Below are 57,671 nucleotides of genomic sequence, written 5' to 3' on the forward strand. Positions count from 1 at the left end.
AGTCACTCTCGCCGTTCTTCTCACCCTAACCACGCGCTGGAACAATCTGTTGCGCGCGTTACGCACTATTTTCGTCCCTAAGATTTTCATCGTTACCCTGGAAATGACCTACCGATATATTTTTGTACTCATCACCCTCCTTGAAGACATGTTCTTAGCACGGAAGGCACGTGACTCAGGGCATTCTTCCGGAGCTGAACAGCGACGATTTGTCGGTTCCTCCATTGCTCATCTTTTCGGAAAATCGCTTCAGATGAGTGAAGAGGTCTATACATCGATGACCGCACGGGGATATACCGGCGAAATTTATACCCTTCAACCTTTCCAACTGCGTTGGATAGACATCTTTAGCATAGGAGTCAGTCTTATGTTAAGTTTATCACTTTATGCTGCCGACAAAGTCTTAGGAGGATAATGATTTGTCAGAACAAACCGTCCCTATTTTCCAATTAACGGCTGTTTCATACGCCTATATTCCTGATCATCCCGTATTATCCGATATTCATCTTCAACTCTACCCAGCACAAAGCCTTGTTATTCTTGGCGCCAATGGAAGTGGGAAGTCAACACTACTGAAGATTCTTGCTGGACTTGTTCATCCTACGTCCGGTCAAATTCTGGCTTTTGGTCAGGAAATTACAGAAAAGAAGCTGCAGGATCCTTCGTTTTTATCCGAGTTTCGCCAACGTGTGGGTTTTATTTTTCAGAATTCTGATGCCCAACTATTCTCTGCTACCGTCCGGGATGAGTTATCCTTTGCGCCACTACAACTTGGTCTTTCAACCGAACAGGTGAAACAACGGATTGTTGAAACTGCTGACCTGCTAGGAATCACACCTCTTCTAGACCGCCCCCCTTATAAACTAAGTGGTGGGGAGAAGAAAAAAGTCGCCTTGGCATGCGTTCTTACCGCTAACCCTGAAGTTTTATTTCTTGATGAACCTACGAATGGACTCGACCCCCGCACTCAGTTTTGGCTTGTAGAATTTCTTTCAGCTCTCCAAAACGCTGGGAAGACGATCATAACCGCAACACATGACCTTTCCATTGTTGAAGAAATCGCCCAGCGGGTGATTGTCTTACGCGAAAACCATACAGTCGCTGCAGACAGCACAGCGCCCGAAATTCTAAGTGACAGGGAACTTCTCTTAGATGTAAATCTTATTCATGAGCGATCTCATTTTCATATCGGTGGAGCTAAGAACCACGGTTAAAAAATGAAAGGGGATTTTTATGGACATCACATTTCAATCCATTGGTACAATTCATACGCCCTATTTTGCCTTTAATACTCCTCATCAGCCGATTCCTGACGCACCCGGTGATTTTTGGATAACGCTTAATCCCGACTATGCCAGTGCTCTGAAAAACTTAAACACCTTTAACTACATTTATGTCCTCTATCATCTAGACCAGGTGACCTCTCCGGTTGAACTGCTGACAACCTCCCCCTGGGCTCCTGGAACTGAAATTGGTCTCTTTGCTAGCCGCTCTCCTAAAAGGCTCAACCCCATCGGCATAAGTATTGTCAAAGTAAAAGAAATACAAGGTAACGAACTCATCATTTCAGGGATTGATGCTTATAATGGAACCCCCTTAATAGACATCAAACCGTATATGCATTTCTTGGACAGCAAAGCGGATGCCAATAATGGCTGGTTTGATGCTCTTCCTGATAAAGAGCATACGATAGCTCATGCCCTCGGTCTCTCTCATGAGCATGGGCATCAACACAATCATAATCACCACAGTCATACCCATAGCCACCATGACGACCATACTTCGCATGAGGATGGTCAATGCAGTCATCATAACGTTCCTGAACACGACCACAACCACAACCACAACCACAACAATCATGACCACGGACACCACGAACATGGTCATAAACACCCTCATGAACATAACGATTAATAAAGAAAACTTGGCTGGCGCCCACGAAGACACTGTCTTCGCACGTATATTAACCCTTCTTGCAGACACTGTCTTCGCACGAATTAGCATTCTTGCAATATACAAACGAAGTTTATACTTTCTAACTAGTAGAACAAATAAGGCAATTCACGGACTGCCCTTAACACCATAATTCCTCAAGTTACCATACAGATTCCTGAAAACTTTATTCTTTCTGACTTAGTACCAAAAGGGCACGAGATATACTCTCGTGCCCTCTTTTTAGACTACGTCATTTTCTAAATTTGCTCCAGCAAACTGACTGTTGTAAAGATCTGCATAGAAACCGTTCTGAGCCAGAAGATCATTATGGTTACCCATTTCAATAATACTTCCTTTGTTCATTACCAAGATTAATTCTGCATCTCTGATCGTAGAAAGTCTATGGGCAATTACAAAGCTCGTTCGACCATTCATAAGTTCCGTCATCGCTTTTTGGATATAAACCTCCGTTCTCGAGTCAACACTACTTGTCGCTTCATCAAGAATTAGAATTGAAGGATCTGCCAGGATTGCCCGAGCAATTGTTAGAAGTTGTTTTTGACCCTGCGAAATATTTGAAGCTTCTTCATTTAAGATTGTATTATAACCATCAGGAAGTGTTTTAATGAAGTGATGGGCGTGGGCAGCTCTTGTTGCTTGGATAACCTCTTCTTCTGTAGCACCCTCTCGCCCATAGGCTATATTTTCCATAATAGTACCATTAAAAAGCCAAGTATCTTGAAGCACCATACCGAACATACTGCGTAAAGAGCCACGCTTGATATCTCGGATATCAACACCATCGATCGTGATTTTACCAGCACCTATTTCATAGAATCGCATTAGCAGATTAACAAGTGTCGTCTTCCCAGCACCCGTTGGCCCAACGATAGCAATGGTATGACCCTGCTTCACGTCGATATTCATATTCTTGATAAGTGGTTCCTCTTCTTTATAGCTAAAGTCTACATTTTCAAATCTTACTTCGCCCTTAGGGAAGGCAATGACTTTAGCATCCGCACTATCCGGTAATTCTTCACTTTCATCCAGCAATTCAAAGACACGCTCAGCCGATGCCACTGTTGATTGAATGATGTTAGCAATATTGGCCGTCTGAACGATTGGCATCGTAAATTGCCTTGAATATTGAATAAACGCTAGAATGTCGCCAATTGTGATGGCACCTCTCGTTGCAAAAATACCGCCAACGACACAGACAATAACATATCCTAGATTGCCAACGAATCTCATTAAGGGCATTATTATCCCTGAAATAAACTGTGCTTTATAGCCGGCAGTATAGAGTTGCTCATTAATAGCATTAAAGGTTGTAATCGATTCATCCTCACGGCCGTAAGCCTTAACAATTCTGTGACCAGTGTACATTTCTTCGACATGCCCATTAAGTTGTCCCAGTGATTTTTGCTGTGCAGCAAAGTTCTTTTGAGAGTGTTTGGCTATATTCATGGTCACTGCGACATAGAGTGGTAACGTTAAGATAACAATAAGGGTTAATAAGGGGCTTATGGAAAGCATCATAACCACAACGCCAAGAATCGTTACAATAGACGTAATCAATTGGGTCAGACTTTGCTGGAGCGTCGTTGAAATATTATCAAAGTCGTTGGTAACACGGCTGAGAATTTCGCCATGCGTACGGGCATCAAAGAACTTAAGCGGTAAGCGGGCAAGCTTCTCATCAACTTCCTTGCGCATATTATAAACAGTTTTTTGGGCAACTCCAGCCATAATATATTGTTGCAAATAACTAAATACCGCACTAATAAGATATAACCCTAAAAGAATTAACACAATCTGACCAATATACGTGAAATCCATGCTTGGAATAGGCTGATGCATCTTCAGGGCCATCATTTTGGCTCCGAAACCTTCAGCTATTTTGGTAATCGCCTTACTCATAATTTTGGGTCCAACAATACTAAAAATGGTTCCCAAGATTGCAAATATAAACACGGTAATAAATCTAGTTCTCTGAGGCTTTAAATAACTAAGCAACCTGAAAAGTGTTCCCTTAAAATCCTTCGCTTTTTCTACTGGTTTTCCAAGTGATCCCGCCGGGCCGCCTGATCTTCCGCCAAAAACTCCTTGTTGAGGTTTATCAACTTTACGTTCTTCACTCATGCCAATTCCTCCTCTGAAAGCTGTGAAGCTACAATCTCGCGATATACCTTACAGGTATTTAGCAATTCTTTATGCGTTCCCATGCCCGATATCTGACCGTCATCTAAGACTATAATTCTATCCGCATCTCTAACCGTTGAAACGCTTTGGGCAATAATAAAAACCGTAGCATCCAGAACTTCGGGCTTAAGAGCTGCCCGTAACTTAGCAGAGGTTTTAAAATCTAAGGCAGAGAAACTATCGTCAAAAATATAGATCTCCGGTTTCCTAATTAAAGCACGGGCAATAGAAAGACGTTGTTTCTGTCCCCCCGAAACATTGGTTCCGCCCTGGGCAATATGATGATCAAAACCTGCCTCTAACCCTGAGACGAACTCCGTAGCTTGAGCAACACGGGCTGCCTGTTCAAGCTCTTCCATAGTAGCATTTTCTTTGCCGTATTTTATATTTTCAGCAATAGTCCCTGAAAAAAGCACCGTTTTTTGAGGGACAAAACCGATTTTAGCACGCAGCGCTTTCTGACTCATTTCTCGAACATCGACTCCATCAACTAAAACACTGCCGTTTTCCACATCGTAGAAACGAGTAATCAAATTTACTAACGTGGATTTCCCTGAACCGGTCCCTCCAATAATTGCTGTTAGCTCACCTGGTTTTGCGCTGAAGGTTATCTTGTTCAGAGCTGGTTGATCTGCGCCAGGGTACCTAAAGGATACTTCTTTAAATTCAACAAAACCTCCTTCATTATTCGCAGTATTTGATTTTTCAGGATCAATGATATCGAGGTTTGCTTCCAGTACTTCATTGATTCTCACCGCCGAAACCTGAGCGCGGGGAACCATAATGAATAACATCACAAGCATCAGTAAGGAAAATAAGATTTGCGTAGCATATTGAATAAAGGCTAACAGTGATCCAATCTGCATAGATCCATCTTCTATTCTTAGCGCACCAAACCAAACAAGTGCCACCGTGGTTAAGTTCATGATCAACATCATCGCTGGCATCAATACCGCCATAATTATATTGACTTTAACTGCGTTGTCCATAAGATCTGCGTTAGCGTCATCAAAGCGCACTCTTTCTTTCTCAATGCGATTAAAAGCTCGCACAACTCTGATGCCTGTAAGCTTTTCTCGTAAAACAAGATTCAATTTATCTATCTTTTCTTGCATGACCTTAAATAGAGGCAAGCCTCTTTTCAAGGTCATCCCAATGACAAGGAATAGGATTGGTATTGTAACCACGAGCACCCAGGCCAGTGATCTATCCTGTTGCAAGGCCATAATAACTCCACCAATACATGTTAACGGCGCAGTAATCATCATACTTAGGATCAAAACCGATACTTGCTGAATTTGAGTTACATCGTTGGTCGTTCTTGTAATCAGCGTCGCAGTTCCAAATTTATCAAACTCATGCAGAGAAAAACTTTCAACTTTAGCAAAAATCTTTTCTCGCAAAATCTTGCCAAATCCTACAGCTGTTTTTGATGAGAGATAGGTGGCCATAATTGCGCATAATGTCCCCCCTGCTGCAATGAGTAACATGAAACCACCAATCTTAAGAATATAATTAATATCTTGGTTAGCTAAACCCTTGTCAACAATGTCGGCCATTAAGGTCGGTAAATAGAGATCTGAAAGTACTTGTGCAAAAAGGAAAACGATTATAACCGCTATATATAGAGAATATTGTTTAAGGAATCTATATAATTTAAGCATTAAAATTCCATCTCCAATCTTTTGTGATCTAGATGAGTTCAGAATTATTCTTCGTAACCACCTAAAAGCTTCCTCAAGGCATCTAAACCTTCAAATATTTTATCAAGTTCTTCGGGGGTGCCTTTGTTCATTGTGTTTTCGATACTTTCCTCTAGTCTTTTATGAAAATTCTTGTGCCTTTCCATGAAATCAGAAGATATGCTGACGTAAACGACTCTTTTATCTTGTTCGCTTCTTTTTCTTTCTACCATCCCCTGCTTCTCAAGCCTATCGATAATGCCTGATACTGTGCTATTGGATAAACAAAGCTTGCTACTTAATTCCGTTATTTTAAGCGTTTTTTCTTTACTTAGAATTCCAATGACCATGCTTTGAGGAGCAGTCATACCTATTCCCTCAAACATTTTGCTCATATTTTGTTTGAAAAGGTGCATTACTTCCTGAAAAAGTTTAGCAACTTTTACGCTATCATTTGAGTTCTCCATTTTGTTCACCGCCTCGCAATATATTTTGTATAAGAATACTTCGTACAAGAATATTTCGTACAAGAATATTTCGTACAAGAATACTTCGCCCACGAAGTATATTACTCCATTTGTATTTAATTGTCAAACAAATATTTATTGGCAATCAACCATTCGTCAGCATGCGTAGATCGGAGATTAATATTTGTACAATATTATGATCCTTACCACCTCTGTGAAATATAAAAAACGGACATTTCTGTCCGTTTCATACTAATAAGGTAAGGTCTTCAAACATCTCTATCTCTGTTTAATGTTGTCCTGGTGGTTGAGGTTGAGAATACTGTGGATTGTTTCGAGTATGGTCATTGTAGCCTGGCTTGACTTCCTTGGTTCCAGCCGATTGCGGATCTTTACCGTACTGAGCTGGCCCACCATATTTCTCGTTGGGGTTATCCTCATAGGAAAATTCGTTGCCTTGATTCCAGGGGCCTCGACTATCTCCTTGTCCAGTGGACATATTCATGTATTTCTTAGAGAAGTCAGAATCTCTGAAGTCTTTATTTACTCCGCTTCCTGCTAAGGAATTAATCGCTTGCATAAACGAGAAGTTATGAGATTCCTCGCGGCTTAAAAGAAATCGGATCATGTCTTTGACACCGGCATCATCTGTTTGTTGCAACAGGCGCTCATAAACGAGTTTAGCTCGCAACTCTGCTCCCGCATTGGCCGAAAGATCAGTATATAAATCCCCAGTTGAATTAACAAAGTTAGATGTCCAAGGTACACCAGCAGAATTGACCAGGAGTGGGCCTCCTCCTAACAGGGCCATATGATTGGCCGGGAAATCTTTAGGAATGCTATCAACGGGTCCAATCAACATTGCTAAGGCTTCACCGACCATTTCTAAATGGCTTAACTCCTCAGCTGCAATATCTTGCAGTAAATCCCTTATTTTCGGATCATTACACCCTACACTCTGAGAAAAATACTGCATAGCTGCTTTAAGTTCACCATTGCCACCCCCAAATTGCTCTAATAATAAGACGGCAAATCGAGGATCTGGTTGGTCGACATGTACGGTGTATTCCATATCCTTAACATGTTTAAACACTTAAAAGCCCTCCCTTTTAGCTAATTTATTTGAAGCGATAATTACTTGTCGAATTTCAAGGTTATTATTTGATTTAGTTTAAGCTTTTATCCGAGAATTTGTTTACAGTTAAGCGAAAGAATTCAAGATTAATTTTCGATGAAAAACATCTTTAGTTCTTGACGATTACTAACCCTGCTTGATATACTGACAACAAATCTGTTATTCTGAATTTAATAATCAGCAGTTCGGTTGGGGTAAACTTTGCGAAAGCGAAGGACGCTAAAGTCATGGGTCTAAGGCTTAAGAAAACCAAAGTACTTTTTCAAGTAACTTGGAACTTAAGCTAAGATCGCCAGATTACAAGATAGAACTTCTCTGGGGAGAGTAGTCACTGAAGACTACTCTCTTTTATTTTGGGAATATTAGGTGACAAAATGTTTTTTGGAGGTGTATTAATGCTCATTGGGATAGCCATAACGCTCTTCTTATTTAGCTATTTCTTCATTATCACAGAAAAGATCCCTCGCGCTGTAATCGCAGTTTTCGGTGCCTCACTACTGATTATCTTTGGGGTTCTTACTCAAGAAAAGGCGATTCATCACATTGATTGGAACACCTTAGGGCTATTGGTTGGGATGATGATCATTGTTGATCTGACTCGAAGATCAGGCGTCTTTACCTTTCTAGCCATCTGGGTTAGCAAAAAGGTCAAGGGGGATCCCCTATTACTGATGCTCTCCTTATCCTTGCTCACAGCTTTCCTGTCCGCATTATTGGATAACGTCACAACTGTCTTATTGATTGTTCCTGTAGCTCTTTCAATTGCTGATCAATTGGAAGTCGATCCTACTCCCTTTCTCTTCAGTCAAATTCTCATGAGTAACATTGGTGGCACAGCAACTCTTATCGGAGATCCACCCAATATAATAATTGCCGGACAAACACAACTTAGTTTTATGGATTTTATTATTAATCTGGCCCCCGTTATCATTATCATTATTATTGTTGCTCTTTACATTTTTTATCTTCTATATCGTCATAAGTTAGTTACCAAAGAAGAATTAAAAACGAAACTCATGGTTCAAAATGAATGGGACCATATTAAAGACTTTGCCTTGCTCAAAAAAAGTCTTTCCGTGTTAAGCTTAGTCATCTTGGGTTTTTCTTTGCATTCAATTCTGCACCTTGAAACAGCTACCATCGCCCTTAGCGGGGCAATGCTCTTAATGATCTGGACCCACGAAGAACCTGAAGACATTTTCTTAGCTATTGAATGGCCCACGCTCTTTTTCTTTGCCGGTTTGTTCGTTCTTGTTGGTGGCCTTATTGAAGTCGGAGTTCTTGACCGTCTAGCAGTGTGGAGCATGAGCCTGACCCAGGGAGACCCCCTTATCATGGCTATGTTGATTTTATTTATATCCGCTCTGCTCTCTTCCTTCCTCGATAATATTCCTTTCGTAGCAACCATGATTCCACTGATTCAAAAACTCGCTTCGCTCAGCCAGTTTACCCCAGCACAAACACAGCCCCTATGGTGGGCTTTAGCCTTAGGCGCTTGCCTTGGCGGAAACGGAACCTTGGTAGGAGCTTCCGCCAATCTCATCGTGGCAGGAATTGCTGAGAAAAATGGCATTAAAATACGTTATACTCAATTTCTTAAAGTAGGTTTTCCCATCATGATTCTCTCCACTGTAATTTCAGCTGTTTACCTCCTGATTCGTTATTATTAAGTCACGCCGCGTAAAACTCCGCAAGCGAGAGTAGTAGTCCAGACTACTCTCGCTTTTATCTACTGACCATACAGAGGTAATACCGCATTCATCCCAACTCCAAAAATACTCTCTCCACATTTCGAACAACACCCTCGCTCCAGACAATTCACTAGCACTGGTTCACGCCGAATCACAGCTTCTCCACACTGAGGACAAAACGTTGTATCCCCGCCGCTGACATTTCCCAAATATACATAAGGAAGCCACTCTTTGCCGATATTCCATAACCGCTCTAAGGTTTGCCGATCCGTCGGCGGTACCGCTAGACGATAAGCCGGGTGATAACGACTCAAATGCCAGGCCAGTGGAACATCGAGCCGATGTAGCCAGCGAGCCAACCCGGTGAGTTCTTTCAGGTCATCATTGGCCCCTGGAATAACGAGCGTTGTTATCTCTAAATGAACACGCCCTGCTAATCGCTCTACATTGTCTAAAACCCAGGCTAGTTTACCTCCACAATAGTGTTGATAAAACTCCTCCGAAAACGCTTTTATATCAATATTGACGGCATCCAGCCATGGAATCAACTCCTCGAGAAAACGCGGCGAAATTGTTCCGTTGCTAACTAAAACCACCTTTCCCCCTTGAGCTCGTACTAGAAGAGCAGTATCCCTGATCATCTCAAACCACACGCTCGGCTCTGAATAAGTAAAACACAGCCCCAACGATTTACGCTCCTGTCCGGCCAGCTCTGCAAGCTCGGTAGGCGTTACCTTTCTTCCCACTTGGTGTTTTTGGGATATCTCATGATTTTGACAAAACGAACAGCTTAGGTTACAGCCAAATCCTCCGACGGAAAAAATCCAAGAACCAGGATAAAAGTGATAAAGAGGCTTCTTTTCTATTGGGTCCAAATTCCAGGCTGCAACTTCACCATAGGTTCGAGATACGACCTTTCCCTCGCGATTTTCCCGTGCATGACACCGCCCTGACTGCCCAGGCTTTAATTGACAATGCTGGGGGCACAAGAGACAACTCGCACTATATGCTTCTTTGCTTACCTTTCCTTCTTTATTTATATTACTCATAATGCCGCTTTACCTCAAAACGCCACAGCTCCACTGATTCCTCTGGCAAAATTCCCGCTTTTTGTTTAGCAATACTGACTTGCTCGACGATGGTATCGATACCTTCTAAATGAGGGAGCAAAAGCCCAGTTTTCCTTCCGTGACGAACAACAACTCCATACCGCCAAGGATCTAAATCGTCTGTCCCCTCGATTTTCTCGAGTTCCCCGAGCACATCAACAGTAATACTCAAGGTATCCATTTCGTATGCTTGAACTGGCCGAAAGCGTGGGTCCCTAGTTCCTGCAGCAAGAGCATTATGTTGAATTTCTATAGCCAAGTTCTCCTGCCAGGGCTCGGTCGTTCCAATACAGCCGCGCAGTTGCCCATTCTGTTTTAGCGTTACAAAACATCCTCGCCGCACAGCAAACTCTGGAGAATCAGGAAAACGAGGTTGAGCAAGATCTTCATTATTCAAATACGCACTTAGGCAACGCCTCGCCCAAAGAGGTAAGGGGGATGAATGATACAGATCAGCCACCATATACCCTACACCAAAAGGACCCTCATAGGATAACACTTCTGGAGCACCTTCTTTAGCCGCTAAGGCCAAACGCAGGCTCCTGTACCCACATTCGCCAGCTTTTTCGACTAGGTCAACTGGTAAACTAGTGAGCTTTTTCGTGTCTCCCTGAAGAGCTCTAACTATGGCCTGATCAAATTCCGGCCCCGCAGAATCAAATCCGTACGGCCCGTCTTCCTTCAAACGATGGGAGAGATCCCCGCTGGCAACAAGCGCATAGCGTCCAGGCAGCTTATCCACGATTTGGCCTATACGTAAACCATATTCTTCCGGCCTCACCAAGGGCATCCCTAAAAGCACAACCTTCCCACTCCAGCCTGCTTTTTGTAAGAAATAGAGTGGCACCAGTGCACCATGATCCAAGGGTCCCTGTATAGGAACAATTCCCAACAACTCTTTCTGGAATTGTGCAATCACTGTAGTATCGCATGTAAATGAAATACCTAGCTGCCCAGCTCCAAATTTAGCGAAATTTCCTCGGACAACCTCCTCTGTCGAAAGTGTAATCCCATCCTTAATGAGCGGGGCATGAGGGGAGACCATAATCACTGTCTCAACCTCAGCTCGAACTAGACGACTCGAAATCTCTTGGTAAGCATCTAAACTCGCCTGGCACTTGCTTTCTTCCCCCTTTCCGATCTCTGGGACGAGGATGGGTGGATGCGGCACAAATACAGTATAAACCAAGCCCATAAGCTAGCACTCCTTTTGATAGACTTAACATTACTATAGTTACCATAATCGCCACGAACATTCGAAGAATCAGGCTATCATCTTTCGTTCTTGCCTAGGCCACAGATATCCTGCCTTAACATAAACATTTATACGTAAATTTTACCAATGTACGTTCTCAATAGTTTCTTAAATTTTTTGCAGTTTTATTATTTTTGACAATCTTCCGAATAAGGGTGCTTCGTGTAAAGAAAACTTAGCTGGCGCCCGAAGACACCGTCTTCGCACGTATTATCCTTCTTGCAGCCTTAGCGAAGGCGGTCCCTTCTCGCCATCACGGCGCCTTGCCATCCATGGCGGCGCTCTAATCTCGAACGTCCTGTTCGAGCCATGGCTACTGGGACACTCGGCCATCCATGGCCAGCGACTGCCATAGTTACCCTTATGCTTAGAAAGTATATAACGAAGTTTATACTTTCTAATAGTACAAAAAAAGAGGATTATTCACCTATGAAGTAGTGAATAATCCTTAAAATTTATCTGAGATTATTGAAACATAAGTTAATAGACAGGAATAAGTTTTAACCCTCAATAGGTTTAAGCTTGCAAAGAAAATGGCGAAGTACTTTGGGTTCATAAGTAAATTCCAAACCTTTAATTTGCTCACGACGTTCCCAAATCGCTTCTAGGGCATCGACAACTACATCCATATGGCGGTCTGTATAAACGCGGCGTGGAATTGTCAAGCGCATGAACTCTACACCAGCTTTTTTTTGAATCCCTGTCTCAGGGTCACGGCCCAGTAACAGGGAACCTACCTCTACCGGGCGAACACCAGCCTCGAGATATAGTTCGTTACTAAGAGCTTGGGCCGGGAATTGATCTGCAGGAATATGAGGCAGGAATTTACCAGCATCCACAAAAACGGCATGTCCACCGACAGGCCATTGGATGGGGATACCACGCTTACGCAGCTCATCACCTAAGTATTCCACTTGACCAATTCGACTTTCCAGATAATCAATGTCTAAACCTTCAAACAAACCAACTGCTAAGCATTCCATATCACGACCAGAGAGCCCCCCGTAGGTTATAAATCCTTCCATAGGTACACAGCTCGTGCTCGCCTTTTGGTACATTTCTTCTTCATTTTTAATGCTAATCAACCCGCCCATGTTAACAATAGCGTCTTTCTTCGCACTCATCGTGAAGTAATCACCCATATCATACATTTCCCTGACAATCTCTTGAATGCTCTTATTTTCATAACCAGGCTCGCGTTTCTTAATAAAATATGCATTCTCAGCAAAACGCGCGGAGTCAATATTGACTTTCAAGGCATATTTATCGGCGATTTTTCGTACCCCACGGAAATTTTCCATAGAAAGTGGCTGTCCGCCCGACGAGTTGCAAGTCACTGTGGCAATAATAAATGCAATGTTTTCCGGGCCTTTTTCGATGATGAAATTCTCTAGTTTTTCTAAATCGAAGTTGCCCTTAAACGGATGCTCCTTCTCAGTATCAAAAGCATCCTCAATGACGAGGTTCACGGGAACCATACCGTTCATTTCGATATGAGCCATGGTCGTATCAAAATGCATATTTCCAAGGACAAATTGGCCGTTGTGATTCTTTAAATGAGGAAAAAGGACTTGTTCAGCCCCACGTCCTTGGTGCGTCGGAATAACATACTCATAACCGAAGATGTCTTTCACTGCATCTTTCACTTTGAAGAAGGATTTACTTCCAGCATAGGACTCATCTCCCAGCATCAAAGCCGACCACTGTCTGTCACTCATAGCACCTGTGCCACTGTCGGTGAGAAGATCAATGTAAACGTCCTCTGCTTTTAACAGAAAGGGATTATACCCTGCTTCTTGAAGTTTTAGCAAACGCTCTTCACGTGAAATCATACGAATCGATTCAACCATTTTAATGCGATAAGGTTCTGCTTTTCTAGCCACTTATGACCATCCTCCCATGCTTGGATTATTTAGATTTTCGATTACTTAAAAACTTCTTCAATCAGATCAAGGGCTGCAGTCATCTGAGAAGGGCGCTTTTTCCCATAGATTAGGCTTGAAATCAGCACATAACTAAATAAATGCAATTTTTGTACCATGCTTTTGAGTCCAACCAGAAAAGGCAGGAGCACGTTAATAGTCTATTTATAAATAAAACTGATAAGAAAAAGTGACAAATATTCTTATCACTGATAAAAATAATTGTCACTTTTCTAAACTTAGTTATTCCCAATTCTATAACTCTTCATTTTGTTTAAAATCGTTGTATTGGAAACCCCCAATATTCTCCCTGCTTTTCTAGAAGACGAATGTTTTTCCAACACCCGCATAAGAACTTGTTTTTCAACCTCACTTACAATCTTCTTTAATGTAGGCCATTCTTGCTGGATTGGAATCTTAATTTGGAGATCATCTTCACACCCTCCAGTATGTTGGTTTGGGATCAGTTCTGTCCACTCGTAGAAGAGTCGTGGCTCAATCTCGAAAGAATCCATGACATTAATAATGCGTTCCAACGTATTTTCGAGCTGACGAACATTTCCCGGCCAAGGTTGGCTCATCAACAAGTCCATACTCTCCTTTGTTATATGGATCTCTGGTTTTCCCAATTTTTCTGAAATCTTGCGGGTGAGATGCTGGGCGATCAACGGAATATCTTCATAGCGTTCCCTTAGGGGAGGAATTCTCAACGGAATAACATTTAGTCGATAATAGAGGTCTTCCCGAAAGTCCCCCTTTTGGATCATTTCTTCCAGATTACGGTGTGTCGCCGCAATAATACGAACATCCACAGGAAACTCCTTTGTTCCTCCGACCCGGCGAATCATATTTTCCTGCAAAACCCGCAGTAGACGAACCTGAACGAGCGGCGGGATTTCTCCGATCTCATCCAAGAAGAGAGTTCCTTGATCCGCTTGCTCAAAAAGCCCCCTCTTCCCCCCTCTTGCCGCCCCCGTAAAAGATCCTTCTTCATATCCGAAGAGTTCACTTTCCAGCAAGCTGTCTGGTAAGGCCGCGCAATTGATCGGAATAAAGGGAGCCTGTGCCCGCGGACTCTCCATGTGAATGGCTCGCGCAAACAGCTCTTTCCCTGTCCCGCTTTCCCCGCGCAGTAAAATTATCGAGCTTCCTTTAGCAACCATTTTAGCGGTTTCCACAACCTGACGCATCTTCGCGCTCTGATATACAATCCTCTCGAAGGACATCAATTGTTTTTTGCGGTCAACTTTGGAAATAATCTCTTCGACTTGACGAAAATCTTTCATCGTGGCAACCGCTCCGATAACCTGCCCCTTCGCATTGAGTACCGGAACACCTGTTGTTAAAAAATGAATGATCTGATTGCCTTTTTTAAATTCCCGTTCCTCGAGCTGGTAGGGCAGGCCGGTCTTCAGCGTTTCTAGAATAGGAGCGTTTTCCTGAAATAACGTCTCCGCGCTTAATCCGATTGCCTCCTCAGGTGAACAGCGGAAGATTTTACAGGCTACTTCATTAATCTGAATGATTTCGCCCTCTTTATTAACAGCCACAATCCCTTCACCAACTGAGTTTAAAATTGTCCTTAACTCACGCTCTCGCTCTTCGTATGGCATCTGATCCCGCAAATATACCGAGAGAACTCCTCTAACCGCTCTCAAATCTTTTATTAGGCGTTGAACCTGTTCATCAGAAGTACAACGAAATTTGATTGACATACCCTGAGCCGGAATTACTTCCATCCCAATCTTATCAACCCTATTCTTTTCACAACCCTCAAAGATCTCCATTCCTAAACCTAAGCGGTCTTCAAAATCAATCTGGACCACACGTTCAAGAAATCCCATGGGTAACCTCCTCTAAGAAAATCTATTCAAGTTGAAAAATGTTGTAATCTATTTAATCCTGTCACTAAATTATATCATGATTATGTACCATGAACCCAGAATTCCAATTTTTTGCTTGGTTCATTCACGAGGAATCAGTTATACTTAAATTAGTTTGCGTCATGGCATAAAGATTGCATGACGAATTTCAAGAAGGTAGGTAGATAACCATGAATAAACAAACCGTCAGTACTCCCAATGCGCCCGCGGCCATTGGCCCTTATTCTCAAGGGGTTAAGTTTGGAAATTTAATTTTCACTTCCGGGCAGCTCCCTCTGAACCCCCAAAATGGAGAATTGGTCGCTGATATAGAGGGAGCAACCAAACAGTCCTTAGATAATATCAAGGCGATTTTAGAATCTGCAGGGACGTCCATGGATAAAATTGTTAAGACTGTGGTTTTTCTAAGAGACATGAATGACTTTGCTGCAATGAACGCCATATACGCTACGTATTTCCCTAGTAACCCACCAGCTCGTTCTGCTGTACAAGTCGCTCGATTACCTAAGGACGCCATTCTTGAAATTGAAGCGATTGCTCTCGCTGAATAATGAAATGAAAAAGGATCCATCATGGATCCTTTTTCATTTCATTATTCTAGAACTCAAACTGTTTGTTTATAAACTAAATAGTTTTTCGTATGACAAAAAAGTAGGCTTACTATCACTGGCCTTGCCTCAGTTATCTTCGGGTACCTATCTCAACAAGGTTTTCGGCTAAACTAACAATCTGCCCGAGGGCTAAGGACAACTCGGCAGCCGCATAGGCTTGAGACTCTGTAACTGTTCCCAGTTGACCTATCGCTTCGATCAGGTTAAGAACGGAAATTTGAACAGTTTCCAGATCATTTTCAATTTCCGTTGTCGAGACTCTTGTCGATTCGGAGAGTTTCCGAACTTCATCAGCGACAACTGAAAATCCCCGACCGAATTTGCCCGCCCTGGCCGCCTCGATAGACGCGTTCAGTCCAAGGACATTAGTCTGCATAGAAATCTTATGAATTTCATCCTTTACTTTACCTGTATGTTCAATCTCTCGAAGAGCACGGGTGGTCTCACTCTCCATATGTCTCACCGTGCCCGCAAGTTCTTCCGATGAAGCGGAAAGGTTTTCGGCAGAAGCGGATATTTCTTCAACTGCTGACAAAATATTCTGACCGGCGTCGGTCAATGTATCATACTTAGCGACTGAAATGTCAATCATAGCACACCCAACAACAATACCGTTTTCCTTGATTGGATAACCTATTCCCACATAGGGAATGCCTAAAACCTCTTTAGGTACACGCTTCACAATCCGTTTCCCAGTAAGAATGGCTTCTTCAGATATTCCGCCTCTTGGCAAGGGATCGCCCGCTTTGATTTTCATGTTCAGGTTAGTACTCGGATACCAGGCTAACACTTTTTCAGTATCTAGAATACATACCGCTACTTCCTCATCAAAGAGTTGTTGCAACTCACCAGCCACTTCTAAAAAGGCCTCGAGCTTCACTAACTTCACCTCTCAGTCTCTTCTCACTTCCCCGCCCCATTGCGTGAGCATCAGTAGTATAGCTATTATCGGAGAACAACATCAAAGCCTCAAGAACCCCACCACCAACAGCTCTTGCCTTATCTGAGATCGTGAAACAGTGTTCCTTCACTCCCCGAGGATCGATGTCTCCAACCTTGGTTCCTGTCTCTACAGTCAACCCATCGTGTAAAATCCCTCGTAATACGCCACTGATATTTGCTCGAATTTCCGAGCTGCCGACGAAAGCGACTAACTCATCTGCTTGTACAAAATCACTGATTTGCCGGCATCCTTTGTAAGAGCCTGAAGCAGGGGCATATAAAACCCGTTTGCTTGCATGACCATCAATGACACCGGGGATGGACGTATTCGAGGCAGCAGTACCACTCGTAATAACACGCCCCAAATGGTGACCTCGTTTAGTTTCAATAACTGCGTGAACATCCTGCCCGACTGTAAACCCTGGTCCTATCCCGATTACAATGGGCGCATCCGTCAACTGGGTTCCTAAATTTCTTTTCGCGATAATTGCATCAACGACTGCCAGCGGTTTAATCTTATTGATGATCTGCGCCTTAGTATCAATGATAATTGGTATAAAGCCCATTTTTAGAATCTGATACGCTTGTTGGTCATTTGATACCAGTTGAGCTCTAACGTTCTCAACCACAGTCACTTTAGAATAGACCGCTTCTGCAAAAGAGACAGTTCTTCTTATAGCCGTGGGCTGAGGAACTTCAGTGATCACAACTTTGAAACCGGCCCGCCAAATCCGATGAATAATCCCTGTCGCTAGGTCGCCACCACCCCGAACCACAACCAAGTTCTTCATCAAATCCATCCCGTCCTTAAATCCATCTTCAACCAATTACATATTTCGCTTCTAACTCACGAATTTCCATCAAACCAATTAGTTCATTAAATTCTGGAAATGGAATCATTTTTGACATTAAGTTTTTAGTGGTTCCTGTTTTCATGAGTTCTTCCATTAAATTCTTCATAGCTTGTGCCACCATGTACGTTGAAGACGTCGGGAAGATGACCAGATCATACCCTAGTTTTTCTAATTCTCGAGCCGATAACAGAGGAGTACGTCCACCTTCTACCATATTTGCTAACACCGGAACGTTAAAGCCGGATGTTATTCTCTTCATCTCTTCGACTGACTCTGGGGATTCAACAAAAATCACATCCGCCCCTGCTTCTTCATAAGCTTTAGCACGACGGATAGCCTCGTCAATTCCATGAATAGTTCGGGCATCCGTTCGCGCAATGATTACGAAATCAGAATTTCTTCTCGCTTCGACTGCCGCCCGGATTTTGCCCACCATTTCTGCCATGGGAATGACTTGACGTCCTGTCATGTGTCCACACTTTTTAGGTGCCACTTGGTCTTCTAATTGTATAGCGGCTACCCCAGCCATTTCATATTGACGCACTGTTCTCATAACATTAATAGCATTTCCGAATCCCGTGTCCCCATCAGCTATGACCGGAACATCTACGGCACTGGCAAAATTGTTGGCCCGAGCCAACATCTCACTCATTGTCAATAATCCAACGTCTGCTGTACCCAAATGGCTTGCTGCTTGGCCATAGCCTGTCATGTAAACGGCCTGAAAACCGGTTTTCTCTATGATCTTGGCGGTTAAGACATCATGTGCCCCAGGAACAACTAAAATTTCTTGATCTGCCAATAAATCCCTCAACACTTTACCTTTATTCATAATGATGATTAGCTCCTTATTCAAACTTTTTGTATACCTTTTAAGATGTTATTTTCTGCTAAAGTTAGCGCTTCGTTAGGATATTCTTCGGCCATAGCCCCAAGGGTATAGAGCTGATAATGATGATCCACCACAAACTCAGGTTTTTCTGGCAGTAAAGAAATTCCTCGCTTGGCAAAGGATTTTTGTAAAATTTCCAAGGCTTCTTCTTTTGTCGAATGGGCGAAAATGCCACCCACTGCGATAACTCTCTGAACTTTACGCAAATCTCGGCCAACAGGTGTTCCAGGCACAATACCGATAACCGGATCAAAACTCTGGGCAAAATACCCAGCATGCCGCTTAATGGCGACTTCTATGGCGCTAATAGCTAACGCTTTATCAAAGTCTATCTCTTTTTGATTGCTGCTGATGTGTTCTGGGTTCTTCTCAAGATACTGGGCATAGATTTGGATCTCCTTCATCAAGTCTTCGCCTTTTAATTCAATTTTAGCCAAAACTTCATTGGCTCCAACTGTTTCCACAATGCCTGTAGCACTCACTCTTAATCCTAGGTTACCTTCGACCGTTCTGTACGCTAACTGCTTCTCATTCGAAACAACTAAACCCGTTTCCTCTTTGGTTAGATTTTCTAAATCAGGTAAAACAGAGTGGACATCCGTCGTTGCCCCACCAATATCTATGACCAGGATATTGCCATAACCTTTTTTCTCATGGGTGCCCAGCGCTAAGAGCTCTGCCCCCATAAGCACTGCACCAGGTGTGGGAATAACCCGTCCATTCGAGACTATTTCCAGTAAGCGTCCTAAACCTCTGGCCCTAGTAATTTGCCGAATAAATTCCTGATGAATAGCTTCCCGAGCTGGTTTGACTTTCAACTCATGAATCGTTGGCATAACGTTAGGCACCCGAATCGCGCCAATACCGCCTAGTTGCAAAATTTCTTCTACTTTTGCCTGAGCTTGAGTATTTCCAGCAATAATGACCACACCATGCGTCTTACTGTTCACAATAACTTCAGCATTCGCCAGTAGAGAATCCTGATCGCCGCCATCTGTCCCACCGGCTAAAAGAATAATATCGGGCTTGATTTCCTGTAATACCTCTAAGCGAAAATCAACAGGAGTCTCCTGGGAAATTATCTCCACTACCCGAGCACCGGCACTCATGGCCACTTCTTTGGCCGCCTTAGCGGTAACTCTGGGCATATAACCCATCGCTACCATCCGCAACCCTCCCGCTGCGGAACTCGTTGCTAAGGTGTGCGAGGAAGTCACCTCTGACCACTGGAGATTACGCGCCAGATTATGTCTTGCATTGATCAGTCCCATCTCGATGTTTTTCACTGTCGTCGGAGCTTGGGAACGACCAATAAATCTTAAATTGGGCCCAAAACGATTGAATGCTGCTACCTTGGTATAAGTGCTTCCCACATCGTAGACTAAAAGATCAACCTGGGGCATAATCCTATCACTCCCTGGGCAACCCGTATTTTTCCTAAACTAGATAGCAATGTAAACATAACCGTCCATAATACGGCGTGCAGTACGGCCAAAGGCCGCTCTCTCAAGCTTAATCCCGCCGCCTTCTTCCTTAGCTTCAACTTCGATAGCAATAACACCGGCAGGATGGCCGATTCTAACAAGCGGAGATTGAGAATGGGTCATAAGGTTCACAATCGAACCCGGTATTTTTGCTGCTGCCCCGGTACAAGTCGTTCCTGTACCTGCATAGGTCTTGTGCGTCACTTGCATATACATGAGTCGGGATACAAAGTCAACTTGATCAGCACTAATTATTTTGCCCGTAGTAAAATCGTGATAATCTTGTGGTTCACTGACAAAAGCAATCATTGGAAAGGCGGGACTGTTTTTTAAAGCATCTGCTTCATCTTTAGCCATCCCAATCATGGCTGCCGTTTTGCCACGGATTTTTTCTAACAAGTTCAGCAGTTCTTTATTTTCGTCTATTTGAGCCGGCATTTCAATTCCTGTAAGGCCTAAATCTTTAGCTCGTACAAAAACCATTGGATTTGCGACATCAATAATAGAGGCTTCTAAGGTGCCAAAACCTTCTATATTAAGGACATCAACAACTTTCCCAGTAGGCAGCATCTTATTAGTAACGGAACCCGCAGTGCCAGCAAAGTCCATCATGATTTTTGCGCCAGTGCCTGGAACTCCGGCAATTTTGTAGTCACCGCTTACTTTGGCGTGACCGTCTTGCACAGGAACCTCAGCAACCAGAATTTTACCGGTATTTGTATTGTGAATGCGCACCTTGGTGACTGGTTCAACAACTCTTACTAAACCTTCGTCAATGGCGAATGGACCCACGCCTGAAGATATATTTCCGCAGTTTCCGGAAAAATCAACCAATTCTGTTCCAATGCTCACTTGCCCAAATGTATAATTGACATCAGCATCGGAGCGTGTGGAAGGACCAATAATAGCTAATTTGCTCGTCAGAGGATCTGCTCCCCCCAAACCGTCAATTTGCCGTACATCGGGGCTGCCAAAGATGGCTAAGATCTCTTGAGTTCTTCTGTGTGGATCGGATGGCAAATCATTTTCCATCAGAAAAATTCCTTTACTCGTACCCGCCCTTAAAATGGCACATCGTATCCTGCGTTGCTCCGTCATCCTATTTCCCTCTTCCGTTCATTCTCACTTCTACCCACTTAATGACCTCATGTGGATCACTACCAGGACCGAAGAAACTCTCGACTCCTAAAAAATCGGTTCCTTCATTTTTAATCTTTTGTTCGATCAGCGCATGTTCCTCTTCTTTCTCTGCGATCCGTCCTCCAGCCATGAGTACCACATTCTCCCTGATTCCAAGTTCCTTAAGGCGCCTCTCTACACGTGGGAATAACGTTAAACCCAACCCTAAGAGATTGCTGACCCCAACCACATCCGCTTTGGTTTCTGCCGCGACTTCAGCTACGGTTTCAGGCAAATTCATCCCCCGTAAATAGATCACTTCATAACCTGCTTGCTCAAAAGCCTCACGGATAACGTTAATCCCGACCACATGGGCGTCCGCACCGACAGTCGCTAAAAGTATCTTTTCCTTTTTAGAAATAGGCTTTTCGGCTTCCACTGTAACCTTCTCCGTGGTAAAGGACATTTTATCCATTGGCACATCTGCCGGACCATACCCTGGTATATAGCGGCGAATACCATCTTTCCCACGGTGGGTTTTGACACCCCGTTTCAGATCCCAAGCAGCTGCTCTCGGCGCATCGAGAATGCCCTTTTTACCAGCTGCGACAATGATATCGATAAGCTCTTCATCCCCATAGTTTAGCCAAAAATCCGGCCCGATTTCTTCTGGACTTAACTCCCGAGACAATCCGAATGTGCTTCTCAAAACAGCCAAAGCCTCTGTGACTATTTCAGCTTGTCGGCGCTCAATAGCAAGATCCTTGATTTCGAAGGAAGCAATATTCTCAAAGACATTTTGGGTGGCCCAAATCGCCTTAGCCATTGATGCTCCCGTCGGAATCCCCACATTTTCCGCGGCTTTTGGCCTATAGAAGTTTGCTCCACCTAATTTGGCACTAATCGCCATCCTGGCAAAGTGAGCTTGCTCGGCAATCAGATCTGCCGGAGGATTCTGGAAAGTTTCAGGGACGACAATCAAAAACTCGCTCCACATCAGTTGCCTAAAGGCCCGCATGACAGCCAAATCGGCAAGCAAATTAATTCCAGCCACATTCATTTGAATACCGCTAAGTGCGCTAGGTAACCCGGCATGAATCGCCAGGCCTTCAGCTAAGAGACACATCGCTAGGGCCATACCATCTGTTCCGCCAATATTATTGAGATGTTTATGGGAATCTGTTTGGACAAAAATATTATTTTCAGCACAAATTTGCAGTGCTTTATACCCGTTAAAGACCTTCGTTTTATAATCATGAATACCCCGCCCACCGAAATGAACGTGGATAACGGGTCCGATATCTGTACCGTCGAAGCCGGCAATCAAGGAATTAATAATGGATAAGTGCGGTGTATCCCCAGTTGCATTAATACGCAGAGGATGATTTGCTCCACCACCCAGCTCAATGAATTGACGCTCTCCAGCTGGAGTTATACCACCCTTACCTCGGGACTGCTCAATCAAATCTGCCCCGTCTAAGGGATCAATGTGCCGAGTGGCTTCAGAATGCACAAAATGAAAGAGATCTAGGTTAAGTTCCTCAGCTACTTTATACATAGCTATTGATTCCTGATAAGTCTCTTCAGCAGAATTACGACCCAAAATCGGGTTTTGGGCAGGAATACCCGTCCAGGCTGCAAGGCGTCCCAACTCCGTTATACGGTAACCACTGCGTTCAACCCCATTAACGACTCTGGGAAAAGGTGCCGGTAAGCCGGTAATCGAACCATCCGAGCCCATTTTAGGCATTTCTACGCCAAAAACCTTTTCATAAGCTTGAACTCGTTCATAGTCCTCTGTAATGATCTTCTTGGTTTTTTCCTGCATTAGGTTCTTCCTCCTAACGTCCCTACGTACAACTTCCAATGACAACTTACGACATTTTGGTTGATGAGAGGTTCAATCAACCAGGACAATCCCTAACCGCTTAGCCGCCAAGATAGCTTGCTCCAAGGACGGTCTGGCGTTTTTAAGAACTAGTCGAGCGCCCCCTCTGTTCAAAGCTTCGACCATTGAATTTTGCTCTGTAGCGTAGATAGTAATCCTTTGCATCTGAGGATCATCCACTTTTACTATTTCAATTTTTATCTTCTTTTCCCGGACTCTTTGCATGATCTCCCGATAGGCTTTGCCGTCATCTGTACCGGCCCCCTGGACTGCAGCCATAAGAATTCCTGGAACGTTAATTCCACGCCGTGCAAACAGTTCTGCGTACAATTCGATCTTAACTCCAGTGATTTCTCCTTTCGCCAAGGCATGGGCAATACGTCCGGTATTCGTCGGTGATCCTACGGCTTGGCTGCTTCCCCCAACCACAGCTTCACCAAACGGCTTGATGATAGAATTAGCTTTTTCGGCAAGTACACGAGCTTCTTTTAAGGCTCTGTCCATAGTCACTTCAATGTTTGTCTTTTCTATTTCTTTAATTGAATCATCTACGAAGTATTCAACCTCAAGATTCGTTTTAAAGAAAGGCTGCATATAATCGTTAACCGTAGGAACTAGGTACGTCGCTGAAACGGGATGTACTGCTGCTGCCAGGGCCATCATGACGTCAACTGGTACATCGACAGGAATGTTGGTATGCAGAGCCAAGTTTGCTGCCAAATTGCCAATAACTACGCCACCACCGATATGAGTGGCGCATAGCCCTGATACCATTACCCGGGGAGTGCATGGGACACCAATCGTTGGAGATAACGCTAAAACGATAGCTTTAGCCAACGCTTGGGGCTGTCCTTGGCGGTATTCGACTAACGTTGCAGCTGTAGCAGCAGCGCCTGCCCCAAGGCCTTCCATATTGCAGCCCGTGGATATTTTACCCGCGCGGAAAATGGTTCCCACTTTTAGCATCACAGCTACGACTCGGGCCAATTCTTCTTTATCTTCGATGATCTCCTTAAGGGAACGGAAAATTCCGGTGTAGGTACAAGAATCTCCAGTTCCAGCGCAGGGTTGCAGTCCGCAAGAATGGTTGCCAACTTGAGCGGCTAGAGTATAAACAAGTATCTTATTGATGAGGTCATCCTCAAATAAACGATGAGAAAAGTCATTATAAGCTAATTCTTGAGGTGCTTTACCAAGCAAAAAACTAGAACCAGAGGTAATGCCCACCTCTGCGGCATAAAGGTTGTGAGCAAAGGCATTAATAACGGCATCGATAACCTCTTCTCGGGTCATAGCATTCTGGGACATGCCCTCGGCGATAATAACGTCACTGGCCCGTATGCCTAAATCGCCCGCGATTTCGACAACTTCACCTATCGTTAAATTTCCAGCTTGGTATCCCTTTGCTTGGATTAATTTTATGATCTCTTTCACTTGGATCACCCCTAGTTTTTTAAAGTTTAGACTCTGACTTTAATATTCAGTAGATCCTCCAGCGGTTTTATGACAGCGGAAATATCTTCCCGTCCTAATCCTGCAGCTCGCGCTTGCTCAAATACCTGTTGGGCAACATTCGCTAGAATCATCGGGACATTGCCCTCTTTAGCTGTTTGGATAGCGAGTTCAAGATCTTTATATTGGAGGTCGATTGCAAATCCTGCCTCAAATTGACCTTTAAAAACAAAGTTCGGCATTTTGGCTGTGAGCACATAGCTGTTCCCAGAACTAACGCTAATAATTTCCAACAAGAGTTTGGGATCCAGCCCCAGCTTTGTTCCTAAGACAAAAGCTTCTGCTGCTGCTGCCATATTCACGCCCAGCAATAGGTTATTGACGATCTTTACTGCATCTCCAGCACCTGCCTTACCCACGTGGTAAATCTTTTTACCCATGACCTCCAACAACGCTTGATAGCGCTCCACAAGTTCTTTCTCACCGCCCACCATAATGGTTAAGGTTCCTTCCGCTGCACCTTTTACCCCACCACTAACCGGTGCATCGATATAATTAAGCTGCTGTTCAAAGGCTTTTTTTGCCATTTTCTGGGTAAATGTTGGAGCAACACTCGACATATCAATGATCGTAAGTCCCGGCTTTGCTCCGGCGAAAACTCCCTGTTCTCCGAGAAGGACCTGTTCTACAATCCCCCCATTAGGCAACATTGTGATAATCACATCAACTTCTTGAGCTAATTCACAGGGATTCGGTACTCTTTTTGCCCCTTCAGCAACAAGCTCTTGAACAGCTGCCCCATTCACATCATTGACAAATAGCGGATACCCCGCGCCTAGGATATTTTTGGCCATAGGTTTTCCCATGACACCAATTCCAATAAAGCCTACTTTCAATGGTACCACCTCCTCTTATCAGCCTTATACTTATCTGAGGCCGTCTTCACCTTTAACTTCACTTTTTTGCAAGCCACCAATTCGGGGATGCGGACGCCCTGCATCCGTAACAACCAGCGCAACAACCAACTCATCAGCTCTAGGTGCATCAGCAATCCTAACTTCCATAGCATCATAGTGTGTACGCACAAATGCGGCATCTTTATAATGTACGGGCACATCCAGGCCTGTTCCCATTCCACCCAGCTTTTTAGCAGAAGGAATGATTGCTTTACCGCCTCCAACCTGTTCCCTAAGAGGTTTACCTAAACGAGGATGTAAAATAGCAGCGGCATGTTCAAGCTCACCTTTTTCACCGACAATAGCTCCCTTGCCGTAGCTCTCAACATCTTCTTTCGCAATTCCGAGTGCTTTTACTGCCCGTTCAGCGAGCATTGAACCCAATTGTTCACCAATTTCCATCAGTTCTGTTAAATCTTCCACGTACAGTCCGGCAAATGGATTATTAATAACAGCCATAGCCACCGCCTTACGTGTGGGTTTAGCGACAGTCTTTTTGCCATCTTGATGAGTTTCTTCAACGACCGTTACAATTTTACGAATTTCCATGTTGCTTTCCTCCTTCAAATTTTGCTGATTGACACAAGTTATCTGGTATCATAACCACCAAGTCATCCAGATAGAGTACCGCACCGTGAATACGGCCTTGAGACTTAAGTTCTATGGCTTTATGCAACCCATTTTCCAAAGCTTTTACCTTAGTTTGAGGGCTTAGATTCCCAACCTTAACTGTCACCAGATGACCAGGTATGTCTGTATTGGGATCTAATAATTCCGCCGGCAATCTCGAAATGCCTGGATCTTCAGTAAAACAATGATTAGCTATCAGCGTCGCACAAGCATCGGCAACTCGAGCAGTCTTCGCAACAACCGTCACAGCACTAGCGATACCCTTTGTAAAGCTTCGCCCTCCTAGACCACTGGTTGCGACTCCTCCAATTTCGTCTTCAGCAGTAAGGTTAAGAATATGGCTATACCCTGAAGATTCAATACTCGGTGTCAGCCCCAGCTTCGTCGTTTCAAGGCCAAGCAATCTTATCGCAATATCCCCGCCGTTATTGATCATGACCTTTGAGGCACCTTTTGTCACCAACCAATCGCCCGCTAAATCCGCAAAAGTACCCGCTACCGCTGCCATGGGCGTTAAGGTCCGATCTCCGGTTTCTAACACAGCCTCAACCATCAACCGTAAAGGCAAAGGATAGGCACTAAGCTCCGGTTCATCCAATGTTAAAACATCTTTTGCTTGTTTTTGAACTTCTGCTAAATCTGACAGAATCTTGATCACATACTCTGCAGCCTCTTGCAGTTGCTCTGTCATGACTAGGCCATGTGCTTTGGCCATTAACATCATTTGAACCGGGCCATAATTCAGAAATACCCGATCTTCGGCTAAGACATTGATCATTAGGGTAGACGCCTCCTTCGCGAAGTGTTCTGTTTGGGATAGAGGCTACTGTGAAAGCACTCCTCAGCTCGATAGTGTTAGTTATATTCAGACTCAGCTGAACAAGTTCACATTGAGACAATCTGACTTAGCTTCTTGATCGCCTTGATATGTCCACCTATTTCCTCATACTTTTCCAAAGACATTGTATATTCTACCGGAGCAACCGTTGCGGGTGTGGGAACCCAAGTAAAAGCTTTTGAAACTACTTTTTCAACATCGACCATGAAGTTAATTCCCCCACCAGGGAGTACATAGACCTCAGCACCGCCGATGGTTAATATCGCTTCTCTGTTATGGACAGCCTGGGTAACTTTAAGTGGATTTACCGCTACACCGGCCCGTGCACTACCGCCGGTTCCTCCAACATAGAGAGCAGAAACTCGTGCATTTTCACACGTATCGCGGATAGCATCAACTGCATTCTTAACTTCATGAGTCATTGGTATTTCAAGCACTGAACCATCTACTTGGACTTCGAATAAAGCTGCCATTTTCCCAGTAGTCTCGGTTACAAGAACCTTGCTACTTTGCTTAGCCCGGGACATATCGACAGACTGAATAGCATCTTTGGGATTTTCAATATTTGTTCCGCCCCACCCTTGGCCATGTTCCCCAAAGTAACGTCCCCGCGTACTCCGTCTGGCATTGGGAATGACTCCGCTCCAACACATGCCGACTGCTTCTCCAGCCATATGTTCTGAGAGCAAACCAACCACATGATGATCAAGAATAATCGCTTCATCAACAACTTCTTTGAGCTTTGCAGCAAACATACCAATCGTTGCACTTCCGCAGCCAACGCGCATCTTCGTATCTTCTACCCCGTTAATAATTGGTGGACAACCAACTTGAAGTTCCAGGGAGTTATTCTCAACTTTCAACGTCACTCGTTCTCCATTGGCAATTTCCACAATGGTTCGAGCAACGATAAATCCATCTTTACCAGTAAGAAGGTTTGCTCCGCCAATAGAAAGCATTTTGGAACCGTACTCTTCGGTATCAACCATTCCTACAACTTTGCCATTACGCTTAACCTTAGTGCCTTCTTCACCTACAAATAAGTTAGTATCAATCTTTACCTTAATCCCACTGTAACTTAAAGGTGCTTCGGTCACGACAGTAACCATCTCGACACCATCAATGGTGTCTTGAACAATATACGGTGCTGGCCGACAGCAGGGATAGGCAGTTCCAGCCCCAACTGCAGTGATCAGTGGGCCTCCTGGAGCAACGTCCGTCACTAATTTCCGGTTACGGATAAGCTTACCATCTTCATTCCCATAGCGCTGGCAAGCTCCCGTGTATCCTTCTAAGATCTCGCATTGTACCGGACAAGACGTACATTTAACTGCCCCCTCTTTAATTTCACTGATCTTAACTGCCGCATTGAAATGGCATACGCGAGTACAGATCCCACAGCTGGTACAACCATCTTGTATAAAAGCCTTTTTATCTTTAATAAGGATAGCTCTATTGGGACATTCCTTACTACAAATGCCACATCCCTTACATAACTCAATGTCAATCACAACCGCCATCTAGTTCAGTCCTTCCTGTCATCCATTAACTACAAATTACTTGACAGAATAATTACGTTTAGAAGGGGGAGTGTTACGACTCTTTGTAACTTTGATGACCCCATCGACCATAACAAGAGCCACTGCTGGCAAATCACCCGCCTCCAACGCTTCTAAAGCATTACTCCCTATGGAGCCCATGGGGGCATCCATGATGACCAAATCAGCTTCTTTACCTTCAGCGATTAGACCCGTTTCTAAACCAAAGACCCGAGCCGTATTACCTGTAGCCATCGCGATGGCTTTTTCAGCAGGGACATCTGACATGGAAGCTATAAAACTTATCGTCCGCAAGATTCCCAATGGAATAATACCCGTGCCGGAAGGAGCGTCATTGCCGAAGATGACTCTATCTAAAGCATCTTTCTCTGCCAATTTACGGACGGTTAAAGCGGCTATCTTGGGATTGCCGCATTGTACAATCTCAAGGGGCAAATCTGTCACGTTGATTAACTTTTCAACTTCAGCAGGAGCAATTGCCGTAGGACCACCATTGACATGGGAAACTACCGTCGGCTGAACAGCAATAACATCATCCGCTGTAACAGTCGAGCTTCCAGGAATTGAAGTTCCACCAGTATGCATGGCTATTTTCATTCCATATTTTTTGGCCCACTTAACCATCGGCGCAGCATCTTCAGGTTTCTTTACACTTCCCAAGCCAACTTCCCCGACGAGCCAGACCCCTTCCTTGGCCATCTCAGCGAAATCGGCTTCCACAAGTCCTTTTTCCAGAATTACCGCCCCACCATGAACTTTTAAACCGGATGAGCGTAAGTTTTTAAAGGACTTATGAACCAGTATTGCTAAGGCCTTTGTTCCAGCGGGGTCTTTTGGGCGTCCAGGAAAGTGGGGTTCACCTGCAGAGATAAACGTTGTTACTCCGCCATGTACGGCACCATCAAGATATTCTTGCGTTTTCTGGCGAGGGGTATAATCCCCAATCACCGGATGGACATGAGAATCTATCAAGCCCGGTGTTACGGTCATCCCTGCTGCATCAATCGTCTTTTCTATCTTAAAATCTTCCAGAATATCAGCATTACCTAGTTCGGCAATTTTTCCATCTTGAACAACCATCGTATTGGCCTTACTTAGCGGTTCTTTAATGTCCCCAGTTACTATCATCCCAATGTTTACTAGTGCAATAATCGCCATAAAGAATGCCTCCTCTATTCCTCTAGTTTTTGGGCTTTATTCTTCACTTTCTTTCAACTAGGCAAAGTGGTGTTTTTCATTTCAGCTTTCAATCATTATTTGATGCTTGCTTAACTTTCTGCTGCAATTTTTATACCAACAATTACACCTCGGAAATAACCTTTGCCTTGTCATTTTAAGGGGTATAATCTAACTAGGGCTGCTTATTTGCAGCTAACTGCAGGGGCAACAACTCACGTTTGAAATGAGTTCCCCTGTTGACAAGGTCAAAATTGACAGTAATTCTAATTATGCAATTATTCGTTTCATTAATAAAACGAATAATTGCATATCATAAAAACTCGAGTAAATAAACAGTTGCGACAGAATGTTGCCTTAGATTAACAATTAAAAATCTCTTTATAATTCATTAATCTCGTTCAAACTTTTCCCCTTGGTTTCAATCCCCAAAGTCAGAACTACTAGGGCAACAATAGCGAAGACAGCCGTTAACATACCAAACACATAAGTGTAGCCTGCAGCCTTACCATAGGACTGATAAATCCAGCCGACCACAAACGGAGCGGCAATAGCTCCAATCCGCCCAACCGCTGCAGCCCAGCCAGCGCCGCTTGCCCTTGTTCGAGTTGGATACATTTCCGGTGTGTAAGCATAAACTCCACCCCATGCTCCCAAGCTGAAGAAATAGAGGAGAGAACCAAAAATCAAAATTTCAGTAGGCGATGCGCTCTGTCCAAATAAATAAGCCGCCACGGCCGTACCCGACAGATAAATGACAAGAACAGCTTTCCGCCCAATTTTTTCAATTAGATAGGCTGCACTATAATATCCGGGCAGCTGTGATAAACTCATGATCAGGGTGAATTCCAGACTTTTAACCAAGACGAAGCCTTTTCCAACCATCAACGAAGGTATCCAGAGAACGAAACCGTAATAACCAAAGTTAATTCCCAACCACAGTATCCATAAAACCAAGGTGCGGCGGCGATAAGCCGCGGACCACAATTCGAGTAAACCTGTGCGATTATTATTTTCTTGAAAATTATTTGTCTCAACATCTTTAAGTGGAGCTAGCCCTGCTTCCCGCTCCATCTTGGCTACAATATCATCGGCTTCATTTATTCTTCCCTTTTGCTCTAGGTAGCGCGGCGACTCGGGAACTGCCTTCCGTAGGTAGGCAGAATACAAAGCGGGTATCGCCCCGACAAAAAATGCTACACGCCATCCAAACTGTGGAATCAAAAGTACGGCTATTAAAGAAGCTATTATCCAGCCCCAGGCCCAAAAACTTTCCAGTAAAACCACCATGCGTCCTCTGTTTTTTGCTGGGGAAAACTCACTAACTAAGGTGGATGCTACTGGCAGCTCGCCTCCCAATCCCAAGCCTGTAAAGAAACGAAAAATTAGCAGCATGGTAAAACTAGTGGCCAGTCCAGAAATACCGCTAAACACCCCATACATTACTAACGTAAACAAGATGACGCCTCGACGACCCCATTTATCCGCTGCCATACCAGATACTGCCGCCCCAATGGCCATTCCAATCGCTCCAACGCTGCCTATTAATCCCAATTGAGTGGGGACTAAGTTCCACTCCTTTCCAATGGCGGCCATTATCCCCGCAACAACCCCCTGATCCATGGCATCAAAGAGCCAACCGATTCCAGTTAAAAATAGGATTTTCCATAAAGTTCGCGTGGCTGGAAGTCTATCCAATCTCTGCGAGATATTCATTCAATTCAATCCCCTTTATTACATAATTTCGAAGATGATAGGTTCTCTAGCCTGCTCTGATAACGGAACTCAATTAATCGAGTACATCTCCTATATTGCCTCTACCTCCTTTCTATTTTTGATTGCTGCAATAATCTTTTCTGGGGTTAAAGGTAACTCATACATTCGAATTCCCAGTGCATCAGCCACTGCATTGGCAATCGCAGCAGCCGTTGGCACCAAGGCTGGTTCACCCACCCCTTTTGCCCCATAGGGCCCACTTATTTCGGATTCTTCAATGATTATTGTATGAATTTCTGGAACATCCAAAGCCGTGGGAATGAGATAAGTCGACATTCCAGGATTTTGTATTTCGCCATCCTTGAGAATTACTTCTTCAAGCAAAGCATAACCGATCCCCATAGCACAGCCTCCTTCAATCTGTCCTTCCACATTTTGGGGATTGATAGCTGTACCAACATCATGGGCTGCTACAATTTGTTTAACTTCTACAATACCTGTTTCTGTATCTACTTCTATTTCAGAAACTTGAGTCGCAAACGCATAGGTTGCATAGGGGATACCCTGTCCGGTTTCCGGGTCCAGTTCGGTGGTAACCGGATTATATGAGCCGTGTCCCAGAGTTAAGATACCTTTACTGCGACACTTGTTAATAATTTCTTTAATACTCATACCGCTAGACTTGTCGCTATTCCATATCTCTCCTTGAGAGAGGCTTACCGTTTCTGTTGGTATGTTTAATAGTTCGGCTGCTATAGCAATGACCTGATTCCGAACATTTTCGGCAGCCAAGCGAACCGCATTGCCAGAAACATACGTTTGCCTAGATGCCGAGGAGGCACCAGCGTCAGGCGTTACTTCAGTGTCGGCAGATACTATGACGACATCTTCTACGCAAATACCCAAGGTCTCCGCCGCGATCTGAGCCAGGACAGTGCTTGAACCCTGCCCAATGTCTGCACAGCCGGTTAAAACGATAGCTGTCCCATCATCAAGAAAATCAACAAAAGCCCCTGAAGGATTGGGGTTTGCCGTATTACCAATGCCGTACCACATATTAGCTATACCGTAACCACGTTTTTTCATTTATTTTCATCCCCCAGGCCTGGCATAACTTGGAGAGCCTTTTCCCAGGCAGCCTCTAATGTTTTTCCGATACCAACACTAACATCTAGTTTTTGTTGGGTAGCAGTAAGAGAACCTTTTTGAAAAATATTGCGCCGTCGTATTTCCAAAGGACTAATGTTTACTGCCTGGGCGACCAAATCCAGCTGGCTCTCGCAGGCAAACGCCATTTGCGGCGTACCGAAACCCCGCATAGCTCCACTAAAGGGATTATTGGTATAGACACAAAAAGCCTCGATATCCACATTCGGCACTTCATAAGGTCCTGTTGCATGCACTGCAGCTCTAAGCAAAGTTGCTGGTCCATAGGATGCATAGGCACCAGTATCCCCAACGATTCTGACTTTAACCGCTAACAACTTCCCCTCTCTATTTGCTGCGGTGATGTAGTCAATAAAGAAAGGATGGCGTTTGCCCGTAGCGACAAAAGACTCTTGGCGATCATAAGCAATTTTTACTGGACGTCCCAGCTTTAAAGCAGCTAAGCCGAGGAAACACTGCACCGAAATGTCCAATTTTCCGCCAAACCCGCCGCCGGTCGTTGTTTGGATAATTCTTAACTTATTCATGGCTAACCCTAAAACACGAGCGACATCGCGCCGATCATAATGGGGATTCTGAGTACCTGCCTTAATCACCAGCATGTCATTGTCCATATAGGCTACTCCGGCTTCTGTCTCAATATAGCAATGCTCAACACGTTGAGTGGTATAGCTCCCGGGAATAACCACGTCTGCTTGTTTAAAGGCTGATTCAACATCCCCTTTTTTTACTTTATAGACTGACAGAATATTGCCCGTCTCGTGGATTGCCGGAGCATCCTCCCTCATTGCCTCCCTGATATCATAAATAGGAGACAGGTCTTGAAGGCTAACCTTAATCAACCTCAGAGCTTTATTAGCGCTAGCTTCATCCTCTGCCGCTACCAAGGCTATCGCATCTCCTTTGAAACGCACCCTATTAGTTAGAGCTGGCTGGTCTTTGACTATTATTCCGTAGCTATTAATGCCAGGTATATCGACATGGGTGAAAATTCCTACCACCCCAGGAACCTTTAAGGCTTCACGTGTATCTATCCCTTGCAGTAAAGCATGAGCCACTTTACTGCGCAAGACTTTTAAACAAAGGGCTCCTGGGATATCTAGATCTGCCGCATATTGAGCCTCTCCAGAAACTTTACGTGGTCCGTCAATCCGCTGCACTGACTTGCCGATAATGTTATATTCAGGCACGGGAGACACCTGCCTTCGTTTCTTTTAGAGAAGCTGCTATCTCAATGCCTTGAACGATCTTTGCATAACCCGTACATCGGCAAAGATTGCCCGATATGGCTTTTGCTATGTCCTGCTTAGAAGGCTTAGGATTGTGATTCAGCAACACTCTTGCTGCCAAGATCATTCCCGGTGTACAGTACCCGCACTGGACGGCACCAACCTCTAAGAAAGCTTGTTGATAAGGATCAAGTTCTCCGTTTAGGGCAAGTCCTTCAATCGTTATTACCCCTCTGCCATGAGCCTGAGGAGCAAGAATTAAACAGGAATCTACTAACTCGTCATCTAGGATGACCGAGCAGGCGCCGCATTCCCCTTCTCCGCAGCCTTCTTTAGTGCCAGTTAAATGCAAAATATCCCGCAAAACATCTAGTAACCGTAATCCAGGATCGATGTCTAGGGCTATTGGTTTGCCGTTAACCTTCATTTCTAGGTGAAATTGAGCCACTTTACACCACCCCTTGTCCGCTATCCAAGAACAATTTCGTCAACAAATCCCGAGCAATCCCCTTCACGGCTTCACACTTGTAAACTGCCGAAGGCCGAGAACCAAGCACTCGCGTTACTTCACATTCAGCCTCAATAGCAAACTTCTCTATTAAAACTTCAGATGGCGTTTGTCCAAGCAAACTATTCTCCAAAACGACATAGCGGCGAGGATTTGGTCCGACGGCGCCCAAACCTACACGGGCAAAACTAATTCTTTCCTCTTTGACATTAAATATAATTGCTAAATTCATTCTCGCAATCGCCAAAGCTTTGCGGCGACCTAACTTGATAAAACCAGTTTTACTGCCTGGAGGTGGAATCTTAAAGTTTATCTCTGTGATTATTTCCTGGGGGTGAATATTAGTTTTTCCAGCCCCGCACAGCAATTCACTAACAAGGACGCGCCGAGATCCCTTAAGGGAATCAAGCCTCGCCTTAGCATCTAACGTTACCAAGGCTGTTACCGTATCAGCCGCCGGCGAAGCATTGGCAATATTCCCACCAATAGTTCCTAAATTACGGATTTGGGGTGAACCTACTGCAGCCGCAGCCTCTGCCAAAAGCGACGCTTTAGCTCGTATTAGGGGAGACGTTTCGATTTGCGTAAAAGTTGTCAAACTACCTATCTTTACCTCATTACCGTCTACACTAATCCGTTGGATATCCGGTAACTTAGATAAATCAACCAACCCGTCGGCTTTTAGCTCCCCCTTGCTCATCGCCGGAACGATGTCGGTCCCTCCCGCCAAGGGCCTCAATTTGCCGCCCGATTTTGCTAATAACTCCAGCGCAGTAGTCAAAGATTGAGGTTGATAATATTCACTTAGATCTGGCATGAAATCGCATCCTTAATAATAATAATGGCCTATGTCGGTCACAGATCTTGATGGATTTAGAACTTCAAGAAGTACGTTAAAACTCCCCAGCCTCCAAACTTGTGCTAACCTTCACCTTTTAAACAACAATTTCCTCCTTTAATAGCCTGCCTTGATAGCTTTTCTCTCTAGCTTATAGGCCACGCAATTTTAGTGCCAAAAAATTATTAAAAATAACCTTACGTTTAGTCCATTAAGACATCACTCCTTTCAAATAGGCAAAATGGTGCCTTAGGTTAGTTTGTACTAATCTAAGGCACCATTGCCATGAACACTTCTTTGAAAATTAAAAAACCTTCTGTATTAAGTGATAATCTTTAATACTTGCTTTCTTACCATTGCAAATTTTGTGCCAACAATTATTCCCTCTCCCAAACCATAATCCCGTCATTTTAAGGGGTATTTTAAGAGTATTATCTAATTCGGATTGGTATTTGTGGATAAAAGACAGGAATAATAACTCATTTATGAAATGGCCGACCCCAACGAGCAGGTCAGATATTAGGAAACATCTCAATCATGCAAGCATTCGTTTCATTAATGAAAACAAAATAAATGCTTTGTACATCACAAATCACATTTGCTCTCGTTCCATCCCATACTCAGTTAGTTTTCGCCATAAGGTCGCCGTACTTATTCCCAGAATGCGCGCTGCCTTGACCTTTTTATACTTGGCCATTTCCAGCGCCTTTTGAATAATTAATTTTTCAGTTTCTGATAATGCCACCTTTAAGTTAAGCTCTTCATTCTCAATCTCAATTACCACGGATTCTTTTAATGCCCTTTGACCTTGCCCTAGGTAAGGAGGCAAATGTTCAGGTAGAAGTATCGACTCTTGCCGTACCATATTCATAGCAGATTCAATACAGTTCTGGAGTTCACGTACATTTCCCGGCCAAGAATAATTTTGCAAGATTTTTAATGTCTCAGCGTCAATGCCTTCAACAGGTTTTCCAAATGACAAGACAAATTTGTGAATAAAGAACCTAGTCAATAAAACAATATCTCCAACCCGCTCTCTCAGTGCAGGGATTTTTAACTGGACTACATTTAAACGATAGAAAAGATCCTTTCTAAATTTTCCATCCGCGATGAGATCGTTCAACTCTTTATTGGTAGAGGCAATGACCCTAACATCAATTTTCTGAGGTTTAAATCCACCAACCCGCACCACCTCTCTTTCTTGAAGTACTCTGAGCAATTTAGTTTGTAAACTAATTTCCATCTCACTAATTTCATCGAGAAAGATAGTACCTCCATTCGCTTGTTCAAAAGCACCAGGACTTCCCCCTTTCTTCGCCCCGGTAAAAGCCCCTTCCTCATAACCAAAGAGATTGCTTTCAATGAGTGAAGCTGGTAAAGCCCCACAGTTTAACGCCACAAACGGAAGATATCGACGATCACTAGCATTATGTACTGATTGAGCAAACAGTTCCTTCCCAGTTCCGGTTTCTCCATAAATAAGAATCGAGGAAACACCATCTGCAACGAATTTTGCCATACTCTTTGTTTTGGCCAATACTTCACTTTCCCCAATAATGTCTTCAAAACAATAGTTCGCACTTTGGAACTTCTTAACTTCATCATATAATTTTTGATGTTGGCGAGCTGCATTTTCATTATTAAATCCAAAACCGATTTTCTCGGTAATAGGAATGCGGACTGCCATTGCTCCATTGACTGAAAAAGACTTTCCTACCACAGGCTCCTGAGAAACCATAGCTTGTCTGGCCTGTTTACTCACTTGCCCTTTCAACTGGTGTCGCTCAGTTCCATTCGAATAATAGCTTAATAACCGTTCACCCATATCGTTAAAAATTACGGCTTCGCCACCAGCTACTCGGGCTATCATCGGAAGCGCCTTTATTAAGGCATCTTGAAATTTTTGTTCTCTTTTCAGACGCTCCACATTACTGCACGACAGGACATATTCACCGATTGGCAATGCCCAAGCATCCGCCTGATCTGCTATTTGAGAAACACCGATTAACGGACGAGCCTGCTGACCTGCATCTCTTGCCAAATCATATATTTCCCCATTCAGTTCCTTTATTTCCGTTCCACTCCAATCAATGGTACATAGTCGCTGGCCCTCAGAGTTCGTAATCGTTGCGTATCCACCCGTTGTTTTTGCCAAAATTGGCAATATCATTATCAGTTTTTCTAAATTATAATGATTGTTCATTTCAACCTCCGTAAATACATTCATAAAACAAGCACCCTAATTTTTATCACCTCTGTAATGAAAGTTCCCGAGCGGTCCCCTTGTCTACTTCACTCTATCATACCTGTTCAGATGGAGAAATGTCGAAACATATTTTAATTTATCAAGAATTCCCTTCAAGCTCTGAAAAACAATTGCTGGAGACCATTACTCACATGAAGATTATGTTGTTGCTACGAACGGCGAGAAGGAGCCTGCAAGAAAATATAAACTGATAATCAGTCAGTTTATATTTTCTTGAGCCTTAAGAGTTATCCTCGTTTTCTTAGAAAGCCAATAGGATTTTGTTGGATTCTTTGTTCAAAATCAGCCTGAGAATTAATTCCCTTCTTTTGCATGAAACGGTTTAGACCGTTCGGAACAGCTTGGTCTTGACCTTGGGTGGGAACATTTCCTTGATTCCTGAGAAAATTCAGAGCCATTCAAAACACCTCCCTAATTCCAATATATTCCACAAATTACCTTGGCGTCCCAAATAATTCAATTTTTTATCTTTAGTAAGCTAACTATGACTCTCGGATTAGAAATCAATTTCTATAATTATTAAGTCCTTAAATTATGGAACATTATGGAATTTAATGCATACCGTGTTAGCATAAGAATCCTAAACCAAATGATTCTCACATTTAATATAAAGGGGGCCTACCCATGACATCGTTGATGGGGCAACAGGGTTATTTCCCAAATCGACAGAACAGGTTCTCCCCTATTCAGCGACAGGGAACGAACAACGTTCAAAGTCCTGGACAATCACCCGTTGCACAACAAATTCAATATACACCAGCCACCCAACCGACCATTATACCAATAACGCAGCCCACTTCTTCCATTCAAAAGCAAGTTCCTCTATTGGAGAAACATCCAACCTCTTCTGTTCCTGCGTCTTCTAACCTCTGGCAACAGCAAGCAGGAATTCTTCTAAAACAATACGGCCCTTCAATTATGAGACAATTTGGTCCTCCCCTGGCCCGCAAAGTGGGCCTCCCCATCGCCCAGCATGTCGGCCCTCCCTTAGCACGTAAAGTAGGAATTCCCCTAGCCCAACGTGTTGGCACTCCTCTTCTGCGCAAAGTATTTATTCCTCTCGCTAAGCGAGCAGGATTTGCACTCATCCGACGAATAGGACTTCCTTTTTAAAAACGCTTATACGCTGAACAAAACTCTGTACCAAGATGTTTTAAGATCAGATCGCATACCTTGAGTTACTCGTATAAAGAAAAAAGGCTGTTGACAGGTTACAACAAACCTATCAACAGTCTTTTTGTTTAGTGGCGACATTCATTTCACGCGATAGAATGGGATATTCTGCTCATCGAAAGAGACATCTTGAAAGCTATTTCAGATTATTTAATCTATATGCATAGTGATTACACTTTGCTGCATAAGCTTAACTTTTATCTATTTGATAAGTATTATAATTATTTTTATAAAGATGTTATTATTTGCAGGAGCTTTGTGGAATAATATAGAATACATATTTAAACGTTTAAGGGTTAATTATAAAAAAAGAGGTAGGTGGAATACATTGCAAAACGAACAAATGATTCAAGCCATTAATGATCAAGTGAATAAAGAATTTTTCTCAGCCTATTTTTATCTTGCTATGCAAACTTATTTTTCATCCATGAATCTGGACGGATTTGCCAATTACTTCCGAGTTCAAGTTCAGGAAGAACGCGATCATGCCCTAGGCTTTTTCAACTATTTGAACAAAATAGGCGGCAAGGTAACCTTATCCGAGATCAAAGAACCTCAGAATGAGTTTTCCAGTCCTCAAGAAGTATTTGAACTCGCTTTAAAACATGAGCAATTCATTACCAATTCTATCTATGAGCTCATGAATATCTCACGCGAAATCAAAGACCATACGACTGAAATTTTTCTTCAATGGTATATCACAGAACAAGTAGAAGAAGAGGAAAACATGGGGCGCGTGCTGAATAAGCTTAAACTTATAAATGGAGACGGGGCAGGACTCTTTATGATCGATAGTGAGCTCGCCCAACGCGTCTATGTCCCCGCAGTAATTCCTGGAGCGGTTTAATCTCACAGTTATCATCACGTTATCCTCAAATTTTTTAATCCCCCAACTTCATAAAACGAAAGAGTTCTGTTGGCGTTATTACGAACGCTGACAGAACTCTTTATCGTGCCATATAGTTGCCTTAACTATCTCCGCCTTACTACTTTCTCAGTTTAAGTGGTTTGTTGATTCATTGGATTACTTTGTTCAATATAAGCAAGACGGTTGTTGAGCATGGTGACATGACGCTGCGCATCTTTAGATAGTTCCTCGAACATTGCCTTGGCCGATTGGTCTTGAGTCGAAAGAGAAAACGTGGAATAAGTACCGAGAGCGGATTGGGCCGCAGCCACTGCTTTTTGTAAATCTGATTGAACTGTCATTGGAACCCCTCCCTATGAATTTTCTTCTAACAAACTTAGTATTAGAAGCCATGCGCTATTCTATTACAGGAAAATATCCCAATTCATTTAAGGTTATATGTGTATCCCAAAGACCAAAACATATATACCTTTACAGGGAACACTAGTTCTGGTAAAGTGGTTTATAAGAGACTACCCCTGATGTCTATACATTTTTTGAATTAGGGCGGGTGATAGTATGCGAATTTTAATGCAACCGATCGAAATGATTGCTTGGTTTACCCTTGAGGGAATCCCTCATCCTATTCGATATAAGCTGACTTCTGATAACGATTCTAGCATAGTAGTCAAAGTCAGCCGAGTCGTAACACGCTCCGAGGAGAAACTCGCCGGAAATCGCATGTTTATTTTTCGTTGTCAAAGTGAAGTTGATGGGCTTTTAAAGCTGTTCGAACTTAAATATGAGTTGAGCACCTGCAAATGGTATTTGTATAAGGCTTAAAGAAAAAAATCCCGCCACACTGAACTTACAGTGGCAGGAATTTTTAGATTTAGCTCTTTTCTTACAACTTTCTAACGCTCGGCAAGATGCTTCATCAAAGCTTCTCCCTCTCTAAATTGCTGCGCAAGAATCTCTTGAACCTTCTCTAGGATTATCAAAACTTCTGGATATTTAATGCGATACAATACTTTCAAGCCAACTTTAGTTGATTCAATAAGATGCTGTTTGCGCAAAATGCTCAAGTGTTGAGATAAATTCGATTGTTCAATCCCAAACTCTTCTATAAACTCACAAACACATACTTCCTCTTCACTTTTTGCTAAACGTTCAAGAATACGTACCCGTGTAGGGTGTGCTAAGGCCTTAAAGAAATCACTTTTCATGGATATAATCTGTTCTTCCACATAAACCCCTCTAATCTATTTTTAATTATCATCTTGCCCATAAAGAACCCATTTAATAATATTATAATATCTCTATTATAATATATTTTTCAATTTAAATTCAACTGATGTACCATTAACATTTTTCTCAATAATAGTTACTGCATCATTTGCTTCGCATTTAATAAATCAATATTTTTTATTATAAAACTTGATCCTAATTTTCTGTGCAGCATCATTAAGTTTGATCTCTTTAAAATTTGTCAACCAGCATATTGGTCCCAAAACGGTTTAAAAATTACCATAAAATCGTATAATTTATTCAATTTTTATAATATAATAATCTTGTTATACTTATAGCATTGTAATAAATATACGCAAAGGAGGAGAGAACATATTCTTTAGAAAGCAACAAATCATTGTAATAAAGCTGTGAAGTTAATTGCTTTGGAGGGAAAGTATGAATAAAAAAAGTATCCTCTTAATCCTTGGCTTGGCTGGATTTGTAGTGATGGCAGATAATTGGGTTGTTTCTCCTATCCTACCTTCTATATCAAAGGATATTGGAGTAAACCTTGCAAGTACTTCGTTAATAATTTCAGCCTATATGATTCCGTTTGGATTGTTTCAACTTATTTTTGGCTACCTTGCCGACAAGTTCGGTAAAAGACAAGTTATAAGTTTCTCAATGGTTTTCTTTACTATTGCGACAGGTTTATGTGCACTCGGTACTGGTCTAACCGACCTTACTATCTACAGGGCCTTGACAGGCATATTTGCAGCTTCAGTAATGCCGATATCGTTGGCGTTGATTGGCGATATCTTCCCTTTAAATGAACGTCAGACAGCCATTGGGACCTTCCTCGGCATATCCTTTTTGGGACAAGGTTTAAGTATGGCCATTGGTGGTTCTATTGCCTACTTTTTCAATTGGCGTGGCGTATTTCTGATTTACGCCATATTGTCTGTAGTGGCAACCATTCTATTGCTAACCATAGGAAGAAACATACCTTCCAGCAAAAACAAAGGAAGCAAAGTATTTGCCCCCTACTTAAACCTTTTAAGTAACCCTTCAAGTCTAAAGATTTATCTACTTGTATTATTTGAAGGTTTTTTTCTTTTAGGCTCTTTTTCATTCCTTAGTGGATACATACAAAATATCTATGACTTTAATAACTTCCTAATCGGACTGATTATGTCAACTTTTGGAGTTATGTCTATTATCGGTGGACGCATTTCCGGGAGAATCTCTGCCAAAGTTGGACGCAAAAAGACAATTCTTCTTGGACTTACTTTTGCTTTATTAGCCATGCTAATAATCATAACCTTGGGTAGCGTTCTTGTAGCATTAATTTTCGGCATAGGTCTTTTAGGTTTAGGCCTCATGCTTGCCCATTCAACCTTCTTAACAATTGCTACCGAATTCGCAGCCAAAACGAGGGGCGTCGCTATGTCACTTGTTGCCTTCTGTTTCATGGGTGGCGGTGGATTAGGCACTGCTTTTGGAAGCCGAATTGTGGGAAATAGCAGCTTTCTTACACTGTTCATTATCTATAGTATTGGCCTACTGATATTAATTTTCGCTGTATCCATGATTAAAAGAAGTTTTATTATTGCAACAACACAGCAAAAATAAGAGGCAGGATTCTCTTCGTTTCAACCTTCTATATTATTAAGAATAGGAGTCTATGCCAATGCTCTATCGTGAACTGATACATTACCGTGCTCTAATTACCTTTGATTCTTTAACCCAGGCTATGGCTGCGGAGAAAGTCCTTAAAAAGCTTGATTGCCCCTATGCTCTAATCCCGACTCCAAAAGCAATGCGGTCTGGGTGTAATAATGCCCTATGCTTTCCACTACAACGCAAAGATATTCTTGAAGATTTATTAGATGCCAGTGTAGTAATTATGGGTGCATATGAAGCTACTGAAGAGGGCTTCACTTCCTTGAATTGGTAGATATGCTACCAACCTTTTCACACCCCTTAAGAGTGCAGAAAGCAACCCTTCTTGCACTCTTTTTGCCCAACTGGCGCTTCTTAATACTTTCCTGTCCGAATTATTTGGGCAAACTCATTTGGCAACTCAGAGGCCTCAATTGCCATTGCCGTTTTTTCATAATCATAAGGTACTTTTCGAAAATCAACCGTTACATCCCTTGCAAAAGACAGGAGTGCATAGATAGCTTGAGGGTCCCCATGCTTTGGTTTTCCAACGCTGCCTACGTTAATTAGCAATTTATCCTTTAAGACCATGGTAAAGGGAAGATGGGTATGACCACAGATAAGAATGTCGGTGCCAGCAAGAGCAATAAGCTCGCTAGCATAATCTTTAGAAATTTCTTCTGTGACATACTCGTTTAACCTATTTGGGCTGCCATGAACTAGGAGTAATCGTTTGCCTGCTATACTAAACCGTATTTCTTTGGGGAGATTTCTCAAAAATTCTTTATTCTCTCCAGAAGTATGCCTCTTGGTCCATGCGATAGATTTATGGCCCAAAGCCTCAGCTTCAGCATCCTTATAATCACAACCACAAATAAATCGTTGATAACCAATTCCATCGTCATAGTTACCCATGACTGTTGGGATGTTCTTTTCTTTGATCAAATCAATGACTTCGTTGGGGAATGGGGCATATCCTACTAAATCACCTGCACAATAAACCCTGTCGACCTGTTGTTCCTCGATATCTTTTAGCACAGCCTTTAGAGCAATGATATTGGCGTGAACATCAGATATTATCGCAACTCTCACAACAAATTCCCCCTATTGTTTCAAACTCAACTATTGAGTCTTATCCTAGTTTAAGTTGGACATCCTTTAGCACGCGCTAGCCTTTCCTCATCCTCTTTGACCTTGGGAAAAGTAGGCAAAAGCAAGCTAATCAGCGGATTTTCTAAATTAAGTGAATAATAAATCCATTGCCCTCCTCGGCGCTCATTCACAAATCCAGTTTGCCGGAGGCGCCTCATGTGTTGAGACACCCCCGGCTGGCTGATTTCCAATACTTCTGTCAAATCACAGACACATAACTCCCGCCCCTGCAGTAACGATAGAATCCTCAACCGCATCTTATCTCCTAGAACCTTAAATTCTTCAGCCATTGCCTCAATGCGCAGTTCTAAACCCAAAACTCTGCCCCCTTTCTCATCATCTATCACTTATATAAATATATTATTATATGTCTTGTGGAATAACAACCTACTTAAAAGGTTCTTCCTCAAAACCAAAACTCCCGTTAATATTTCTAACTAACAGTTTATCATAGATATACTTTTTTCTTTTCCGCTTTAATAGATTGGAATCATCAAAGGGAGGGCGTCTCACCCTCCTTTTTACTCGAGACTTTCTACTTTGCTCTTATCGGCAGTCCCTTTTTGTTAAAATACTTCTTCCCAAAGAACAAACTAACATTAACTAAGGCAATCATTACAGGCACTTCGATAAGTGGACCGATGACCGCAGCAAACGCAGCTCCAGAGTTAATCCCAAACACCGCGACAGCAACAGCAATGGCCAGTTCAAAGTTATTGCTCGCTGCCGTAAACGCTAAGGTGACCGTTTGACCATAGGGAAGCCCTTGTCGCCAAGCCATATAGAAAGAAACAAAATACATAATTGTAAAGTAAACTAACAGCGGTATAGCAATTCTTACGACATCTAAAGGCACGGAAACAATAGTCTGGCCTTTGAGCGAGAACATGATAACAATCGTGAAGAGCAAGGCGATCAGCGCAAGTGGACTAATCTTTGGGATGAATTTCTTCTCGTACCATTCCTTCCCTTTCATAGGTAAAAGGATAAAGCGCGTAAGCATCCCCGCAAAGAAGGGAATACCTAGATAAACAAGCACACTCTTTGCAATCTCCCACATACTGATGTCAACTTTAACACTTAGAGCGAGACCGAGCCAGCTTGGCAAGACGGTAAGAAAGATATAGGCATAGATTGAATAGAAAATAACCTGAAACACAGAATTCAGAGCAACCAACGCTGCTGCATACTCTGAGTCTCCTTTGGCCAGACTGTTCCAAAGAATGACCATGGCAATACAACGGGCTAGGCCAATCATAATAAGTCCAGCCATATACTCTGGATAATTATGCAAAAAAATCATGGCTAGAGCAAACATTAAAAGTGGTCCAATAATCCAGTTTTGAATCAAGGATAAGGCCATAACTTTCCCATTTCTAAAGACACATCCGATCTCCTCATATTTCACTTTTGTTAGTGGTGGATACATCATTACGATTAAACCAATGGCAATCAGAATATTGGTGGTTCCGACCTGAAATTCGTTAATAAAACCTGACGTGCCTGGAAAGACAAAGCCAATACCCACACCAACTGCCATCGCCAAAAAAATCCATAAAGTTAAGTAGCGATCCAGTGTTGATAACTTGCGACTTACTGGCAATTCAACATTCATACTTTATCATGCTCCTTGTTATATCTCTCATCATAATTCTTACGTTAGACATCCATTTAGAAGTCATAAATCATTCTTCGTCCTCTCCAGGGCCTTTCATTCATCAATCTCGCTTAATGAAGCCGTCTCTCCTTAATTTCTTAAAACCATCGCTTCGATACACTGTTCAGTATACTGTGAGCTTACTCCTTTCTGTAATTAATAAATTGCTTATATAAGTATATTATTATATATTTTTGTTTTTTGCAAGGCTGTTTATCTAAGTCTTTAAAACCTGTTATACCTTCCAGATCAAATTCGTTAGGCTATTCGAGGAAAACAAAATCCTCCTTAGCAAAAATAAGAAATTGATAGGGGGCTTTAAGTAAGGGCACTCATCCATACCCATGGATAAGTGCCCTTAGTGTGATCAAAAGACCTTCTGAACCGCATCATAGATCTTGTTATGGCCGATCCCGTTTATTTATTTGCTTTTTCCGCACAGGGAATACAGACTTTTTCGCTATTGACAGTTTGCAATTTATGCACGAATACCCGTTCACCACACACCGCGCATAAGTCGGTATCAAATGTTCCTTTCGTCTTTTCGAAATGATAATCAAACACTGGACTGATAGCCAAAAATTCTTCTTCAGCCCGGTTCATAACTCCGTCTACTAGCGGATCAGTGATATTGGCGATTATGTCCTGTGGCAATACACCTTGTTTGCGTTGAAGTACAAAGGGTGACTGTAACATCTTGCCAAAAAATTCGGCTTTTAACTGAACGCGCACGGCTTTTTGCAGTTTCGTATCAATTAAGGTAAAGGCCATTTTACCTACATAGGTTTTCTTAATATTGCTTTTGCCATACGTGCAGCCAGTTACAGTCATCAATCCGTCAACAAAACAACCTGCGGCGTGATCGTTGCCAGTCTCCACTACCATCACCAACTCCTTATCCTGGGAACGCTCCACACCAAGTGAGTTCATAGCCGCTGCTCCAGCCCTGAGACCTAACGGCATGGCCGGGCACTTGTGTCCGTGAAATTTGATTCCTACTTCGAAATAATCTTTTGCATTAATCATGCTAAATATAACCTCCTTTTATTTTTTAGTTTTATTGAGTTCTGACCCAAAATATAGTTCAAATAATATATAGGCAGAATAAACACAACTATTGCCCCAAGATATGCTAGATTAAACCTAAAATCATTTTAAATGCAACGATATACAGAACAATCCCGATTACCACTTTAAGTTGACTGCTTTTCATTTTTGCATTCATTAAGCTTGCTCCCAAAAGAGCTCCAAGGATCGAGGCGATAACTGAAAATCCTAACAACGTCCAATTTAAATGACCATTGGCTACTTTTAACTTCGCGAAAAAACCCACAAGAGAAGGGACTGCCACTACAAGAGACGTGGTCCCGGAAGCTTTTTTAGGCTCCATACCAGAACCCACTAAAGTTGGCAATATGAAATTACCTCCTCCGATTCCCAGTAGTCCGCTTAAAAATCCGGCGAAAGCTCCAACAATACTTCCTAATGTAATGTCTCTACGTATATTCGGGATACGATCTTTTTGCTTGGTTTTGTAAAAGATCATCATGCTGGCAGCGAAAATCAAAAACGCAGTGAAAAACCACAATAGGCTATTTTTGGAAATAAATTGAGTTGCATAGGCTCCAAAGGGAGTTAATAATGCTGCAACAATGGTGATTGGGACCGCAATCTTAAAGTCAATAAGTTTATGTTTAGCATTCGTTGCAGCCGCAAAGGTCATGCTTATGCCGTTAAGCAATAATGCAATAGCCGTAGCTTCAGGCAAAGCCACTCCCAACCATATATAGACCGGAATAATAATAAATGCCGCACCAATACCCACCATAGCTAATAGCGTTGTCAAAACAAACACGATTATTGCCGCAACTATTGTCATTGTTAAGGTCATCCCAATCCTCCCTTCTATAAATTATAAGTTATGAGAACATTCGCACCCCCTTATTTTATTATATAATTATCATATACTAATATAATACTACTGTTTTATTATTATTGCACTACTATTTTCTGCTTATTCTAGCTTGCCAACACCTTGCTCTTTCTTATATTTAAGAACAAGATGTCATTAACGCAACAAGGGTATCTGTACCTTTCAGTACAAATACCCCTGTAGACTGCTATGTTAAAACGGCTTTTGTATTATGGGCAAACTGTCATTCCCCGTCCCCAAAGACAATCTCCGCAAGATGGAGCATTACCCAAGCAATCCATGTCTGCACGAAGAACCATATCGCACCCATCGATCCACTGGCAATCAGGACACGACGCGTATTCTCCGTGCAGAACATTGTAACGGTACCTCATGAATTCAGGCGATGTCCAGATTTCAAGTAACGATTGCTCACTGAGTGTGCCAAAGCTGTGGGCGTCAATCAGCTTGTGTCTTCCAAACACATACTCAGGATAGGAATGCAAAAACCGATAACAGGACGAAACTTGACCATCCCAGCGTACAACCGCACTTTGAGTATCCACGAACTTGCAATACCGATCTGTTTTTAACTCGCTTTTTGGCAAAACCACTTCTAACCCTTTTGCTAATCCCATCATGAAAGCGGCTTGGAAAATTTTCTCTGTCTCAGCAACCATAATGGGGTGGTAAAGGGTTTCAACCACCGACTCTTCTCTCATCGGCAAAATATGGGAGACATAGATCTGATCGACTCCCAGTTGAGCTGCCTTACGCACGGTTTCAACCAGATATGGGAGAGTACTCTTCATCGCCACGAATTCCCATATGACCTCTGGTCTCCCATTAACCCTCCGCTGCGTTATCTGACGCGTGCTCTCCAAGAGACCCTTAATATTTTGATGCCGGATAGCAGCAAACGTCTGTACATCTGTTGAATCAACGGACAGAGCGATCCGAGCTACACCACGGGAGATTAAGAATTCAATCAGTCCCTCGTCCAATGTAGTCCCGTTCGTAGTCACAGTAACATCATACCTCCCAGCGAATAGTTCCACCGCTTGACGAAAATTATTAGCAATCGTCGGTTCACCAATACCTCCCAGAATAACTTCCTTAAGGTCGGGAAAAACAGCTACCTCACCAGCAATTGAACTTAGAATCGCTGTAGACATATCGCCCAAAAGTTCATTCCAATTCTGGCGGTAACACATTTCACAAGACAAGTTACAACGATTGGTCAACTCTAAATATAGACGTTCAATCGAAGGCACAGGTTTAAATACTATATCAACTATATCTCTCATTTCTTGTGCATCCCCTCTCCACTTTAAATGTCGTAGTTATATTTCTTTAGTTATAGGTTAGTCAAGTATATTTTCGATATTTGATGTCACTTTAATTATAAGACTATTCTCATTCAAAGCTACTTAGAAATTTTCATGAACAATACTCTTGCTTTATCATGTTTCTATAATATAATAATATTATTAATTATTCAGAATATTGTTGTATTTATAGACAAAACAATTGAAAGGAGGAGTATCGATAAACATGAAGACATGTGGTAACTGTGGTTTAGGTATAAATGACAATAACGACCTCATAAGCTGTTTCAAGTACAAAACTCTGAGTAATTCACAAGAGGATAAAACTAGGTGTGCATATTACATTGAAAAAGTCGTAGAGGAGGACGGCGAACCCCTTCCTCCTGTGCAACACTTGTTTTTGGTAGAAGAACAATTTAAAGAGCGAAGAATGAAGATTAGTATAAATCATGGACTACGGATGTAGTTAAAGGGGACATCTGTACTTTCAGTACAGGTGTCCCTTTTGCTATCTCATAGAACCTGCGTCCTCGACAGGTGACAACCAGTTAGCCCATCTCCTCTACGACCCTTCTTACCGCCTGCAAAGCCGTTTCAATCTCTTCCTCGCTCGTGAAATGCGAAGGGCTAAACCGAACGACTCCCTGTTCTAAAGTTCCTAGCATCCTGTGGGCATGGGGAGCACAGTGTAATCCTGCCCGGGCAATTACTCCTGCCTTCTGTTCTAAAATAAAACCGACTTCTATTGAATCCCTGTCACCTATGTTAAATGCCACAATGGGCGAACGACGTTCCACCATTTCACTTCCATAAAGCTTAACCCCGGGGATTTCTCTGAGCCCCTCCCATAATTTTCGGCAAAGTGCCTGTTCTCTAACCCGTATTTTATCCACACCTTCACTAAGGATGTACCGCACTCCTGCCCCCAGCCCGGCAATACCTGCGCCGTTCAAAGTGCCGCTTTCCAGGGCATCCGGCAGAAACTCTGGCTGTCGATCCTCTTCAGAGAGACTCCCCGTACCACCGTAAATCAAAGGCTTTAACCATATCTCTGGCTTGACGATGAGTCCTCCCGTTCCCTGAGGACCTAAAAGTCCTTTATGGCCTGGAAAAGCAAGTAAATCCACGGAAAGGCGTCCTACATCGATAGGAAAAACACCTGCCGTCTGCGCGGCATCCAGCAAGTAGTAAGCCCCATGCTCTTGGGCAATTTGACCTATTTTTTCAACAGGCAACAACGTGCCCGTTACATTCGAGGCATGCAAGGATACAACTAACTTGGTGTTGGGCCGAAAAGCCTTGTTATACGCTTCACAATCGAACTCATCCCCAGGTACCCCAGGTATTTCGCTAACTTCAACTCCCTGCTGTCTCAAGACCAAAAACGGTCGTGCCACCGCATTATGCTCGAGAGAAGACGTAATGACATGATCCCCCGGCTGTAAAAGTCCGAATAACGCCTGATTCAAAGCATGCGTGGCATTCTGGGTAAAGACAACCCTGGTCGGATTATTCGTGCCGAATAGGTTACACAAGTCTTCTCTCGTCTGATGGATGAGTCTGGCCATCTGCATCGCTGCACCATGCCCACCCCGGCCGGCGTTCCCGCCCTTGTGCACAAGAGCCTCTTCAATGGCAGCTGCAACTTGTAGTGGTTTAGGCCACGTTGTTGCCGCATTATCCAAATAAATCATGAAGCTACCCCTTTCATCCGTTCGACTGGAGTCCCTTTAGACGTCCCAGTCAAACCTCACAGGCTGTTCAATGATCAGATCATTATCTTTTTAACTTCGTCATACACCTTGGTTATGCTAATACCGCCATAGAAACGAACAACTCCCTTTATGGCTACCAATGGTAAAGCATACCCACTTTTGAACATCGTGTGGGCTGTGTCATGACCACTCAAGTCATCGTCTAATACATCAAGGAATTGCACCTGCACCTCTGAACCCAAATCACTTTGAGCCAGAAAACTTTCTAATTCTTCGTACATTTCCCCCATGGTTTTTTCAGAACCCGAACCACAAGTACCGCCGCAACTGCACATCCCCATACCTGCTGGTGCCTCATCCCGGATGCCAAACACCTGAATCTCGATCATAACCGTTCCTCCTCCTTAAGTCCTTAACCGCTCCTAGGTCACCCAACATCGCTAAGTAAATATTTGTTAAATCATAATATTATTATATATTAATTACAATACTTTTTTTCGAAAAAAGTAAGCCCCCACCTGGTTTAACAACCGGCGGAAGCCTTTCTTTTTACCCTTCTACTCTTTTTCCACTTGGCGCATAGTCAAGCCTCTGGCGATCACCGATCGCACCATAGACGAACATCAGACGCCCGCCGGATTCTTCATCGAACATTCATGTCCTGTATTGGCTCCCGTATGTTTCTGAATATCTTCAAGAGTTGAACAACACTTCGACCCCGCGACATGCTGGAGGATTTCTTCTTCTGTGACATTGAGGCAATAGCAAATAACCTGCATTAAAATACAACCACCTTTTTCGTTAGACTATGGGATCAATCTAAACAAATATCCAATTGAACAAATACCCTACGAAAATAATTGCCACTGTCATAATCCCAATGAAAATGCCGAGTAGTTTGGGTTTCAAAACTTTGCGCAGAATAATCATTTCCGGCAGACTTAAAGCGGTCACGGCCATCATGAAGGCGAGAACCGTACCTAAAGCCATCCCTTTTTCCATCAACACATGAACAATGGGAATGATCCCAGCTGCGTTGGAATAGAGAGGCACGCCGATGAGTACTGCCAGAGGGACAGCAAATAGGTTATCCTTTCCAGCATATTTGACCAGGAAATCAGCGGGCGCATAGCCATGCATTACACCACCAATGGCTATCCCAATAATGACAAACAGCCAGACCTTTTTGAGAATGTCCACAACGTATTCCCAAGCATACTCTATCCTTTCTTTCCAGGTTAGAGCAGCTAATTCAGTTTCGCCCATTTTGATGTTGTAAACATACTCTTCCACCAGATGTTCTAGCTTAAGTTTTCCAATTACTAATCCACCAACAATGGCAACGCTAATCCCAGTGGCAATGTAGATCGCTGCAATCTGCCAACCAAACATTCCCCAGAGCATAATCAGAGCTACCTCGTTCACCATCGGCGAAGAGATGAGGAATGAAAATGTAACCCCCAAGGGCACCCCTGATTCCACAAAACCAATAAAGACTGGCACTGCGGAGCAGGAACAAAATGGGGTAACGATCCCAAGCAAGGCCGCCAGAATGTTACCGATAAATTCTCGTTTATGACTTAAAATCTTCTTAGTTCGTTCCGGTGGGAAAAAGCTGCGGATCAGAGAAACCAAAAAAATTATTATGGCCAGCATTAAAAAGATCTTAATAGTATCATAGATAAAAAAATTAACAGCGGCACCTAAGTGGCTGTTTGGTAGAAGCCTAAACAAAGTGTACGATACATAGTCAGCAAACGCTTGAAGCATAAATAAATTATCAATCCTTTCTCTCCCTTTTCTTTGTCAAAGTTCTTCTGTCCTGTCTTCAGGTACACAATAATAGACGAATTTGCCCACCCGGCGCCCTTCCACCAAGCCCGCATTTTCTAAAACCTTAAGCTGATGGGAGGCTGCGGATTGGTTCATTTGAAATAGATCCATCAGTTCGCAGACACATCGTTCTCCTTTTTCCAAGACTCGGAAAATTTTGAGGCGTGTTTCATCCCCTAAGGCCTTATAGCGCTTAGCTTCCTGGCGAATTCTGATTTCATCAATACCTAAAAGACGCCTAATCGTCGGCAACTCCTGGGGCACGTTACTCATCTCCTTTGTACAAAGTTACTCTTGCTCAGCAGCTCCAAATCATTCCTGTATATTATCATACTCTCATATTTATATATGTCAATATTTCATTATGACAAAATTATAATATTATTTTAAAATCCCGACGATAAATCCATAAGCTTCCTCCTCGGTCCAGTGATTGTCTCCCATGGTTGTTTTCATTTATTTTATAGATTATGATAGACACATAAATACAATTGATTGCTTTTACTCATTCCATCTTTGGATTTTGATTTTGATTTTTCTTAATCCTACAAAATTTTAAGAATAACGAGGTTGAAATTAATGCAAAACATGCTTGTGATTGCTCTAGGAGGTGCACTCGGAGCCCTTTCTCGCTATAGCCTTGGGATATGGATTTCTAATAAATGGAATCAGGGATTCCCTTTACATACTTTTCTTATTAATGTTAGCGGAGCTTTTCTCTTGGGGTTCTTAAATGTATTATTTATTGAACGCTTAACCATCAGCCCTCTTTGGCGTTTAGGAATCGGCATTGGTTTCTTAGGTGCTTTCACAACGTTCTCCACATTTAGTAATGAGGTGATTTCTTTACTTGAAGGCGGGAGTTTTTTCACGGCAGGATTATATACCTTACTGAGCGTGGTCGTTGGATTTACTGGTGCGGCCTTAGGTGTAGGTTTGGCTCGAATACTATAACTGAATTTTGAAGGGGGGCACAAGTATGATTCGAAAGGCCAAATTACTTAAAGTATACGTTGGTGAAAAAGAACGATTTAAAAACAAACCTTTATACCAATATCTAGTCCATTGGCTGAAAGAACAGGGGATCATCGGGGTCACTGTCTTCAGAGGAATTGAAGGATACGGACAGGATAAAGTATTGCACAGTGCACGCCTGTTAGAACTATCCTCAGACTTGCCCATCATTTTGGAGATTGTTGATACTGAAGAAAAAATTGATTCCATCGTTGTTGAAGTATCTGAAATGGTCCCTAAAGGATTGGTGTACACGGTTTCCGTCGAAGTACATAAAGAAATTCAAATATTTCCCATATAAATTATACTCGTTGAATATTGACACTGATGCTAATTTGTTTTATAGTAGCTGTAACCTACACATACAATTAAATATTGAATTTCTCTTATCAAGAGTGGCGGAGGGACTGGCCCAATGATGCCCGGCAACCGATAGCGTAAGCTATGAGGTGCTAAATCCTACAGAACATAGTTCTGAAAGATGAGAGTAGCGCGTTAAATAATATAACGGCCGCTTCTCTTGAAGTGGTCGTTTTTTATTTACAAAATAGCTATTTAAAGGAGGAAATTATAATGACCGAAGAACGTCAACTAGGTTTCGAAACCCTTTCCTTGCATGGAGGGCAAAGCCCTGATTCCGCAACTAATTCACGTGCCGTTCCAATCTATCAAACATCCTCCTTTGTATTTAACGACACTGACCATGCGGCCAATTTATTTGCTCTAAAAGAATCGGGCAACATTTACACCCGAATCATGAATCCCACTCAGGATGTATTCGAACAACGCATCACGCTCCTTGAAGGGGGAGTCGGAGCACTCGCTACTGCCTCAGGACAAGCAGCCATTACCTATGCTATTTTAAACATAGCTCAAGCTGGGGATGAAATTGTCGCCTCGAGTTCCCTTTACGGTGGTACCTACACATTGTTTGCCTATACGTTTGCTAAACTTGGAATCAAGGTCCACTTTGTTGATGTCGACAAGCCGGAAGAATTCCGCTCAAAAATTACAGACAAGACAAAAGCATTATACACAGAAACCATAGGAAATCCCCAAATTAATGTTGCCGATTTAGAGGCTATTGCCCATATTGCTCACGAAAACGGGCTCCCCCTGATCGTTGACAATACATTTGCCTCGCCGTACTTGTGTCGACCTATTGAGCACGGAGCAGACATCGTCGTTCATTCTGCTACCAAATTTATTGGCGGCCACGGGACTTCTATTGGTGGTGTCATTATCGACTCTGGGAATTTCGACTGGAATAACGGCAAGTTTCTAGGGCTCAGCCAACCTGATCCTAGCTACCATGGCGTCATATATACAGACGCCTGCGGTAAGGCTGCCTATATCACCAAGGCTAGGGTATCTCTTCTACGCGACACTGGGGCAGCAGTTTCTCCCTTCAACTCCTTCTTGTTTTTGCAAGGATTGGAGACTCTTCCACTGCGCATGGAACGCCATATCGAAAACGCCCAAAAGGTTGCGGAATTTCTCAACCAGCACGAGTTGGTCACTTGGGTAAACTACCCGGGGCTGGAGAAAAGCCCTTATCATGAACTTGCTAAAAAATACTTACCCAAAGGAGCTGGATCGATCTTTACATTCGGCGTCAAAGGCGGCCTTAACGAAGGAAAGAAGTTCATAAACAGCCTCAAACTATTTTCGCATTTGGCTAACGTCGGGGATGCCAAATCCCTGGTCATTCATCCGTCAAGCACAACCCACCAACAACTCGACGAGAAATCACAACGCGTTGCCGGCATATCACCCGATATGATCCGCCTTTCTATTGGAATAGAAACAATTGGTGATCTGCTTTATGATTTGGATCAAGCACTTCAGGCAAGTCAGAGAGCATAAGCGACTTAGAAACTTAAGTTCATAAAGGATATCACCAGATCAGCACGAGTGTCCTCACACTCATGGAGTAGTTATAAGTTTAAAAAATTTTAGACAGAAATTATGGTCGACTATCGATGTACAATATTTTGACCTTAAATTTTCTCAACTTCGTACATCGAGCCTCGTACTTGGAAAAAGGGGTTAAATATATGCCAATTAAGATACCCGAACATTTACCAGCTATGGATATATTAAGTCGAGAAAACATCTTTGTGATGGGCGAAGAACGCGCCTTTCACCAAGATATTCGCCCTTTAAAGATTGTTATACTCAATCTAATGCCCCGCAAAGAAACAACAGAAACACAGCTTTTAAGACTGCTCGGAAATTCTCCCTTGCAAGTCGACATTGTCCTTTTGCATATTGAAAGTCATTCTTCTAAAAATACCGCTCAAGAACACCTGGATGCTTTTTATAAGAGTTTCACTGACATTAAAGGACAAAAGTTTGATGGCATGATCATTACTGGTGCACCGATAGAACATCTCGAATTTGAAGAAGTCACCTACTGGAAAGAAATCCAAGAAATTATGAACTGGACAAAAACCCACGTAACCTCTACTTTTCACATTTGCTGGGGGGCGCAAGCCGGGCTGTATCACCATTATGGCATTCCTAAATACCCACTTGAAGCGAAAATGTTTGGTATCTTCAAACACGATGTTAATAAGCGCGGTATAAACGGCATGCAGCTCCTACGTGGTTTTGACGACGAATTTTATGTGCCCCACTCGCGTCATACAGAAATCAAGCGTAGTGACCTTGAAAAATACCCAGAGTTAGAGATTCTATCAGAGTCTGATGAAGCAGGCATTTATATTGTGGTATCTAAAGACGGCCGTCAAGTCTTTGTAACTGGACATTCGGAATATGATACGTTAACCCTAAAAGAAGAATATGACCGAGACATCGCCAAAGGAGTTTCCATTGCTCTCCCTAAAGGGTATTTTCCTGACGATGATCCTACTCAAATACCGGTCCACAAATGGCGTTCCCATACTAACTTACTCTTTCAAAATTGGCTGAATTATTATGTCTATCAGGAGACTCCCTATGATTTAGGTGCACGCTAACTTAATCGATTCAAATCAATCTACTAGAAAGCTACCGATATAAATACTGTCGGTAGCTTTCTAGTATTTGCATTATCCTTTCAAGAACATCAGTGGTGCCGCACAGTGGCATGGAGGTCTGACTATTACTTAAAAAGGCTGCCGATACAATAAAATATCGACAGCCTTTTTACCATCATTAATGTAATGCTAACCTATCCATCTATTGGACTCAACAATTAATCACTTGCTGAATTCCATAGAAATTTATCTTGCTGCTTGATTAACACTCAAGCCTAACCCTTTTCTCTTAGCAAGGATATGAGCTTCGATGTTGTTGGCCACTTCGACGGGATCATCTCCCAGGGCAACCTTCCCTCCAGTTAAGCCTTCCACATCTTGCGTTAATAATTTGACAAGTTGAGGTGCCCCGGTCACAAAGGGGGTTGGTGATAAATGAGTGTAAGCCCCATATGCTACAGCAAATACTCCATCAATCGTCGCCTTTTGCTCCATCCATTCGGGTGCGGTCACTGCGATCGGTAATTGAGGAATGTCGACATCCAAATGGTCCGCCAACGCAGTGACGAGCATGGAGATTCTCCCTGTATCTGTACAAGTGCCAAAACTTAAAACGGGAGGTATTTTTAAGGCACCGCAAATTTCTCCTAGGCCATTGCCAGCCATTTTGACGGCATCCATGTTACACAGGCCCGCCACTTCTAAGGCATGGTTTCCGCATCCAGCGGCCACTACCAGAATATCCTTCTTGATAAGTTCCTTAGCGAGATTCACAGTGTTCCAATCCTGAGGACCATTTCTTATAGTCGAGCAGCTTACTAACGCTACCACACCTTTTATCTTTCCGGCAGTGATGACGTCAACAAGTGGATCTAGTTTGTTGCCTAGGGCCCCTAGGACGGCTTCGGTGGAGAATCCCGCAATAGCTTTTTGCGTTATTTTCGGAACTTTAGGCGTAACCTTACCATGACGTTTCTTGAAGTTTTCGATACTCAAGTTAATGAGCTGATCAGCCATCGCATTTGTTTCAGCAGGTTGATAGGGAATCTTATGCTGGAGACCGGGGACACCGATAATTGTACTCACACTCACCAAGGTTATTTGATATTTTTCAGCATACATATCGATGGCTGGTGGCGAACAGTTTTCATCCATGGCTAAAACATCCACTGTCCCAGTTGCCAGCAGGGGCTCGATGGTGAGCCAGTTCCCCATTAAGCCAACAAAGACCTCGTCCATGCCAAATCTTTGAATTAATTCTTGTCCCGTTTCTATCGAACCGACCACTCTTAATCCTTTAGCACCAGCCGCTTTTGACCGTTCCTGAACTTCGGCCATTTTGGCCTTCTGAATAGTTGCTACAGCAGGCCAGGGCTGGTGACCGTTAAATACAATATTAACATAATCAGGATCCATAATTCCCAAATCAACATTGACCTCGTGAGGCGTGGGTGTACCAAACAAGATGTCTTGAGTCATCTCCAGCCCGATTTGGGCATTATAGATTGTAGAAAGCCCCAAGCGCAAAGCTTTGAGTGCTAAAGAAACATAATCTCCGTCAACATTAGTTAAGCAGCTCGCGACACAATTTTGTTCTTCATGAACGGCACCGGCCGGATAGATATTGAGATCTTGCCAAACTTTTTTTCGTTTCTTCGGAGCAAAGGCTTCGACCATCAGATTCGGTTCATCAGACCCAATATTCATTTGCGCATTGAGGAGATCAGCTAATTGTATGGCCATCTGGTTAGTATCCTGATT

At 42.9% G+C, this 57,671-nt stretch carries 55 protein-coding genes, 1 pseudogene and 2 riboswitches (2 of these 58 cut by a window edge); of the genes and pseudogenes, 15 read left to right on the forward strand and 41 right to left on the reverse strand.

Features of this window, described 5'->3' with window-relative positions; genetic code table 11:
* The 3 genes in view from cbiQ to tsaA are tightly spaced (at most 19 nt apart) and all read left to right on the forward strand, a layout consistent with a single transcriptional unit that may run on beyond the window.
* Positions 1–415, forward strand: partial view of a cobalt ECF transporter T component CbiQ gene (gene cbiQ / locus DOT_RS04535; protein ID WP_009614848.1) — the 3' end only. It extends 518 nt beyond the left edge of the window; only the last 415 of its 933 coding nucleotides appear in the window; the start codon falls outside the window, past its left edge; it ends in the stop codon at positions 413–415.
* A 4-nt stretch (positions 416–419) separates the two neighbouring features.
* Positions 420–1,214, forward strand: coding sequence for an ABC transporter ATP-binding protein (locus DOT_RS04540; protein WP_009614850.1), 795 nt, complete (start codon positions 420–422; stop codon positions 1,212–1,214).
* Between the two features lie 19 nt (positions 1,215–1,233).
* Positions 1,234–1,914, forward strand: a complete 681-nt coding sequence (tsaA, locus tag DOT_RS04545) for a tRNA (N6-threonylcarbamoyladenosine(37)-N6)-methyltransferase TrmO (RefSeq protein WP_009614851.1) — start codon at positions 1,234–1,236, stop codon at positions 1,912–1,914.
* 261 nt (positions 1,915–2,175) lie between these two features.
* Here tsaA and DOT_RS04550 read toward each other — a convergent pair whose 3' ends face one another.
* The 4 genes from DOT_RS04550 to DOT_RS04565 all read right to left on the reverse strand — a co-directional run bounded on the left by DOT_RS04550 (position 2,176) and on the right by DOT_RS04565 (position 7,379).
* Entirely contained in the window at positions 2,176–4,077 is a 1,902-nt protein-coding gene (locus DOT_RS04550; protein WP_009614853.1) for an ABC transporter ATP-binding protein, read from the reverse strand.
* The gene (locus DOT_RS04555; protein ID WP_040411236.1) at positions 4,074–5,801 is read right to left on the reverse strand and encodes an ABC transporter ATP-binding protein; all 1,728 of its coding nucleotides are present in this window, start codon (positions 5,799–5,801) and stop codon (positions 4,074–4,076) included. The genes DOT_RS04550 and DOT_RS04555 overlap by 4 nt, the downstream gene beginning before the upstream one ends.
* Before the next feature lie 44 nt (positions 5,802–5,845).
* A complete protein-coding gene (locus DOT_RS04560) occupies positions 5,846–6,286 on the reverse strand; it encodes a MarR family transcriptional regulator (protein WP_009614857.1) in 441 nt (146 codons plus the stop codon).
* 289 nt (positions 6,287–6,575) lie between these two features.
* Positions 6,576–7,379: a manganese catalase family protein gene (locus DOT_RS04565; RefSeq protein ID WP_009614859.1), complete on the reverse strand. Its 804-nt coding sequence runs from the start codon at positions 7,377–7,379 to the stop codon at positions 6,576–6,578.
* Between the two features lie 225 nt (positions 7,380–7,604).
* A riboswitch (cyclic di-GMP riboswitch) is annotated at positions 7,605–7,726 on the forward strand.
* A 90-nt stretch (positions 7,727–7,816) separates the two neighbouring features.
* Between DOT_RS04565 and DOT_RS04570 the strand changes: the two genes are divergently transcribed.
* Complete coding sequence (locus DOT_RS04570) at positions 7,817–9,091, forward strand: ArsB/NhaD family transporter (RefSeq protein ID WP_040411237.1); 1,275 nt, start codon at positions 7,817–7,819, stop codon at positions 9,089–9,091.
* Between the two features lie 59 nt (positions 9,092–9,150).
* Here the strand turns inward: DOT_RS04570 and amrS are convergent, their stop codons facing one another.
* From amrS to DOT_RS04590, 4 genes are all read right to left on the reverse strand, one after another.
* Positions 9,151–10,161 (reverse strand): AmmeMemoRadiSam system radical SAM enzyme, encoded by a 1,011-nt coding sequence (amrS, locus tag DOT_RS04575; protein WP_009614863.1) that lies wholly within the window; start codon positions 10,159–10,161, stop codon positions 9,151–9,153.
* Positions 10,154–11,416 carry an AmmeMemoRadiSam system protein A gene (gene amrA / locus DOT_RS04580; RefSeq protein ID WP_009614865.1) on the reverse strand — a complete coding sequence of 421 codons (1,263 nt, stop codon included), beginning with the start codon at positions 11,414–11,416 and terminating at the stop codon, positions 10,154–10,156. Before amrA ends, amrS begins: the two co-directional genes overlap by 8 nt.
* Positions 11,417–11,976: 560 nt before the next feature.
* Positions 11,977–13,359, reverse strand: coding sequence for a tryptophanase (locus tag DOT_RS04585; protein WP_009614867.1), 1,383 nt, complete (start codon positions 13,357–13,359; stop codon positions 11,977–11,979).
* Positions 13,360–13,637: 278 nt separating this feature from the next.
* The gene (locus DOT_RS04590; RefSeq protein WP_009614871.1) at positions 13,638–15,242 is read right to left on the reverse strand and encodes a sigma 54-interacting transcriptional regulator; all 1,605 of its coding nucleotides are present in this window, start codon (positions 15,240–15,242) and stop codon (positions 13,638–13,640) included.
* A 209-nt stretch (positions 15,243–15,451) separates the two neighbouring features.
* On the opposite strand from DOT_RS04590, the gene DOT_RS04595 reads away from it, so the two are divergent.
* On the forward strand, positions 15,452–15,832 hold the full coding sequence (locus DOT_RS04595; protein ID WP_009614873.1) for a RidA family protein: 381 nt from the start codon (positions 15,452–15,454) through the stop codon (positions 15,830–15,832).
* Positions 15,833–15,962: 130 nt separating this feature from the next.
* On the opposite strand, the gene DOT_RS32265 is transcribed toward DOT_RS04595, so the two are convergent.
* From DOT_RS32265 to DOT_RS30265, 19 genes are all read right to left on the reverse strand, one after another.
* Positions 15,963–16,781: a methyl-accepting chemotaxis protein gene (locus DOT_RS32265; RefSeq protein WP_282433429.1), complete on the reverse strand. Its 819-nt coding sequence runs from the start codon at positions 16,779–16,781 to the stop codon at positions 15,963–15,965.
* Positions 16,738–17,625 carry a selenium-dependent molybdenum cofactor biosynthesis protein YqeB gene (gene yqeB / locus DOT_RS04605; RefSeq protein ID WP_139024134.1) on the reverse strand — a complete coding sequence of 296 codons (888 nt, stop codon included), beginning with the start codon at positions 17,623–17,625 and terminating at the stop codon, positions 16,738–16,740. The genes DOT_RS32265 and yqeB overlap by 44 nt, the downstream gene beginning before the upstream one ends.
* A 28-nt stretch (positions 17,626–17,653) precedes the next feature.
* On the reverse strand, positions 17,654–18,520 hold the full coding sequence (locus tag DOT_RS04610; RefSeq protein ID WP_009614881.1) for an isocitrate lyase/PEP mutase family protein: 867 nt from the start codon (positions 18,518–18,520) through the stop codon (positions 17,654–17,656).
* A gap of 20 nt (positions 18,521–18,540) precedes the next feature.
* The gene (locus DOT_RS04615; protein ID WP_009614882.1) at positions 18,541–19,983 is read right to left on the reverse strand and encodes a glutamate mutase L; all 1,443 of its coding nucleotides are present in this window, start codon (positions 19,981–19,983) and stop codon (positions 18,541–18,543) included.
* A 39-nt stretch (positions 19,984–20,022) separates the two neighbouring features.
* Entirely contained in the window at positions 20,023–21,162 is a 1,140-nt protein-coding gene (locus tag DOT_RS04620) for a PrpF domain-containing protein (RefSeq protein ID WP_009614884.1), read from the reverse strand.
* A 1-nt stretch (position 21,163) separates the two neighbouring features.
* Positions 21,164–23,011 carry a cobalamin-dependent protein gene (locus DOT_RS04625; RefSeq protein WP_009614886.1) on the reverse strand — a complete coding sequence of 616 codons (1,848 nt, stop codon included), beginning with the start codon at positions 23,009–23,011 and terminating at the stop codon, positions 21,164–21,166.
* A 72-nt stretch (positions 23,012–23,083) separates the two neighbouring features.
* Positions 23,084–24,505 carry an L-serine ammonia-lyase, iron-sulfur-dependent, subunit alpha gene (locus DOT_RS04630; protein WP_009614888.1) on the reverse strand — a complete coding sequence of 474 codons (1,422 nt, stop codon included), beginning with the start codon at positions 24,503–24,505 and terminating at the stop codon, positions 23,084–23,086.
* Positions 24,506–24,531: 26 nt separating this feature from the next.
* A complete protein-coding gene (locus DOT_RS04635) occupies positions 24,532–25,428 on the reverse strand; it encodes an NAD(P)-dependent oxidoreductase (RefSeq protein WP_348982136.1) in 897 nt (298 codons plus the stop codon).
* 21 nt (positions 25,429–25,449) lie between these two features.
* Positions 25,450–26,028 (reverse strand): amino acid synthesis family protein, encoded by a 579-nt coding sequence (locus DOT_RS04640; protein WP_009614892.1) that lies wholly within the window; start codon positions 26,026–26,028, stop codon positions 25,450–25,452.
* Positions 26,015–26,887: a UPF0280 family protein gene (locus tag DOT_RS04645; protein ID WP_009614894.1), complete on the reverse strand. Its 873-nt coding sequence runs from the start codon at positions 26,885–26,887 to the stop codon at positions 26,015–26,017. Before DOT_RS04645 ends, DOT_RS04640 begins: the two co-directional genes overlap by 14 nt.
* A 107-nt stretch (positions 26,888–26,994) precedes the next feature.
* On the reverse strand, positions 26,995–28,467 hold the full coding sequence (locus DOT_RS04650; protein WP_009614896.1) for a 4Fe-4S binding protein: 1,473 nt from the start codon (positions 28,465–28,467) through the stop codon (positions 26,995–26,997).
* Between the two features lie 36 nt (positions 28,468–28,503).
* Positions 28,504–29,664 carry an amidohydrolase family protein gene (locus tag DOT_RS04655; protein WP_009614898.1) on the reverse strand — a complete coding sequence of 387 codons (1,161 nt, stop codon included), beginning with the start codon at positions 29,662–29,664 and terminating at the stop codon, positions 28,504–28,506.
* A gap of 399 nt (positions 29,665–30,063) precedes the next feature.
* Positions 30,064–31,398, reverse strand: a complete 1,335-nt coding sequence (locus tag DOT_RS04660; RefSeq protein WP_009614900.1) for an MFS transporter — start codon at positions 31,396–31,398, stop codon at positions 30,064–30,066.
* A gap of 90 nt (positions 31,399–31,488) precedes the next feature.
* Positions 31,489–32,484: a molybdopterin cofactor-binding domain-containing protein gene (locus DOT_RS32270; RefSeq protein ID WP_009614902.1), complete on the reverse strand. Its 996-nt coding sequence runs from the start codon at positions 32,482–32,484 to the stop codon at positions 31,489–31,491.
* The gene (locus DOT_RS32275; protein ID WP_009614904.1) at positions 32,481–33,755 is read right to left on the reverse strand and encodes a molybdopterin cofactor-binding domain-containing protein; all 1,275 of its coding nucleotides are present in this window, start codon (positions 33,753–33,755) and stop codon (positions 32,481–32,483) included. Before DOT_RS32275 ends, DOT_RS32270 begins: the two co-directional genes overlap by 4 nt.
* Positions 33,748–34,242 carry a (2Fe-2S)-binding protein gene (locus DOT_RS04675; RefSeq protein WP_009614905.1) on the reverse strand — a complete coding sequence of 165 codons (495 nt, stop codon included), beginning with the start codon at positions 34,240–34,242 and terminating at the stop codon, positions 33,748–33,750. The genes DOT_RS32275 and DOT_RS04675 overlap by 8 nt, the downstream gene beginning before the upstream one ends.
* Before the next feature lies 1 nt (position 34,243).
* A complete protein-coding gene (locus DOT_RS04680; RefSeq protein WP_009614907.1) occupies positions 34,244–35,119 on the reverse strand; it encodes an FAD binding domain-containing protein in 876 nt (291 codons plus the stop codon).
* A gap of 613 nt (positions 35,120–35,732) precedes the next feature.
* Positions 35,733–37,367, reverse strand: coding sequence for a sigma 54-interacting transcriptional regulator (locus DOT_RS04685; protein WP_242833772.1), 1,635 nt, complete (start codon positions 37,365–37,367; stop codon positions 35,733–35,735).
* Between the two features lie 266 nt (positions 37,368–37,633).
* Positions 37,634–37,804: a hypothetical protein gene (locus DOT_RS30265; RefSeq protein WP_009614914.1), complete on the reverse strand. Its 171-nt coding sequence runs from the start codon at positions 37,802–37,804 to the stop codon at positions 37,634–37,636.
* A 226-nt stretch (positions 37,805–38,030) separates the two neighbouring features.
* On the opposite strand from DOT_RS30265, the gene DOT_RS04690 reads away from it, so the two are divergent.
* The gene (locus DOT_RS04690) at positions 38,031–38,519 is read left to right on the forward strand and encodes a hypothetical protein (protein ID WP_009614916.1); all 489 of its coding nucleotides are present in this window, start codon (positions 38,031–38,033) and stop codon (positions 38,517–38,519) included.
* Positions 38,520–38,907: 388 nt separating this feature from the next.
* Positions 38,908–39,426 (forward strand): ferritin, encoded by a 519-nt coding sequence (locus DOT_RS04695; RefSeq protein WP_009614918.1) that lies wholly within the window; start codon positions 38,908–38,910, stop codon positions 39,424–39,426.
* Between the two features lie 152 nt (positions 39,427–39,578).
* Here the strand turns inward: DOT_RS04695 and DOT_RS04700 are convergent, their stop codons facing one another.
* Positions 39,579–39,788: a DUF1657 domain-containing protein gene (locus tag DOT_RS04700; RefSeq protein WP_009614919.1), complete on the reverse strand. Its 210-nt coding sequence runs from the start codon at positions 39,786–39,788 to the stop codon at positions 39,579–39,581.
* Between the two features lie 217 nt (positions 39,789–40,005).
* Here DOT_RS04700 and DOT_RS04705 point away from each other — a divergent pair, with 217 nt between their 5' ends.
* The gene (locus DOT_RS04705) at positions 40,006–40,269 is read left to right on the forward strand and encodes a hypothetical protein (RefSeq protein WP_009614920.1); all 264 of its coding nucleotides are present in this window, start codon (positions 40,006–40,008) and stop codon (positions 40,267–40,269) included.
* A 71-nt stretch (positions 40,270–40,340) separates the two neighbouring features.
* On the opposite strand, the gene DOT_RS04710 is transcribed toward DOT_RS04705, so the two are convergent.
* A complete protein-coding gene (locus tag DOT_RS04710) occupies positions 40,341–40,673 on the reverse strand; it encodes a metalloregulator ArsR/SmtB family transcription factor (RefSeq protein WP_009614922.1) in 333 nt (110 codons plus the stop codon).
* Between the two features lie 439 nt (positions 40,674–41,112).
* Here DOT_RS04710 and DOT_RS04715 point away from each other — a divergent pair, with 439 nt between their 5' ends.
* Positions 41,113–42,288, forward strand: a complete 1,176-nt coding sequence (locus tag DOT_RS04715; RefSeq protein ID WP_040411238.1) for an MFS transporter — start codon at positions 41,113–41,115, stop codon at positions 42,286–42,288.
* Between the two features lie 58 nt (positions 42,289–42,346).
* Entirely contained in the window at positions 42,347–42,613 is a 267-nt protein-coding gene (locus DOT_RS04720; protein ID WP_009614927.1) for a DUF3343 domain-containing protein, read from the forward strand.
* Positions 42,614–42,693: 80 nt separating this feature from the next.
* Here the strand turns inward: DOT_RS04720 and DOT_RS04725 are convergent, their stop codons facing one another.
* From DOT_RS04725 to DOT_RS04750, 6 genes are all read right to left on the reverse strand, one after another.
* Positions 42,694–43,410, reverse strand: a complete 717-nt coding sequence (locus tag DOT_RS04725; protein ID WP_009614929.1) for a metallophosphoesterase family protein — start codon at positions 43,408–43,410, stop codon at positions 42,694–42,696.
* A gap of 50 nt (positions 43,411–43,460) precedes the next feature.
* The gene (locus DOT_RS04730) at positions 43,461–43,787 is read right to left on the reverse strand and encodes a metalloregulator ArsR/SmtB family transcription factor (RefSeq protein WP_009614931.1); all 327 of its coding nucleotides are present in this window, start codon (positions 43,785–43,787) and stop codon (positions 43,461–43,463) included.
* A gap of 218 nt (positions 43,788–44,005) precedes the next feature.
* Positions 44,006–45,085: an ACR3 family arsenite efflux transporter gene (gene arsB / locus DOT_RS04735; RefSeq protein WP_040411239.1), complete on the reverse strand. Its 1,080-nt coding sequence runs from the start codon at positions 45,083–45,085 to the stop codon at positions 44,006–44,008.
* A 459-nt stretch (positions 45,086–45,544) separates the two neighbouring features.
* Positions 45,545–46,153 carry an FmdE family protein gene (locus DOT_RS04740; protein ID WP_009614937.1) on the reverse strand — a complete coding sequence of 203 codons (609 nt, stop codon included), beginning with the start codon at positions 46,151–46,153 and terminating at the stop codon, positions 45,545–45,547.
* 106 nt (positions 46,154–46,259) lie between these two features.
* Positions 46,260–47,018, reverse strand: coding sequence for a sulfite exporter TauE/SafE family protein (locus DOT_RS04745; RefSeq protein ID WP_009614939.1), 759 nt, complete (start codon positions 47,016–47,018; stop codon positions 46,260–46,262).
* Positions 47,019–47,269: 251 nt separating this feature from the next.
* Positions 47,270–48,346: a radical SAM protein gene (locus DOT_RS04750; RefSeq protein WP_009614941.1), complete on the reverse strand. Its 1,077-nt coding sequence runs from the start codon at positions 48,344–48,346 to the stop codon at positions 47,270–47,272.
* Between the two features lie 247 nt (positions 48,347–48,593).
* On the opposite strand from DOT_RS04750, the gene DOT_RS04755 reads away from it, so the two are divergent.
* Entirely contained in the window at positions 48,594–48,833 is a 240-nt protein-coding gene (locus DOT_RS04755) for a hypothetical protein (RefSeq protein ID WP_009614943.1), read from the forward strand.
* A gap of 82 nt (positions 48,834–48,915) precedes the next feature.
* Here the strand turns inward: DOT_RS04755 and DOT_RS04760 are convergent, their stop codons facing one another.
* The 5 genes and pseudogenes from DOT_RS04760 to DOT_RS04775 form a co-directional block, all read right to left on the reverse strand.
* Positions 48,916–50,061, reverse strand: coding sequence for an aminotransferase class V-fold PLP-dependent enzyme (locus tag DOT_RS04760; RefSeq protein WP_009614945.1), 1,146 nt, complete (start codon positions 50,059–50,061; stop codon positions 48,916–48,918).
* A 74-nt stretch (positions 50,062–50,135) separates the two neighbouring features.
* Entirely contained in the window at positions 50,136–50,471 is a 336-nt protein-coding gene (locus tag DOT_RS04765; protein WP_009614947.1) for a hypothetical protein, read from the reverse strand.
* Between the two features lie 168 nt (positions 50,472–50,639).
* Positions 50,640–50,852, reverse strand: a pseudogene (locus tag DOT_RS28370) ((2Fe-2S)-binding protein); the annotation flags it as partial.
* Positions 50,853–50,901: 49 nt separating this feature from the next.
* Positions 50,902–51,852 carry a permease gene (locus DOT_RS04770; protein ID WP_009614951.1) on the reverse strand — a complete coding sequence of 317 codons (951 nt, stop codon included), beginning with the start codon at positions 51,850–51,852 and terminating at the stop codon, positions 50,902–50,904.
* 36 nt (positions 51,853–51,888) lie between these two features.
* Positions 51,889–52,179, reverse strand: a complete 291-nt coding sequence (locus DOT_RS04775; protein WP_009614953.1) for a metalloregulator ArsR/SmtB family transcription factor — start codon at positions 52,177–52,179, stop codon at positions 51,889–51,891.
* 315 nt (positions 52,180–52,494) lie between these two features.
* Here DOT_RS04775 and crcB point away from each other — a divergent pair, with 315 nt between their 5' ends.
* The 4 genes from crcB to metA all read left to right on the forward strand — a co-directional run bounded on the left by crcB (position 52,495) and on the right by metA (position 55,910).
* The gene (gene crcB / locus DOT_RS04780; RefSeq protein WP_040411240.1) at positions 52,495–52,869 is read left to right on the forward strand and encodes a fluoride efflux transporter CrcB; all 375 of its coding nucleotides are present in this window, start codon (positions 52,495–52,497) and stop codon (positions 52,867–52,869) included.
* Positions 52,870–52,894: 25 nt separating this feature from the next.
* Positions 52,895–53,230, forward strand: coding sequence for a DUF190 domain-containing protein (locus DOT_RS04785; RefSeq protein ID WP_009614961.1), 336 nt, complete (start codon positions 52,895–52,897; stop codon positions 53,228–53,230).
* 82 nt (positions 53,231–53,312) lie between these two features.
* Positions 53,313–53,417, forward strand: a riboswitch (SAM riboswitch).
* 85 nt (positions 53,418–53,502) lie between these two features.
* Entirely contained in the window at positions 53,503–54,795 is a 1,293-nt protein-coding gene (locus tag DOT_RS04790) for a homocysteine synthase (RefSeq protein ID WP_009614962.1), read from the forward strand.
* A 191-nt stretch (positions 54,796–54,986) separates the two neighbouring features.
* On the forward strand, positions 54,987–55,910 hold the full coding sequence (gene metA, locus DOT_RS04795) for a homoserine O-succinyltransferase (RefSeq protein WP_009614963.1): 924 nt from the start codon (positions 54,987–54,989) through the stop codon (positions 55,908–55,910).
* Between the two features lie 246 nt (positions 55,911–56,156).
* On the opposite strand, the gene cooS is transcribed toward metA, so the two are convergent.
* A protein-coding gene (gene cooS / locus DOT_RS04800) for an anaerobic carbon-monoxide dehydrogenase catalytic subunit (RefSeq protein WP_009614964.1) crosses the window boundary here: on the reverse strand, positions 56,157–57,671 show its 3' portion. Its footprint extends 417 nt past the window's final position; 1,515 of the gene's 1,932 nt are visible here — the last part of the coding sequence; its start codon lies off the right edge, out of view; it ends in the stop codon at positions 56,157–56,159.

The organism is Desulfosporosinus sp. OT (assembly GCF_000224515.1).
Lineage (GTDB): Bacteria > Bacillota > Desulfitobacteriia > Desulfitobacteriales > Desulfitobacteriaceae > Desulfosporosinus.

What these genes read in the sequence shown, in the direction of transcription:
- DOT_RS04640 (WP_009614892.1), bottom strand. Translation starts at nt 26,028, where the DNA reads ATGGAAATTCGTAAAATTGTAACGGTCGTTGAAGAAACTCATCAAGAT.
- DOT_RS04750 (WP_009614941.1), bottom strand. Translation starts at nt 48,346, where the DNA reads ATGAGAGATATAGTTGATATAGTATTTAAACCTGTGCCTTCGATTGAA.
- DOT_RS04790 (WP_009614962.1), top strand. Translation starts at nt 53,503, where the DNA reads ATGACCGAAGAACGTCAACTAGGTTTCGAAACCCTTTCCTTGCATGGA.
- DOT_RS04655 (WP_009614898.1), bottom strand. Translation starts at nt 29,664, where the DNA reads ATGGCGATTATTGCACTAGTAAACATTGGGATGATAGTAACTGGGGAC.
- DOT_RS04560 (WP_009614857.1), bottom strand. Translation starts at nt 6,286, where the DNA reads ATGGAGAACTCAAATGATAGCGTAAAAGTTGCTAAACTTTTTCAGGAA.
- DOT_RS04755 (WP_009614943.1), top strand. Translation starts at nt 48,594, where the DNA reads ATGAAGACATGTGGTAACTGTGGTTTAGGTATAAATGACAATAACGAC.
- DOT_RS04615 (WP_009614882.1), bottom strand. Translation starts at nt 19,983, where the DNA reads ATGCCCCAGGTTGATCTTTTAGTCTACGATGTGGGAAGCACTTATACC.
- DOT_RS04680 (WP_009614907.1), bottom strand. Translation starts at nt 35,119, where the DNA reads ATGCCAGATCTAAGTGAATATTATCAACCTCAATCTTTGACTACTGCG.
- DOT_RS04705 (WP_009614920.1), top strand. Translation starts at nt 40,006, where the DNA reads ATGCGAATTTTAATGCAACCGATCGAAATGATTGCTTGGTTTACCCTT.
- metA (WP_009614963.1), top strand. Translation starts at nt 54,987, where the DNA reads ATGCCAATTAAGATACCCGAACATTTACCAGCTATGGATATATTAAGT.
- DOT_RS04700 (WP_009614919.1), bottom strand. Translation starts at nt 39,788, where the DNA reads ATGACAGTTCAATCAGATTTACAAAAAGCAGTGGCTGCGGCCCAATCC.
- DOT_RS04765 (WP_009614947.1), bottom strand. Translation starts at nt 50,471, where the DNA reads ATGATCGAGATTCAGGTGTTTGGCATCCGGGATGAGGCACCAGCAGGT.
- DOT_RS30265 (WP_009614914.1), bottom strand. Translation starts at nt 37,804, where the DNA reads ATGGCTCTGAATTTTCTCAGGAATCAAGGAAATGTTCCCACCCAAGGT.
- DOT_RS04760 (WP_009614945.1), bottom strand. Translation starts at nt 50,061, where the DNA reads ATGATTTATTTGGATAATGCGGCAACAACGTGGCCTAAACCACTACAA.
- DOT_RS04570 (WP_040411237.1), top strand. Translation starts at nt 7,817, where the DNA reads ATGCTCATTGGGATAGCCATAACGCTCTTCTTATTTAGCTATTTCTTC.
- amrA (WP_009614865.1), bottom strand. Translation starts at nt 11,416, where the DNA reads ATGGGCTTGGTTTATACTGTATTTGTGCCGCATCCACCCATCCTCGTC.
- DOT_RS04625 (WP_009614886.1), bottom strand. Translation starts at nt 23,011, where the DNA reads ATGCAGGAAAAAACCAAGAAGATCATTACAGAGGACTATGAACGAGTT.
- DOT_RS04650 (WP_009614896.1), bottom strand. Translation starts at nt 28,467, where the DNA reads ATGGCGGTTGTGATTGACATTGAGTTATGTAAGGGATGTGGCATTTGT.
- DOT_RS04745 (WP_009614939.1), bottom strand. Translation starts at nt 47,018, where the DNA reads ATGACCTTAACAATGACAATAGTTGCGGCAATAATCGTGTTTGTTTTG.
- DOT_RS04740 (WP_009614937.1), bottom strand. Translation starts at nt 46,153, where the DNA reads ATGATTAATGCAAAAGATTATTTCGAAGTAGGAATCAAATTTCACGGA.
- DOT_RS04595 (WP_009614873.1), top strand. Translation starts at nt 15,452, where the DNA reads ATGAATAAACAAACCGTCAGTACTCCCAATGCGCCCGCGGCCATTGGC.
- DOT_RS04785 (WP_009614961.1), top strand. Translation starts at nt 52,895, where the DNA reads ATGATTCGAAAGGCCAAATTACTTAAAGTATACGTTGGTGAAAAAGAA.
- DOT_RS04610 (WP_009614881.1), bottom strand. Translation starts at nt 18,520, where the DNA reads ATGAATAAAGGTAAAGTGTTGAGGGATTTATTGGCAGATCAAGAAATT.
- DOT_RS04720 (WP_009614927.1), top strand. Translation starts at nt 42,347, where the DNA reads ATGCTCTATCGTGAACTGATACATTACCGTGCTCTAATTACCTTTGAT.
- arsB (WP_040411239.1), bottom strand. Translation starts at nt 45,085, where the DNA reads ATGAATGTTGAATTGCCAGTAAGTCGCAAGTTATCAACACTGGATCGC.
- DOT_RS04660 (WP_009614900.1), bottom strand. Translation starts at nt 31,398, where the DNA reads ATGAATATCTCGCAGAGATTGGATAGACTTCCAGCCACGCGAACTTTA.
- amrS (WP_009614863.1), bottom strand. Translation starts at nt 10,161, where the DNA reads ATGAGTAATATAAATAAAGAAGGAAAGGTAAGCAAAGAAGCATATAGT.
- DOT_RS04590 (WP_009614871.1), bottom strand. Translation starts at nt 15,242, where the DNA reads ATGGGATTTCTTGAACGTGTGGTCCAGATTGATTTTGAAGACCGCTTA.
- tsaA (WP_009614851.1), top strand. Translation starts at nt 1,234, where the DNA reads ATGGACATCACATTTCAATCCATTGGTACAATTCATACGCCCTATTTT.
- DOT_RS04685 (WP_242833772.1), bottom strand. Translation starts at nt 37,367, where the DNA reads ATGAATGTATTTACGGAGGTTGAAATGAACAATCATTATAATTTAGAA.
- DOT_RS04550 (WP_009614853.1), bottom strand. Translation starts at nt 4,077, where the DNA reads ATGAGTGAAGAACGTAAAGTTGATAAACCTCAACAAGGAGTTTTTGGC.
- DOT_RS04620 (WP_009614884.1), bottom strand. Translation starts at nt 21,162, where the DNA reads ATGACGGAGCAACGCAGGATACGATGTGCCATTTTAAGGGCGGGTACG.
- DOT_RS04770 (WP_009614951.1), bottom strand. Translation starts at nt 51,852, where the DNA reads ATGCTTCAAGCGTTTGCTGACTATGTATCGTACACTTTGTTTAGGCTT.
- DOT_RS04715 (WP_040411238.1), top strand. Translation starts at nt 41,113, where the DNA reads ATGAATAAAAAAAGTATCCTCTTAATCCTTGGCTTGGCTGGATTTGTA.
- DOT_RS04555 (WP_040411236.1), bottom strand. Translation starts at nt 5,801, where the DNA reads ATGCTTAAATTATATAGATTCCTTAAACAATATTCTCTATATATAGCG.
- crcB (WP_040411240.1), top strand. Translation starts at nt 52,495, where the DNA reads ATGCAAAACATGCTTGTGATTGCTCTAGGAGGTGCACTCGGAGCCCTT.
- DOT_RS04645 (WP_009614894.1), bottom strand. Translation starts at nt 26,887, where the DNA reads ATGATCAATGTCTTAGCCGAAGATCGGGTATTTCTGAATTATGGCCCG.
- DOT_RS32270 (WP_009614902.1), bottom strand. Translation starts at nt 32,484, where the DNA reads ATGAAAAAACGTGGTTACGGTATAGCTAATATGTGGTACGGCATTGGT.
- yqeB (WP_139024134.1), bottom strand. Translation starts at nt 17,625, where the DNA reads ATGAAGAACTTGGTTGTGGTTCGGGGTGGTGGCGACCTAGCGACAGGG.
- DOT_RS04690 (WP_009614916.1), top strand. Translation starts at nt 38,031, where the DNA reads ATGACATCGTTGATGGGGCAACAGGGTTATTTCCCAAATCGACAGAAC.